47 protein-coding genes and 1 riboswitch (1 of these 48 running past the window's edge) are annotated in these 49483 nt (G+C 43.5%); of the genes, 21 read left to right on the plus strand and 26 right to left on the minus strand.

Annotated features, from left to right (window positions below; translation table 11 throughout):
- Positions 1-56, minus strand: partial view of a VOC family protein gene (locus HRT75_RS01245; RefSeq protein ID WP_291182188.1) — the start only. 322 nt of this gene lie to the left of the window's left edge; 56 of the gene's 378 nt are visible here — the first part of the coding sequence; its start codon is at positions 54-56; its stop codon lies beyond the left edge, outside the window.
- A gap of 444 nt (positions 57-500) precedes the next feature.
- Between HRT75_RS01245 and HRT75_RS01250 the strand changes: the two genes are divergently transcribed.
- The 4 genes from HRT75_RS01250 to HRT75_RS01265 all read left to right on the plus strand — a co-directional run bounded on the left by HRT75_RS01250 (position 501) and on the right by HRT75_RS01265 (position 4775).
- Positions 501-899 (plus strand): hypothetical protein, encoded by a 399-nt coding sequence (locus HRT75_RS01250; RefSeq protein WP_291182190.1) that lies wholly within the window; start codon positions 501-503, stop codon positions 897-899.
- 138 nt (positions 900-1037) lie between these two features.
- Positions 1038-3098: a sensor histidine kinase gene (locus HRT75_RS01255; RefSeq protein ID WP_291182191.1), complete on the plus strand. Its 2061-nt coding sequence runs from the start codon at positions 1038-1040 to the stop codon at positions 3096-3098.
- Positions 3099-3224: 126 nt separating this feature from the next.
- Positions 3225-3908 (plus strand): aquaporin Z, encoded by a 684-nt coding sequence (aqpZ, locus tag HRT75_RS01260; RefSeq protein ID WP_291182192.1) that lies wholly within the window; start codon positions 3225-3227, stop codon positions 3906-3908.
- Positions 3909-4103: 195 nt separating this feature from the next.
- Positions 4104-4775 carry a response regulator transcription factor gene (locus HRT75_RS01265; RefSeq protein WP_087523356.1) on the plus strand — a complete coding sequence of 224 codons (672 nt, stop codon included), beginning with the start codon at positions 4104-4106 and terminating at the stop codon, positions 4773-4775.
- 74 nt (positions 4776-4849) lie between these two features.
- On the opposite strand, the gene HRT75_RS01270 is transcribed toward HRT75_RS01265, so the two are convergent.
- Positions 4850-5203 carry a hypothetical protein gene (locus tag HRT75_RS01270; RefSeq protein WP_291182193.1) on the minus strand — a complete coding sequence of 118 codons (354 nt, stop codon included), beginning with the start codon at positions 5201-5203 and terminating at the stop codon, positions 4850-4852.
- A gap of 222 nt (positions 5204-5425) precedes the next feature.
- On the opposite strand from HRT75_RS01270, the gene HRT75_RS01275 reads away from it, so the two are divergent.
- On the plus strand, positions 5426-6199 hold the full coding sequence (locus HRT75_RS01275) for a LexA family transcriptional regulator (protein ID WP_291182194.1): 774 nt from the start codon (positions 5426-5428) through the stop codon (positions 6197-6199).
- The gene (locus tag HRT75_RS01280) at positions 6192-6860 is read left to right on the plus strand and encodes a DUF2461 domain-containing protein (protein WP_291182195.1); all 669 of its coding nucleotides are present in this window, start codon (positions 6192-6194) and stop codon (positions 6858-6860) included. Before HRT75_RS01275 ends, HRT75_RS01280 begins: the two co-directional genes overlap by 8 nt.
- Here HRT75_RS01280 and HRT75_RS01285 read toward each other — a convergent pair.
- The gene (locus tag HRT75_RS01285; RefSeq protein ID WP_291182196.1) at positions 6837-8093 is read right to left on the minus strand and encodes a glycosyltransferase N-terminal domain-containing protein; all 1257 of its coding nucleotides are present in this window, start codon (positions 8091-8093) and stop codon (positions 6837-6839) included. The two genes, HRT75_RS01280 and HRT75_RS01285, sit on opposite strands and share 24 nt — an antisense overlap.
- A 97-nt stretch (positions 8094-8190) precedes the next feature.
- On the opposite strand from HRT75_RS01285, the gene HRT75_RS01290 reads away from it, so the two are divergent.
- Entirely contained in the window at positions 8191-9348 is a 1158-nt protein-coding gene (locus tag HRT75_RS01290; protein WP_291182197.1) for a DegT/DnrJ/EryC1/StrS family aminotransferase, read from the plus strand.
- 3 nt (positions 9349-9351) lie between these two features.
- Positions 9352-10377, plus strand: coding sequence for a UDP-glucose 4-epimerase GalE (galE, locus tag HRT75_RS01295; protein ID WP_291182198.1), 1026 nt, complete (start codon positions 9352-9354; stop codon positions 10375-10377).
- Positions 10378-10387: 10 nt separating this feature from the next.
- Here galE and fabD read toward each other — a convergent pair whose 3' ends face one another.
- Genes fabD through HRT75_RS01310 form a run of 3 tightly spaced genes read right to left on the minus strand, consistent with a single transcriptional unit; the run spans position 10388 to position 13024 of the window.
- Entirely contained in the window at positions 10388-11275 is an 888-nt protein-coding gene (fabD, locus tag HRT75_RS01300) for an ACP S-malonyltransferase (protein WP_291182199.1), read from the minus strand.
- Positions 11276-11307: 32 nt separating this feature from the next.
- Positions 11308-12150, minus strand: coding sequence for a fructosamine kinase family protein (locus HRT75_RS01305; protein WP_291182200.1), 843 nt, complete (start codon positions 12148-12150; stop codon positions 11308-11310).
- Between the two features lies 1 nt (position 12151).
- The gene (locus HRT75_RS01310; RefSeq protein ID WP_291182201.1) at positions 12152-13024 is read right to left on the minus strand and encodes a dihydrofolate reductase; all 873 of its coding nucleotides are present in this window, start codon (positions 13022-13024) and stop codon (positions 12152-12154) included.
- Between the two features lie 50 nt (positions 13025-13074).
- Between HRT75_RS01310 and HRT75_RS01315 the strand changes: the two genes are divergently transcribed.
- Positions 13075-14157 (plus strand): aminotransferase class V-fold PLP-dependent enzyme, encoded by a 1083-nt coding sequence (locus HRT75_RS01315; protein WP_291182202.1) that lies wholly within the window; start codon positions 13075-13077, stop codon positions 14155-14157.
- Here the strand turns inward: HRT75_RS01315 and HRT75_RS01320 are convergent.
- The 8 genes from HRT75_RS01320 to HRT75_RS01355 form a co-directional block, all read right to left on the minus strand.
- The gene (locus HRT75_RS01320; RefSeq protein WP_291182203.1) at positions 14154-14435 is read right to left on the minus strand and encodes a DUF427 domain-containing protein; all 282 of its coding nucleotides are present in this window, start codon (positions 14433-14435) and stop codon (positions 14154-14156) included. The genes HRT75_RS01315 and HRT75_RS01320 overlap by 4 nt on opposite strands.
- A 2-nt stretch (positions 14436-14437) precedes the next feature.
- Complete coding sequence (locus tag HRT75_RS01325; protein WP_291182204.1) at positions 14438-14887, minus strand: hypothetical protein; 450 nt, start codon at positions 14885-14887, stop codon at positions 14438-14440.
- A complete protein-coding gene (locus HRT75_RS01330) occupies positions 14887-15330 on the minus strand; it encodes an energy transducer TonB (RefSeq protein WP_291182205.1) in 444 nt (147 codons plus the stop codon). The genes HRT75_RS01325 and HRT75_RS01330 overlap by 1 nt, the downstream gene beginning before the upstream one ends.
- Before the next feature lie 67 nt (positions 15331-15397).
- Positions 15398-16222, minus strand: coding sequence for a thymidylate synthase (locus tag HRT75_RS01335; protein ID WP_291182206.1), 825 nt, complete (start codon positions 16220-16222; stop codon positions 15398-15400).
- Positions 16223-16304: 82 nt separating this feature from the next.
- On the minus strand, positions 16305-18014 hold the full coding sequence (locus HRT75_RS01340) for a nucleoside transporter C-terminal domain-containing protein (RefSeq protein ID WP_291182207.1): 1710 nt from the start codon (positions 18012-18014) through the stop codon (positions 16305-16307).
- A 3-nt stretch (positions 18015-18017) separates the two neighbouring features.
- Positions 18018-18629, minus strand: coding sequence for a bifunctional nuclease family protein (locus tag HRT75_RS01345; protein WP_291182208.1), 612 nt, complete (start codon positions 18627-18629; stop codon positions 18018-18020).
- An 86-nt stretch (positions 18630-18715) separates the two neighbouring features.
- Complete coding sequence (locus HRT75_RS01350; protein ID WP_291182209.1) at positions 18716-19681, minus strand: electron transfer flavoprotein subunit alpha/FixB family protein; 966 nt, start codon at positions 19679-19681, stop codon at positions 18716-18718.
- 21 nt (positions 19682-19702) lie between these two features.
- Positions 19703-20449 (minus strand): electron transfer flavoprotein subunit beta/FixA family protein, encoded by a 747-nt coding sequence (locus HRT75_RS01355; RefSeq protein WP_291182210.1) that lies wholly within the window; start codon positions 20447-20449, stop codon positions 19703-19705.
- Positions 20450-20640: 191 nt separating this feature from the next.
- Between HRT75_RS01355 and HRT75_RS01360 the strand changes: the two genes are divergently transcribed.
- The 3 genes from HRT75_RS01360 (at position 20641) to HRT75_RS01370 (ending at position 26850) form a co-directional block, all read left to right on the plus strand.
- Positions 20641-21639: a pyruvate dehydrogenase complex E1 component subunit beta gene (locus tag HRT75_RS01360; protein WP_291182236.1), complete on the plus strand. Its 999-nt coding sequence runs from the start codon at positions 20641-20643 to the stop codon at positions 21637-21639.
- A gap of 65 nt (positions 21640-21704) precedes the next feature.
- The gene (locus tag HRT75_RS01365; protein WP_291182211.1) at positions 21705-24182 is read left to right on the plus strand and encodes a DUF5686 and carboxypeptidase-like regulatory domain-containing protein; all 2478 of its coding nucleotides are present in this window, start codon (positions 21705-21707) and stop codon (positions 24180-24182) included.
- Positions 24183-24357: 175 nt separating this feature from the next.
- Entirely contained in the window at positions 24358-26850 is a 2493-nt protein-coding gene (locus HRT75_RS01370) for a sodium-translocating pyrophosphatase (protein WP_291182212.1), read from the plus strand.
- A 51-nt stretch (positions 26851-26901) separates the two neighbouring features.
- On the opposite strand, the gene HRT75_RS01375 is transcribed toward HRT75_RS01370, so the two are convergent.
- The 6 genes from HRT75_RS01375 to HRT75_RS01400 form a co-directional block, all read right to left on the minus strand.
- Positions 26902-27750 (minus strand): phosphatase PAP2 family protein, encoded by an 849-nt coding sequence (locus HRT75_RS01375; RefSeq protein WP_291182213.1) that lies wholly within the window; start codon positions 27748-27750, stop codon positions 26902-26904.
- A gap of 63 nt (positions 27751-27813) precedes the next feature.
- Positions 27814-28350, minus strand: a complete 537-nt coding sequence (locus HRT75_RS01380; RefSeq protein ID WP_291182214.1) for a hypothetical protein — start codon at positions 28348-28350, stop codon at positions 27814-27816.
- Between the two features lie 18 nt (positions 28351-28368).
- Positions 28369-28983, minus strand: coding sequence for a deoxynucleoside kinase (locus HRT75_RS01385; RefSeq protein ID WP_272832907.1), 615 nt, complete (start codon positions 28981-28983; stop codon positions 28369-28371).
- 14 nt (positions 28984-28997) lie between these two features.
- Complete coding sequence (locus tag HRT75_RS01390) at positions 28998-29768, minus strand: hypothetical protein (RefSeq protein ID WP_291182215.1); 771 nt, start codon at positions 29766-29768, stop codon at positions 28998-29000.
- A gap of 18 nt (positions 29769-29786) precedes the next feature.
- Positions 29787-30473, minus strand: a complete 687-nt coding sequence (locus HRT75_RS01395) for a response regulator transcription factor (protein WP_291182216.1) — start codon at positions 30471-30473, stop codon at positions 29787-29789.
- Entirely contained in the window at positions 30466-31941 is a 1476-nt protein-coding gene (locus tag HRT75_RS01400) for a HAMP domain-containing sensor histidine kinase (RefSeq protein WP_291182217.1), read from the minus strand. Before HRT75_RS01400 ends, HRT75_RS01395 begins: the two co-directional genes overlap by 8 nt.
- Positions 31942-32067: 126 nt before the next feature.
- On the opposite strand from HRT75_RS01400, the gene HRT75_RS01405 reads away from it, so the two are divergent.
- The 3 genes from HRT75_RS01405 (at position 32068) to HRT75_RS01415 (ending at position 36698) form a co-directional block, all read left to right on the plus strand.
- Positions 32068-32913: a GLPGLI family protein gene (locus tag HRT75_RS01405; RefSeq protein ID WP_291182218.1), complete on the plus strand. Its 846-nt coding sequence runs from the start codon at positions 32068-32070 to the stop codon at positions 32911-32913.
- A gap of 101 nt (positions 32914-33014) precedes the next feature.
- Positions 33015-33908, plus strand: a complete 894-nt coding sequence (locus tag HRT75_RS01410; RefSeq protein ID WP_291182219.1) for a GLPGLI family protein — start codon at positions 33015-33017, stop codon at positions 33906-33908.
- Positions 33909-33938: 30 nt separating this feature from the next.
- Entirely contained in the window at positions 33939-36698 is a 2760-nt protein-coding gene (locus HRT75_RS01415) for a carboxypeptidase regulatory-like domain-containing protein (protein WP_291182220.1), read from the plus strand.
- A 57-nt stretch (positions 36699-36755) separates the two neighbouring features.
- On the opposite strand, the gene metK is transcribed toward HRT75_RS01415, so the two are convergent.
- The 6 genes from metK to HRT75_RS01445 all read right to left on the minus strand — a co-directional run bounded on the left by metK (position 36756) and on the right by HRT75_RS01445 (position 43157).
- Complete coding sequence (gene metK / locus HRT75_RS01420; protein WP_291182221.1) at positions 36756-38012, minus strand: methionine adenosyltransferase; 1257 nt, start codon at positions 38010-38012, stop codon at positions 36756-36758.
- Between the two features lie 127 nt (positions 38013-38139).
- On the minus strand, positions 38140-39369 hold the full coding sequence (gene amt / locus HRT75_RS01425) for an ammonium transporter (RefSeq protein WP_291182222.1): 1230 nt from the start codon (positions 39367-39369) through the stop codon (positions 38140-38142).
- Between the two features lie 8 nt (positions 39370-39377).
- Positions 39378-39713 (minus strand): P-II family nitrogen regulator, encoded by a 336-nt coding sequence (locus tag HRT75_RS01430; protein WP_291182223.1) that lies wholly within the window; start codon positions 39711-39713, stop codon positions 39378-39380.
- 148 nt (positions 39714-39861) lie between these two features.
- Positions 39862-40788, minus strand: a complete 927-nt coding sequence (locus HRT75_RS01435; protein ID WP_291182224.1) for a TIM barrel protein — start codon at positions 40786-40788, stop codon at positions 39862-39864.
- Positions 40789-40802: 14 nt separating this feature from the next.
- Positions 40803-41423, minus strand: a complete 621-nt coding sequence (locus HRT75_RS01440) for a gluconate 2-dehydrogenase subunit 3 family protein (RefSeq protein ID WP_291182225.1) — start codon at positions 41421-41423, stop codon at positions 40803-40805.
- Positions 41424-41435: 12 nt separating this feature from the next.
- Positions 41436-43157 carry a GMC family oxidoreductase gene (locus HRT75_RS01445; protein ID WP_291182226.1) on the minus strand — a complete coding sequence of 574 codons (1722 nt, stop codon included), beginning with the start codon at positions 43155-43157 and terminating at the stop codon, positions 41436-41438.
- A gap of 128 nt (positions 43158-43285) precedes the next feature.
- On the opposite strand from HRT75_RS01445, the gene HRT75_RS01450 reads away from it, so the two are divergent.
- From HRT75_RS01450 to HRT75_RS01475, 6 genes are all read left to right on the plus strand, one after another.
- Positions 43286-44299 (plus strand): sugar phosphate isomerase/epimerase family protein, encoded by a 1014-nt coding sequence (locus HRT75_RS01450; protein WP_291182227.1) that lies wholly within the window; start codon positions 43286-43288, stop codon positions 44297-44299.
- A gap of 21 nt (positions 44300-44320) precedes the next feature.
- Positions 44321-45550: a nucleoside permease gene (locus HRT75_RS01455; protein ID WP_291182228.1), complete on the plus strand. Its 1230-nt coding sequence runs from the start codon at positions 44321-44323 to the stop codon at positions 45548-45550.
- 3 nt (positions 45551-45553) lie between these two features.
- Entirely contained in the window at positions 45554-46693 is a 1140-nt protein-coding gene (locus HRT75_RS01460) for a Gfo/Idh/MocA family oxidoreductase (RefSeq protein ID WP_291182229.1), read from the plus strand.
- Positions 46694-46697: 4 nt separating this feature from the next.
- On the plus strand, positions 46698-47750 hold the full coding sequence (locus HRT75_RS01465) for a sugar phosphate isomerase/epimerase (RefSeq protein ID WP_291182230.1): 1053 nt from the start codon (positions 46698-46700) through the stop codon (positions 47748-47750).
- An 11-nt stretch (positions 47751-47761) separates the two neighbouring features.
- Positions 47762-48577: a DUF1080 domain-containing protein gene (locus HRT75_RS01470; protein WP_291182231.1), complete on the plus strand. Its 816-nt coding sequence runs from the start codon at positions 47762-47764 to the stop codon at positions 48575-48577.
- Between the two features lie 117 nt (positions 48578-48694).
- Positions 48695-48805, plus strand: a riboswitch (SAM riboswitch).
- A 124-nt stretch (positions 48806-48929) separates the two neighbouring features.
- Positions 48930-49483: PLP-dependent transferase (locus HRT75_RS01475; protein WP_291182232.1), on the plus strand; the 554-nt coding region annotated here is incomplete at its 3' end.

Raw genomic sequence — 49483 nt, forward strand, 5'->3', positions numbered from 1 at the left:
AAACGTGCGCTGGCCTCCATGTCGTTAGTGGGAACTGTTACTTGATTGAGGTTCATATTAGTGGTAGGCGGAATTTATAAATAGTGGTTATTACCGTTTGCGGCGATCAATAAATCCATCTAAGTTAACACCAAAATTTGACAATGTGACCTCCTCTAGGCGAGTAGCGATTTGTAAGAATTACAGAAAAACCGTAATAAATTTCGTACAATAGTTAAAAATTTATTTATATTTGTAGGAAACTACGCATAAGGAAGCGTGGTTTTATTTGACAGAAACTGTACGAAGTTTCTGAAAAATTACCGACCTCACACTTGACATTTTAAAACAAAGAACTGTCCTGGTCTTTATGTAAAAGACTGAGGATCAGAGTTTTTTTTGGCATCTAGTGAAGGGTGTCGCATAAAGATTTTTGGGGCTGCAATCTTTATTCATAGAAAGATTACGGCCGATTTATAATAATGATTAGTAACAACGTTTAACTAAAAACCTAACTTAAGATGAATCGCTTAAAACTATTGTTCCCCATTTGCGCCTTGGGCTTCCTATTTTTTGCTTGTGAAGCAGAACCCGTAGAAGAAGCTCTGGAAGCTAATTTTAGTGTGAGTGTTTCTGAGCTTGAAGCTACAGAAGACTTTACTGACAGCGATACGAATCAACGCGCCACAGACGATGACGATGATTACGTAGATGTAGATGGAAAGAGCGCACAAACAGACGACGATGACGACTACGTGGACGTAGACGGAAAGTCAGCTCAAACCGATGACGACGACGATTATGTTGACGTTGACGGTAAGAAAGCAAAAACAGACGACGACGATTACGTTGATGTAGACGGAAGATCATCTCAAACAGATGATGACGACGACTACGTAGACGTAGACAGCCGCGGATAATTTTACCGGCAATTGCGGTTTTACCCGCAGTGAGTCAGTGGCTTTGCTGCTGACTTTTGATTTCTGGACCTCAGAAACAGGAGATTTGTGTTTTTTGGTTTGAATCCAAAGGCATAATCGGTTATATTGGGTCTCGAAATGAGGCCGCGTAACTTGTATTTATCCGATATAAAGAAAACAGCCATACTCATCAGCCTGATGGGTATGGTTTGCTATTTTATAGTTTCTTGTAAACACGAGGGGCCTGCTGGTGCAGAAGTTCCCAACACAGTACAAGATTCGGTACTCTCCATTATTGACGAGGTGGCCGTGGGCGATCAGCCCAGAACTGTACTAAAATCTCAATTATTACGGGCCTATAGATTGCACGGATTGATCCAAAACGACTCTGTAAAAATGTTGGTGTTGGATTCGGTTGCGCGAAACAGCCTGCGTTATCGCAGTGATGAATTGGCCAGGATTTCTGCCGAACATCTACAAGATATCGCTGTTGCAGGTAGTGATACTCTGGGCATTGCAAAGGCACATTGGTATCTGGGCTTGTATTATTTGCGCAAGGATCAAATTGACAGTGCGGCAAACAAGTTCTACTATGCCGAGCGTTTCTACAGACTTTCTGGAGATTTTATAAATGCGGGTCGATCGGTACTCAACTTGGCGATTCTTCAAAAGAATCAGAAGGATTATATCGGCAGTGAACAAAGCACCGTAAGAGCCTTGGAATTTTTAGAGGGTGTGGAAGGAGAGCAGCGCCGGATCGCATCAGCCTACAACAACTTAGGCATCATTGCTAAGGATACCGAAAAGTATGACCTGGCTATTGAGTACCACAATCAGGCTTTGGAGTACCGCAAAGAGATTGGCAATCCTGCCTTAGAGGCGAGCTCGTTCAACAATCTCGGTATTGTTTATACCAATATGGGGCAATATGAAAAGGCCATAGAGACCTTCAATGAAGGACTGGACAATGACAGTTTGTATTACCAGCGCCCCATCACTTATGCCAAGCTTCTAGATAATAAAGCCTACGCGCAACTATTGGGTGGAAAAGAGCAGGGATATCCGGAGGCTTTTATGATTCCTTTCAGACTCCGAGATAGCATTTCTGATAAGTCTGGAAAAGTACAGAGCTATTTGAGACTTTCGGAGTACTATTTAATGATAGATTCCGTTTCGGTAAGCCATACTTATGCAAAGGATGCCCTGGCGCTGGCCAGAGAGATCGGGTATCAGCGCGGGGAGCAAGAATCTTTGCAACTGTTGGCTAAGAACTCGGCCCCAGAGATCGCGCTGAACTATAACAACCGCTTTATTGCGATCAATGACAGTTTACAGAAGGCTGAACGTTCTTTCCAGGATCGATTTGCGCGCCTGCGATTTCAAACCGACGTTTTGGAGGATGAGCGCAACCGCGTGATCCAAACCAATAAACAGCTGCAGTTGGTACTGTTGAGTTTAATTGCCTTTGCCTTGTTGGGGTATATTTTCATTCAACGTAGGGCCAACCGCAAGGAGTTGCGCTACCAAGCGGATCAGCAGAAAGCCAATGAAGAGATCTACAGTTTGATGCTCTCTCAGAAAGTAAAGCTGGAAGAAGGGAAGCAGATAGAAAAGCAGCGGATCTCAGAAGAGTTGCACGACGGGATTTTGAGTAAGCTGTTTGGAGCTCGATTGAGTTTGGACAGCTTGAATGCGAAAGTAGATGATAAATCTGTCGGTATTAGACAATCTTATATACAAGAGATCAAAAATATAGAGAGTGAGATCCGATCCATCTCTCACGAACTGAACGCCAGCGCCTTTAACAGTGAGGTGATGTATGTGGATGCGATCGAGAAACTTCTGCGTGATCAATGTACCATTCACAATATAGATTTTGAGCTCAATAGCGATCATATGATCGAATGGGAAAAGATGTCCAACGACAAAAAGGTACACCTTTACCGAATCATTCAAGAGGCGCTTCAGAACATTATGAAACACGCGAAGGCAGATGAGATCTCTGTTCAATTTGCCCAACTGGTCAATGGGGTTCGTCTAACTATTGAAGACGACGGAGTTGGGATGAATACTAGCAAAGTCAAGCGTGGTATCGGCCTCAAGAACATCAAATCTCGTGTGAAACAAATTGAAGGTAATCTTCGCATTCAAAGTGAGGAAGGCAAAGGCACGCAGATCACTGTAGATTTCCTTGTTTAAATCAAAACATTTCGTTTTATCGGGTTTTTCCACCTTTGGTCTGCTAGTGGGTTTAAAACAGGGCGGACTTTTTGTCTTTTCATTTAATAATCATATACTTAGACTTACTAACTAATACTTTTTATTATGAAAAAATTCGTAGCAGAAGCCATAGGAACCTTTTGGTTGGTCTTTGGCGGATGTGGGTCTGCACTCTTGGCAGCCGGCGTTGAAAATGTTGGAATTGGATTTTTAGGAGTGTCCTTGGCCTTTGGATTGACCGTTGTGACCATGGCTTATGCAATTGGTCATATTTCTGGGGCGCATTTGAATCCCGCAGTTACCATTGGACTCTGGGTAGGAGGTCGTTTTTCTGCCAAAGATGTTATGCCGTATATCATTGCCCAATGTTTGGGTGGATTGATCGCTGCTGCGGCGCTCTATGTGATTGTTACAGGTAACGGTTCCGAGATTGGAAGCTTTGCCGCTAATGGATATGGGGAATATTCTCCAGGCGGTTATTCCATGCAGGCAGGGATGCTTACCGAATTTATTTTGACTTTGGTCTTTTTAGTGGTTATCATGGGAGCTACACACAAGAATGCAGCTTCAAAGTTTGCAGGCTTGGCTATTGGTTTGGCTTTGACGCTCATTCACTTGATCAGCATTCCAGTGACCAATACTTCGGTAAATCCAGCCCGTAGTTTAAGTCAAGCAGCATTTGTTGGCGATTGGGCTTTAGGTCAACTTTGGGTTTTTGTTCTTTTTCCAATTGCAGGAGCAATAGTTGGAGGATTGTTATACCGTTGGCTCTCTGGTGGAAATGATTAAGTGTTCCGCAAAACGACTTAAAAAGGAGCTTTTAAGCTCCTTTTTTATTGCTAAAACGTGAAGGAATTACGGTAAATAAGTAAATCTATCATTGCTTAAAAATTGGTATATTGTAGAAGCAACAATAGCGATCGATTTTCGTTAAAAAAATCGAATACAGAATCCACAAGATGACTCCTAATAATTGATTCCATTATGAAGACTAAATTAAATGTTCTGATGGTCGATGATCACCCAATTATCATCGAAGGATACCGCAACACCCTGTACGACAACTTCAACGAACAGTACACTTTGATGATCGATGTGGTTTCTAATTGTGACGATGCGGCGAAGGCCATCAAAATGAATCGAAATGAGAAGCCTTATGACGTGGCACTCATCGATATAAAATTACCGCCCTCTAAAGATGGTAAATTGACCTCCGGAGTGGATGTGGCGATACTCTTAAGACAGCTACACCCAAAATCCAGAGTCATTATTCTTACCATGCACAATGAGGATGGACGCATTCACAACATCTTGCAGAACATCAATCCAGAAGGTTTCCTGATCAAAAGTGATCTCACCTCCAGTGAGCTGAGCCGAGCCTTTGAAGAAGTAGCTGATGGTCGCACGTATTACAGCGCCACGGTGAACAACCACTTTAGAAAAATGATCAGTAATGATTTTTCTTTAGATCAAAAGAATCTTCAGATTCTATACCACCTTTCAAGAGGAGTGCAAACCAAGAATCTGAGCAATTATATCAACCTTTCTTTAAGCGCCATTGAAAAGCGTAAGAATCACATCAAAGAACTGTTTGATATCAAATCGGCCAATGATGAGGTCTTGATTGAAGAGGCTCGCAGACGCGGATTCGTATAAAGAAAAATTCAGGCATAAAAAAAAGGACTTGCAAGCGCCAGTCCTTTTTTTTGTTGATGGTTACTTAAATAGTATTAGATTCCATCTGCGTCATCTACCGAATCTTTCACTGCGTCAGCAGCTCCTTTAACGGCATCTTTGGCGCTATCAACAGCACCGTCAGCAGCGTCTTTTGCATCCTCTACAGCACCTTCAACGGCATCCGCAGCGTCACCAGCAGCTTCTCCAGCAGCATCCATAGCGTCAGAGGCAGCATCTTCAACTGCATCAGCAGCATCAGAGGCAGCTTCTCCAGCAGCATCAGCAGCATCACCTGCAGCTTCAGCAGCATTTTCTACAGCGTCTTCTGCCTTCTTTTCAGTTTCTCTACATGAGGTGAAAGAAACAGCCATAAGCACAACAAATACGCCTAAAAATAACTTCTTCATGATATATCTAGATTAGTGATTAAAGAACCAAATGTACCATTTTTTTTAACATTTTAACAAATTTCTAACAATTTATGGAATACTCACCCAAGACGTGCATTTTATCGATTTTCTACAGTATTTGACTGCTTTTTTATCGATTTTTCAAAACGCCGACAAATTAAAGGTTAGGAGATATTCCCATGACTTGGAATATTTCCAAAATTATCGTTAAATTGAGGCATGCAACAGAATTTATCCACAGCGGCTATTCGCTTTAAAAAGGTGCGAGAATCATTAGGATTTACCCAACAAGAATTTGCTCAAAAGTTAGGAATCAGTAATTCCACAGCAGACATTGAAAGAGCTAAAACCAAGCTTTCGGGAGCTGTTGTAATGGAGCTGCTTAGGCAATTTCAAATCAATCCTTTATGGCTCTACGGAAAAAGTCTCTCGCAATATTTATCTCCGGAGGGTGTTTCTGTTATGCCTAAGGTCATTACTGTGAATGATGCCGATCAAGAGAATATACTATTAGTAAGTCAACGTGCGGCCGCGGGCTATCCGCAAAATGTGGGTGATCCAGAATGGGTGCAGACCTTGCCTGCATTCTCCATACCCTTGCCCCAATATCGCAACGCGACCTATCGCGGTTTCCAAGTAGAAGGAGACAGTATGTTGCCTAATATTAGACCTAACGAATGGGTTTTAGGGCGTTCGGTTGGTGATCTCGGTGAAGCTACAAATAACAAGATCTACATTGTTGTGCTTCAAGATTCTGTTTTGGTCAAAAAACTAGAAAAACTCCCAGATCCCGCCAAGGTACGTTTGGTTTCATTAAATGCAGCTTACCTTCCCATAGATGTTCCTGTGCAGACCATTCAAGAACTGTGGCTGGTTAACAGTAAGATCAGTTTTGGTTTAGAGTCTGATGGAAACAACAGTTTACTGCAACAATTGCAAGACTCCATGGACGAACTCAAAGGACAGATCAATAGATTACAAGCTGATGAATAATCAAGGGCAAGGCTTTGAGAGCCTTATTGAATTTTTGCGAAAACTACAGGCAAACAACTCCAAAGCCTGGATGGATCAAAACCGCAAAGAGTATCAAAGGGTGCGTGATTTTTACGTGGGTTGGTTAGATATGATGAATATCGAGTTGGCTAAGATAGATCCCAATTATTATGATACTCCGGGTAAAAAGGCCATCAATCGAATCAACAATAATTTGATGTTTCATCCCAACCGGCCCGTTTATAAGGATCATTTTGGAGCTGGTTTGGATCAACTCAGCAAACAAGGAGACTTTTATGTTGAGATTAATACTCAAGATGTTTTTATAGGGGGAGGCTACTGGCATCCAGATCCCAAATCATTGCGCAGTATACGACAAGCCATTGATTATGACGGAGAACGTCTGCAAGCCATCTTGAACAAACCTACGTTTAAGGAACAGTTTGGTGCGCTCATTGAAGCCGATTCGTTAATTCGGGCCCCAAAGGGGTTCCCAGAGGACCATCCGCAGATAGATCTATTGAAACGCAAAGCCTTTGCCGTGAGTTGTCAATTGCCTCACAAAATTCTTTTTGAAGATGTTTTTAATAAAGAGGTGATTCGTATTTATAAAGAGATGCTTCCCTTTAGGCGCTATCTAAACCAAGCGGTCACCGTATAGTTCGTCAAGGTGTTGCATGATGGTTCTAGTAGCACCCGTATTGCTGTTGATATAGTGCTCGCAGATCATGCCCGTTTGCGAACGGAATTTAGGGTCTTCCAACATTTTAGTGATGATCTCTGTAAAGCCTTCGGCGGAGTTTATTGCGTAAAGGCCTGCCAGATCTAGCAGTTTAATCGCTTCTGGAAACTCGTCAAAATTTTGTCCTATAATAATAGGGACTCCAAAAGTGGCAGGTTCTAAGATATTGTGTAAGCCGGTTGATCCCATGGCTCCACCAACATAGGCGATATCTGCATAACTATATACTTTTGTCAGGTATCCCACGGTATCCAAGATCAGGATTTGCGCTTTTTCCAGCTCCTCTTTGGAAGCCTGGGTATAGCGAACCGCCGACGTTCCCAGTTCTTGATGTAAACGCTCAATGCCTTTTGGATTCATGGAGTGCGGAGCAACAACCGTTTTAATATTACGGCCAGTTTGGGATTTGAGGAATCCTTTAAAAACGGCTTCATCCTCGGGCCAACTACTTCCTATGACCAAGGTAGTTTTGCCTTGACAAAAAGCCTCCATAAAATCCAAAGTGTTGTCTTGTTCGATCTGCCTGGAAACTCGGTCAAAGCGTGTATCGCCACTTTGGGTGATGTTTTCAAAACCGTGTTGTTGAAGTATTATTCGTGAGTTTCTATTCTGCACAAATAAATGATCCACTGTCTTTAGCGCCTTTAGCAACAGGCCTCCTTGTGGTTTAAAAAAAGACTGATTTTTTCTAAACAGGGCAGAGATCAGCAAGTTAGGAATCTTGCGTTGCTCCATCTCAAAAAAGTAGTTTGGCCAAACCTCGTATTTGACAAAAATGGCCAGATCTGGATTTACAATATCTAAAAATCGTCGGGCGTTGGCTTTTGTGTCCAGCGGTAAATAGGTAACCACTTCTGCTAGGGCAGTTTTATGCTTTACCTCATAGCCAGATGGCGAGAAGAAACTGACCACCCGAGTCACTTCTGGATAGGTCTTGCCAAGGGCTTCCAGCACGGGAACACCTTGTTCGTATTCGCCCAAAGAGGCACAGTGCATCCAAATCACTTTTCCAGAGGCGGGCATTTGCTTTTCTAAATTTTCAAATAAGCCTTTTCTTCCGTTGACAAATGACCTCATTTTGGGGCTGAAAAGTCCTAGCACCCCTAGAACGGGACTGCCTAAATGGGTCAATATGTTGTAGATAGATCGCATTGAATTACCTCAGGCTAAAATACGTTTCTTTGCTCAAATAGATTGCTAAGGCCCGTGTAATTTCGTAATATTGTTAAGCTAATTCACACCGTCAAAAATGAAGAAAATTCAAATGGTCGACCTACAAGGTCAGTATCAGGAAATCAAAACTCAGGTAGACCAATCTATCTTAGATGTTGTGGCCTCAGCGGCCTTTGTAAATGGACCTGAAGTCCACAGCTTCCAAAAAGAACTGGAGAATTATCTCGGTGCCAAACACGTGATTCCATGTGCCAACGGAACAGATGCTTTGCAGATCGCCATGATGGGTCTTGGTCTAAAACCGGGAGATGAGGTCATTACGGCCGATTTCACTTTTGCAGCAACGGTGGAAGTCATTGCACTTTTACAATTGACACCCGTTTTAGTCGATGTTGACCCTGTGAATTTCAATATTGATATAGCAGCAATAGAAGCGGCAATTACACCAAAGACCAAGGCTATTGTCCCTGTACATTTGTTTGGACTTTGCGCGAATATGGACGCTGTTATGGAATTAGCTCAAAAGCACAATCTTTATGTGATTGAAGACAATGCTCAAGGCATAGGTGCTAATTTCACGGCTAAGGACGGAACTAAAACCAAAACAGGAGTTATTGGCCATGTAGGCACCACTTCTTTCTTTCCTTCCAAGAACTTAGGATGCTATGGAGATGGTGGAGCTATTTTCACTAATGATGATGACTTGGCTCACACTATTCGAGGCATTGTAAACCACGGCATGTACAAGAGATACCATCACGATGTAGTAGGGGTTAACTCCCGATTGGATTCCATTCAGGCTACAGTTCTTCGTGCCAAATTACCTCACCTAGATAAATACAACAATACACGTCGCGATACCGCTAGAAAATATACTGCTGCCTTCCAGGGTAGTCCCCACTTGGTGACCCCAACAGGTAAGTGTGATGCTTCTAATTCGGTCTGTGATAGCTGCGATTGCCATGTTTTTCATCAATACACCCTCAGGGTGACCAATGGAAAACGCGATGCACTTGCAGCACACCTAAACGAGAAAGGTATTCCTTGTGGTGTGTATTACCCCATTCCCCTGCACCGTCAAAAAGCTTACCAAGATGATCGCTATCGGGAAGAAGATTTTGCCGTGACGAATCAACTTTGTCAAGAAGTAATTTCTTTGCCCATGCACACCGAATTGGATCAAGAGCAGATCGATTTTATCACAAAAACAGTATTAGACTTTGTAGACAATTAATCTATGGCAGCTAAAAAAGTACTGGTTACAGGAGGTTTAGGATATATTGGATCCCATACGGTGGTTTGCTTGCAAGCCGCAGGTTTTGAGGTTTTTGTTGTGGACGATTGTTCCAACAGTTCAGAAGCCGTTTTAGAAGGTATTGAAGCAATCAGTGGAAAGCAACCACATTTCACCAAATTAGATCTACGAGACAAAAATGCTACGGCGGCTTACTTTGCCCAACATTCAGACATGGATGGGCTCATTCATTTTGCTGCTTGCAAAGCGGTAGGAGAAAGCGTCGCCAACCCCTTAAAATACTACGAAAACAATATCTCGGGTTTGGTTTATGTACTTCAAGGTTGTGTAGAACATAATATCAAGAATTTTATTTTTAGCAGCTCTTGTACCGTCTATGGGCAACCTGATGAACTTCCTATTGATGAGTCTGCTCCGGTACAACCCGCGGCCTCTCCATATGGCAACACTAAACAAGTGGGTGAAGAAATTATTGTGGATAGTTGTGATGCATACGGATTAACGGCTATTTCTTTGCGTTATTTCAATCCGATCGGAGCTCATGATTCTGCTCAAATAGGCGAATTACCCTTGGGAGTACCGCAGAACTTAGTTCCATTCATTACACAAACAGCTGCAGGACTTAGAGAAGAGCTTCAGGTCTTTGGAGATGATTATCCAACTGCCGATGGTAGTTGCATTCGCGATTATATTCACGTGGTTGACTTGGCTGAGGCGCACGTGATTGCCCTAAGTAGATTGCTGGAGCAAAAGAACACGACCAATTTTGAGGTGTTCAATGTGGGTACGGGAGAAGGAAGTTCTGTGTTCGACATCATCAAAACCTTTGAATCTGTTAGTGGTAATCCCTTGCCACATCGAATCACAGACCGACGGCCAGGTGATGTAATCGCTGTTTATGCCGATACCAAAAAGGCCAATGAAGTCCTGGGTTGGAAAGCGCGATTCAGTAATGAAGACGCACTGTCTTCTGCTTGGAAATGGGAGCAGAAAATCCGTTCTAAATAATCAACTCAAATTAAGAAGCAATCCCGGCTTTCTGAGTTTCTTTGCTGCGATCGATCTTTTTGATCAATCCCTGTAGTACGTTACCTGGGCCAACTTCTATAAAAGTCTCGGCGCCATCAGCAATCATCTGTTGCATGCTTTGCGTCCAACGCACAGAAGCTGTAAGCTGTTTGATCAAATTCGATTTGATAGCCTCCGGATCAGTCACTGCGGCTGCGGTCACGTTTTGATAGATCGGACAGATCGGTGATTTGAAGTTGGTGTTCTCAATAGCTTTAGCCAGTTCCTCACGCGCGGGTTCCATAAGTGGTGAGTGGAATGCTCCACCAACAGGTAACATCAGAGCGCGGCGGGCTCCAGCTTCTTTCAAGCTTTCACAGGCAGCTTCAACTGCGGGTACTTCTCCTGAGATCACTAATTGACCTGGGCAATTGTAATTAGCAGCAACTACAATACCTGGAGTTTGCTCACATACATTTTCAACCACTGCATCTTCAAGTCCTAATACGGCAGCCATAGTTGAAGGTTGAATCTCACAAGCGGCTTGCATAGCTAAAGCGCGTTTAGAAACTAGATTCAATCCGTCAGAAAAATTCAAAGCACCGCTCGCTGTTAAGGCAGAAAGCTCTCCTAAAGAGTGTCCAGCTACCATGTCTGGAGCAAAATCATTCCCCATTACTTTGGCCAGTATAACTGAGTGCAAGAAGATCGCAGGTTGCGTTACTTTAGTTTGCTTTAAAGCCTCAGCATCTCCTGTAAACATGATATCGGTAATGGAGAAACCCAATTGCTCGTTAGCAGATTCAAAAAGTGCTTTAGCTTCAGCAGATGCTTCATAAAGATCTTGACCCATTCCTGTGAATTGAGCCCCTTGTCCTGGAAATAAAAATGCCTTCATAGTGGTTGAATTTGGCGGTAAAAATACGCTTTTTAGCTGTATTTGGTAAGGATGCGTTGAACGCTTGTTAAATAGCTGTTTCCAAATAAGTTAAGGTGTGCTAACAAGTAATATAATTGATAAATATCCAGCTGTGACCGCCAATCGGAAGGCAGTTCGCATCTGCTGGCATAGTGTTCAAAAACCAGATCCGGAAAACCTCCAAAGAGATCCATCATTGCCAGATCCATCTGTGCAACACTATAACTAACCGCTGGATCAATTAAAACTGGGCCCTTAGCTCCAGCTAAATAATTGCCGTTCCAAAGATCGCCGTGTATCAATGCTGGCTTTTGTGTTGGAATAAGTTGTTCTAAATTTTTGAAAAAGGCTGCAGTTTTAAGTGGAAAACCAGCATCATGCGCCCATCTGATCTGAGGCTCCAAACGGTCTGTAATATAGTGTTCCACCGCATTGTGTTGCCAGCTATTTTGTTGGGGTAGGGAACCGATGAAATTATCGTGATCCAAACCAAAATTACGGTGAGTATGACTGTGTAGTTGGATCAACTGTTCTGCAAAGGCCTCCCAAAAAGAGTGATGGGTAGGGGTGGATTCCACATAGCGCATTACTAAAGCAGTGCTTGATGGAGTTGTGAATTCGCCAGCTAATTCCGGGATCTGAAAAGTTCGCGTACTCGCTAATAGTTTTAAACCTTTGAGTTCTGCCTTTAAGGAGTTAATTTTAAGTGGACTCGTAGCAATTTTAGATACCCAAGGGCCACTGTCCGTTTGCAGCTTTATGGCCAAGTGAATGTCTCCGCTAGAAAGAGGTGTATAATTTGTTATGGTGCCCGTTTGCTTTTCAATTAAAGCTTTGAGCTCCGCGCCAAACATCTTACTTTCTCAAATAAGTTTCAAAGACGAATTCATAAGCATGCTTCTCATCTTTGGGGTGTTTTTCTGAGTTCACCAATTTCCAGATGCGCTCATCAATCTCTGGAAAAAAGGTGTCTGCTTCAAAAGCTCCGTGTACTCGGGTCAATTCTATTTTATCTGCATGCGGAATTGCTTGTTTGTAGATCTCTCCACCACCAATAATGAATGGATTAGCGTCATGTGCAGATACCTCAAGGGCTTGTTCCACAGAATTAACAATAATACAGTTGGAATTTTTGTATTCAGGGTTTCTGGTGATCACTACATGTATGCGATTAGGCAGTAGTTTCGGAAAGGACTCAAAGGTCTTTCTTCCCATAATTATGTGATGTCCTGTAGTGAGGGTTTTAAATCGTTTAAAATCCACCGGAAGATGCCAAACCAAATCGTTGTCCTTGCCCAATTCATTGTTGGCTCCGGCTGCGGCGATCATGGTCACGGTATTGCTGCGATTTCCTTTGTCCGGACTCGGTGCACCCGTGTCAATAGAAGCTGCTAATTCAGCGAGTTTAGCCTCCTGTTTTGCCTTTAGATTTTCCAATTGTTTAGATTCCCATTCTTTATCCATGAATTTACTGGTAATGAATACGGTTGCAGCATGGTAAAGCAGTAAACAGAACCAGGCCAATATCACCCAAACAAACCAATCCGTCATGAATTCTTCTCCATATCCCAATCCCTTGTTGAGGATCACCATCAGTAAAGAACCAATAAGAAAGACCACAAAATGGGCGAACAAGCGCTTCTTTTGACGAATCCTTTTGGAGGCATATTCAAACTGCGCTATTTGGTCTTGATCTAACTGCGGTTTTTTACTGGATTTTGAAAACATTCTCGCTACATTTATAAGATCAAAGTTACCAAAAATACGCCGGTTCTGTCATGATAGATTTTGAGAATCAATTTCCGCCTTTAAAAGAATTCACTTACCTAAATACTGCCTCGTCGGGACTTATTCCAAAGCGCGTCATTGAGTGGCGAAGTCAGCATGATCAAGACTTTTTGAGTCAGGGAAGCATTTTTAGAGATGATCATAAAATCCTCATTGAAGATATCAGAGGAAAGGTGAGTAACTACTTTGGAGCGTCTATGGATGACATTGCTTTGATTCCCAATTTTACTTTTGGATTTAATACGTTGTTAGACGGATTTGACCCTAAGATGCGTTTCTTAATGCTGCGTGGGGATTACCCTTCTTTGAATTGGCCCGTTGAACGCCGAGAATTTCCACACCGCTATGTTGCTATTGATGCGAATTTGGAGCAGAATATTCAAGAGGCTTTTGAGGCGGAAGCTCCAGATGTTTTTGCCTTCTCCTTGATTCAATACATCAGCGGTATTCGTTTGAGTTTTGATTTCCTTTCTGATTTAAAGCGCGCCTATCCCAACACCTTGTTTGTAGCCGATTGCACTCAGTTTTTAGGTACAGAAGCTTTCGATTTTCAAAATTCTCCTTTGGATGTTGTGATTGGGAGTTGTTATAAGTGGATGCTTTCGGGTTACGGCAATGGCTTGCTATTTGTCAAGGATGTGGCCAAGGAAAAACTATATCCCAAGGTCATAGGCTTTAACTCCACGGAGTACAAGAGTTTTGAGCGAGAAGACGCTCCTTTTAATCGACTTTTTGAACCTGGGCATCACGATACCTTGAACCACGGCAGTGTGGCTAAAGCCATTGAATTTGTTCAAGAATTGGGGACTGATAATTGCTTCAATGCCTTGCAAGCAATCAAGGCGAATGCGATGGAAGCCTTTTTAGAGCGCGGTTTAATTGACCAACATCTGGGCGATCGTGAAATGCATTCGTCGATCTTTAATTTGAAATTGAATGCTGATGATTACTATCGGTTAAGAGATGCAGGTGTGCTCACCTCTTTACGAGGAGATGGTGTTCGTGTAAGTTTTCATTTTTACAACTCCACCCAAGATTTGGACAGCTTGTTGCAACTCATTGCCAAAGCTTAGTCAATAACGCTTACCCCTTTCCAAAAAGCAACGTGATCTTTGATCTCAGAAGCCGCGTCTTTTGGATTCGGATAATACCAGGCGGCATCTGGATTCTCTGCTCCATTTACACTTAAGCTGTAATAGCTGGCTTCTCCCTTCCAAGGGCACGTAGTATGTGTTTGACTGTCTTTGAAAAACTCACTTTTGATTGCGCTAGGTGGGAAGTAGTGATTTCCCTCAACTACAACTGTATTATCGCTTTCTGCGATGATTTGATCATTCCAAATGGCTTTCATAACTAGCTGTTCTTTTTCTTATCATCAGGGTCTGCTGCGAGGGCAAAGATTACAGGAAGTGCATAGGTTACGTTAACAGCCTCTCCATCGGTATATCCAGGCTCCATTTTTGGTAGCGCATTAATTACGCGTTCCAGCTCTTGGTTCACCTGTAAATAGTCTCCGCGAATCAGTACATTTTCAATTGTGCCTTCTGAGCTGATCTCAAATTGAGCAGCCAGGCGGTGTTGTCCTGCTGGTAAACCCAAATTACCAATAAGCTCCATGTCAAAATTCTTATTGATGAACTTTGAAATGCTCTCACTAAGACATTTTCTCTGTTTGTCATTGTCTCCTTTGCAATCGGGATAAATAGGAACTAGTTCAACTCCCGCAAAAGGAACGGTTTTGGCCTCTTGCGCCAAAGTCAAGCCACTACAGGCTATGACCAATAAGATCAACATATGACGCATTACTTCCCGGTTTTAAAAGTGAAAGGCACTTTATAGGTTATTGCCTTTGGTTTGCCGGCCAACATACCGGGCTTCATTTGTGGAATTTGAAGGATGTTTCTACGAGCTTCTGCTTGTAGTGCCTCGCTTCCACCGCTGGTAGAAATGATCTCTACTTTTCCTTCGGTGTTGATTTGAAAGTCGACAATCACACGACCTTGATCATTGTTTTTGTAGGCTTCTGGTGGGTATTTAAAGTTTTTGGCGATATGCTTGGAGAGCATGGTTGTGAAGCATTTGTTCATCGCGGCAGGATCTCCGGAAGTATCTTCGCAGCCCGGCCAAACCGGTGGAAGCTCTCTCATGGTCACTTTATTCTTATCTACAGTTCCCCATTCTTCTTGGGCAAATGAAACACTAAAGGTGAGGACCAAAGCAAAGGTCAGTAGCAGTTTTTTAGTCATAGGTAAGTTGTTTTTGCCGATCTGCCTGGCAGCCGGTATCTGTTTAACGCTCAGTTGGGGTCAAAAATTATACCGCAACCGCGCCTTTGATGTGCGGGTGTGGGTTATAATCAACTAAGGTAAAGTCTTCAAACTGAAAGTCAAAAATATTTTTGACCTCAGGATTGATCACCATTTTGGGGAGAGGTCTAATGTCTCTGGAAAGTTGCAGCTCCAATTGTTCAAAGTGATTGCTGTAAATATGGGCATCACCAAAAGTGTGGATAAAGTCTCCAGCTTCGTATCCGCATACTTGGGCCACCATCATAGTTAATAGGGCGTAAGACGCTATATTAAAAGGTACTCCCAGAAAGATATCTGCAGAGCGTTGATATAACTGACAAGACAGCTTGCCATCTGCAACATAAAATTGAAAGAATGCGTGACAAGGTGGTAAGGCCGCTTTTCCATTAGCCACATTTTCTGAGAAGCTCACAGAGGTGTCCGGCATCACGCTCGGATTCCATGCGCTGACCAACATTCTGCGACTGTCTGGATTGGTCTTTAAGCCTTCTATCACGGCCGTGATCTGATCGATGCCGTCAGAGTTCCAGTTTCTCCATTGGTGTCCGTAAACGGGTCCTAGGTCTCCGTTCTCATCGGCCCATTCGTTCCAAATACGCACGCCATTCTCTTTGAGGTAGTCAATATTGGTATCGCCTTTTAAAAACCAAAGCAGCTCGTAAATGATGGATTTCAAATGAAGCTTTTTGGTAGTCACCATTGGGAATCCTTCACTGAGATCAAATCGCATTTGGTAACCAAAAACACTTTTTGTTCCGGTTCCCGTTCTGTCTGTTTTGGTTACACCTTCTTGCATTACGTGGCGCACCAGGTCGTGATATTGCTTCATAAAATTCGGGCTAAAACTGGCTCTAAAATAGCAAAAAAGGGAGCAAATTGCACCGCGCTTTTTGGTGGATTTCCAATAGTTATTAACCGATCAGCATTCCGGCGATAGTAGCCGTAAGTAAGGCGGCAACAGTACCTCCTATAAGCGCTTTGATTCCAAAGGCTGCTAGGGTTTTGCGTTGGGAAGGAGCCAATACTCCGATTCCCCCTATTTGGATTCCAATAGAGGCGAAGTTGGCAAATCCACAAAGGGCGTAAGTGGCAATTACAATGGAGCGGTAGTTAGACAAAGCTCCTGAATTCTTAAGCTCACTTAAAGAAGCGTAAGCAAAGAACTCGTTCAGAATGGTCTTTTCGCCTAAAAGTTGTCCAACGGCAACCATATCCTCCGCAGGAACGCCAATGATCCAAGCGACAGGCGCAAAGACATTACCTAAAAGGAACTGCATCGACAGACCGTCGTAACGACCGTCCGTGGCAGCAACTATAGTATCGTTAAGACCAGTTGGTGCTCCAATCATATCCATAGTGATCCAATTGAAAACAGCCATAACGGCAGTAAAGACCAAAAGCATGGCACCCACATTTACCGCGAGTTTAAGCCCTTCCGTAGTCCCTCGGCTAATAGCATCCAAAAGGTTACTGCCAATTTTATCTTTAGAGATGTCTAACCTGCGGTTAACTTCTTCCGTCTCAGGATACAGCATTTTTGCAATGATGATCGCCGCAGGGGCAGACATAATGGAAGCCGTCAATAAGTGCTTGGCAAAAATGGCTTTTTCGGCATCACTTTCTCCACCTAAAAATGCGATATAAGCGGCAAGTACGCCACCAGCTATAGTGGTCATACCCCCAACCATCAAACAGAGCATTTCAGACTTCGTCATTTTGTCCAAGTAAGGTTTCACCACTAAAGGTGCCTCGGTCTGTCCAATAAAGATATTCGCTGCTGCGGCAAGACTTTCTGCACCAGATAGGCGCATGGTTTTGCTCATTACCCAAGCAAATCCTTTTACCAAGCGTTGCAGAACGCCTAAATAATAAAGTAGAGAGGTAAATGCCGAAAAGAACACAATGGTAGGTAATACCTTGAAGGAGAAGATATATCCAAAGGTTTCTGTATCGCTTACCAAGCCTCCAAATAGAAATTCAGCTCCGGCTTCACTAAAGTTTAGGAACTGAACCACTTTGGCAGAAAGCCAGTCAAAGGCATCGGCAACGGCGTCTACTTTTAAGACCAATACGGCAAAGATCAACTGCAGACTGAGTCCGCTGAAAACCAAACGCCAATTGATCTTGCGCCGATTGCTGGAAATCAAATAACAAACGCTCAATAAAAAGAACATTCCCAAAGCACCACGCCAAAGGCTGTTTAAGCTTAGGCCTACGCCTTGGTCCGTGTCTAGGGCTAAAGATTCGGTCTTTTCTTGGATTATTTCCTGAGTGAAACTGTAGCGCACTCCATTTTCTGTGAAGTTGAAAACGGAGTCGTTCAGGGTTTCAATGCGATACCTTCTAATGGTGTCGAATGGCTGTTCGTAAAAGAACACGAGTAGATCGTTTTGTCGAGTATAGTCCCCACTAGCCACTAAAGTGTCTTTAGCCAAGAGACTGTAGTGAAATCTATTGCCCGATAAAACAAGGCTGTCTAATTCTTTGTCTATTGAAAATAAAGACTCACCAGTAGTTTTTTCAATGGCATCAAATTGCCAGGTTCCTTCTTCTGACTGTTGAGCAACAGTTTGAGTTATAGCCGCTAGGCCAATCAGCAACAGGAAAAGTTTTTTCAACATTAGTTAGGAACGTTTGGAGATCTCGTCGCGAATGCGGGCCGCTTTTTCGTAGTCTTCATTGCCTACGGCTTGGTCCAACATTTCATTGAGCTCTTTTAGAGTGTAGCCCGTGTAGTCTTCGCTTTGAGCGCTTGAGGGCTCATCGGCGATCAGCTGTTCAACTAAAGAAGGTCCTTCTTCAGTTTCTTCTTCTTGGGAAGTTCCCTTGAGGAAGATTCCAGCTTTATCAAGGATGTTCTTGTAAGTAAAAATAGGCGCTTTGAATCGCAGCGCCAGGGCAATGGCATCACTGGTTCTCGCATCGATGATCTCTTCAATCTTATCGCGCTCACAAATAATGCTCGAATAAAATACACCATCCACCAATTTATGAATGATCACCTGCTTGACTTGAATGTCAAAACGGTCGGCGAAATTCTTAAAGAGGTCGTGGGTGAGTGGTCTAGGTGGTTTGATTTCCTTTTCCAAAGCAATCGCAATGGACTGAGCTTCAAAGGCTCCGATCACAATCGGAAGCTTACGCTGTCCGTCCACTTCACTCAGGATGAGTGCATAAGCACCATTCTGTGTTTGACTGTATGAAATTCCTTTGATATTTAAACGGACCAGACTCATGAAATAGAAGAATAAAGAAAGGCTGTTAAAAACAGGACTTTTCCCATGTTTAACAGCCCTTTATTCGGGTGCCAATTTAGCAAAAATTACGCGTTATTGGCTTTAAATTGCTTTAATTTTTCGGTCAATCGTGGAACCACATCAAAGGCGTCTCCAACGATCCCGTAATCCGCCGCTTTAAAGAAAGGAGCTTCTGGATCTGTGTTGATCACTACCTTTACTTTAGAGGAGTTGATTCCAGCCAAATGCTGAATAGCTCCAGAGATTCCGATAGCGATATACAGATTAGACGCTACTGGTTTTCCAGTTTGACCAACGTGTTCGCTATGCGGTCTCCAACCCATATCACTTACGGGCTTAGAACAAGCTGTTGCAGCCCCAAGGGTGTCTGCTAGGTCTTCAATAAGATTCCAGTTTTCAGGTCCTTTCAAACCACGTCCACCAGAAACTACTACTTCTGCATCGGCGATCGTTACCTTATCTGTTGCTTTGTCAACAGAAGTCACTTCTACGCCATTATCTCCTGCAAGCTCCACACCAAAGGCTGAAGCAGCTGCAGCTGCACTGTTCTCGTGCAATCCGTAGGCATTTTTAGCCAAACCGATCACGGTAACATCGGTCTTTAGCTCGTTAATAGCAAAGGCCTTGTTGGTGTATACTGTAGATTTGACTTTCATTGGGCTGGTGCTTTCTGGAAGGGCAACAACGTTAGGAGCATAAGCAGCTCCGAGTTCCACGGCCAAAAGCGGCGCCAAATATTTACTGTTTGCGCTGGAAGAAACCACAACGGTCTTCGCACCAGCGGCTTTTGCTGCTTGCGCTAGGGCCGCAGCGTAGTTCTTTGCATTGAAGGTCTCCAAAGTAGCATCGTTGATCTCCATCACTTGGTCTGCTCCGTAGTTGCCTAGATCGGCAGCGTTTCCACCATTAATACTAACGGCAGTTACTTCTCCGCCCATGGCGTTTGCAACACCTTTGGCGTAAGAAGTCAATTCAAGGGCGACTTTCTTAAAGGCTCCTCCTTCTGATTCGGTATAAACTAATACTGACATAATTCTTCTTTTTACCGGTGATTAAATCACCTTGGCTTCATTGTGTAACAATTCGATTAACTGATCCAAGTTTTCAGGATCTACCATGGTCACGGCTCCTTTAGGTGCTGGCTTTTCAAAAGCAGCGGTCGCAGCATGAGCTTCTGCAGCATCCGCAGCAACTACATGTAAAGGTTTCTTTCTAGCCATCATGATCCCACGCATGTTTGGAATGCGAAGGTCACTTTCTTCCACTAATCCTTTTTGACCACCAATAACCAAAGGAAGGCTGGTCTTTACAGATTCCTTTCCTCCGTCAATCTCACGAACTGCAGTAGCGTCGCTACCGTCTACTTCAAGATTGATACAGGTGTTAACAAAGTTTGCGCCCAACATGGCTGCCATCATTCCCGGTACCATTCCGCCGTTGTAATCAATACTTTCACGACCTGCAATAATAAGGTCATAACCCCCGTCTTGTGCAACTTTGGTTAATTGCTTGGCCACAAAGTATCCATCAGTAGCTGGGGCATCCACACGGATGGCTTCATCAGCTCCAATGGCTAGGGCCTTGCGTAAGGTTGGTTCTGCACTGGCGTCTCCAACGTTGGCAACGTGCACAGTAGCACCTTGCTTCTCTTTGAACCACATGGCGCGGGTCAGACCAAATTCGTCATTAGGGTTGATCACAAATTGAACACCGTTGGTGTCAAATTGCGTATCGTTATCGGTAAAGTTAATTTTGGATGTAGTGTCTGGAACGTGACTAATACACACTAAAATCTTCATAGTTCAGACTTTTTTTAAGCTGTTTTTACTGTCGTCAAAGTTACCACTATAATTTCGAATATTTACTATGCACGCATAATAAATTTTCAAAAAAAATGCACTTATTTCCATTTTCTTGTGGTGGTGGAGACGAATAAATAGTATTTTTGTTTTTCTCAAAAAATGAAGGAGATGTTCGATCTGAGATCGACTTGAAATCCAAAGCGATAAATATGAAAACCATACAATTTAGAGAAGCAATAGCAGAAGCGATGAGCGAAGAAATGCGTCGCGATGAATCCATCTATTTAATGGGAGAGGAAGTGGCCGAATACAACGGTGCTTACAAAGCCTCAAAAGGTATGTTGGATGAGTTTGGACCTAAGCGTATTATTGACACCCCAATTTCAGAACTAGGTTTTGCTGGGATCGGAGTAGGGAGTGCCATGAACGGCAACCGTCCGATCATTGAATTCATGACCTTCAACTTCTCTTTAGTAGGTATTGACCAGATCATCAACAACGCCGCTAAGATGCGTCAAATGAGTGGTGGTCAGATCAACATTCCTATGGTTTTCCGCGGGCCAACTGCTTCTGCAGGACAGCTTGCTGCGACACACTCTCAGGCTTTTGAAAGCTGGTACGCCAACTGTCCAGGTCTTAAAGTGGTTGTTCCTTCTAATCCAGCTGATGCCAAAGGATTGCTTAAAGCAGCTATCCGTGATGACGATCCGGTGATCTTTATGGAGTCTGAGCAGATGTACGGAGATAAAGGGGAGGTGCCAGAAGGCGAATACCTTATTCCGTTAGGGATTGCCGATGTAAAGCGCAGTGGTGACGACGTGACTATCGTGTCTTTTGGAAAGATCATCAAAGAGGCTTATAAAGCCGCAGATGCTTTGGAGAAAGAAGGAATCTCCTGTGAGATCATTGACTTGCGTACCGTACGCCCAATGGATCACAACGCTATTTTGGAGTCTGTAAAGAAAACCAATCGCTTGGTGATCTTGGAAGAAGCTTGGCCGTTTGGTAACATCGCTACAGAGATCACTTATCAAGTACAGAGCCAGGCCTTCGACTATTTAGACGCTCCTATTGTAAAGATCAATACGGCCGATACACCGGCTCCGTATTCTCCTGCATTATTAGAAGAATGGCTTCCCAATAGTGAAGATGTTGTTAAAGCCGTTAAAAAAGTGCTTTACAAATAAAATCTAGGCGCAATTTTTGCGTTCTAACTGCTTCAGAACAGAAGCGGCCCTGGCCCCCATTGTCTATGAGAGAACAACTACTTGTCTTCCTCTTACTCTTTACGTCTTTGAGCTTTGCTCAAACTAAGATCAGTGGAGAAGTGTTTGATGAGTTTGGAGATCCTGTTCCTTTTGCCAATGTAATTTTCAAAGATTCTTCAGAAGGAACCATTACCAATGAGAATGGTCGGTTCTATTTGGAATCGGATACTACCTATGATACTGCCGTAGTTTCCTTTTTAGGGTATACTACCAAGGAAGTCCCACTCACCAGCCGTACTACCTATAATATGAAGATCGAGTTGGCTGAAGAAGCCTCGAGCTTAGGAGAGGTGGTTGTATTCACAGGGAAGCAATCCAAAAAGAACAATCCCGCTATTGATATCCTTAGAAAGATCTGGGAGAATCGTCGGGAGAACGGGGTCAAGAAATTCAATCAGTATCAGTACGAGAAGTATGAAAAGCTTGAGTTTGACCTAAACACGATCGACTCCGCCTTAATCAAGAGTAAGATCTTTAGAGGGATGGAATTCATCTTTGATCAAACCGATACTTCTAAGATCACGGGAAATACCTACCTGCCCATCTTTATCAATGAGGCCTTTTCTAGAGTCTTTGGAGATAACCTCCAAAACTTACAAAAAGAGATCCTGGAAGGGAACAAGAATTCTGGTTTTAGTAATAATCAGACCATTATTGAATTTGTCAAGGACCTCTATTCAGAGTACGACGTTTACGACAATTATATTAAGTTCTTTGATAAGGCCTTTACCAGTCCGCTCTCCAGAACCGGGATTAATGTGTACAATTATGTGCTGTTGGACTCTGCGTATATTGGAGATAAGTGGTGCTACAATATAGTATACTACCCACGGCGCAAGAATGAATTGACCTTTAAAGGAGACTTTTGGGTGAACGATACTACTTGGGCCATTAAGGAGATCAATATGCAGGCCACTAAGAGTGCCAATTTGAACTGGGTGCGGGAGGTTTATATTGAACAGGAGTTTGATGTGCTCAACGATTCCATCTTTTTGATCACCCGAGATTATTTTCTGAGTGATTTTAGTCTGCGTAAAAAAGAAGGGGCTCGCGGTATCTATGGGAAGCGTACCACACTCTACGATAATTACCAATTTGACATTCCAAAAGAGCGGGACTTTTATAAAGATCAAGTAGATCCTTATGATTACGAGGTCTACAATAGGCCAGATGATTTTTGGGATGAGAACCGCATGGAGGATCTCAATAAGGATGAAAAGCAGATCTATACCCTATTGGACACCTTGAAAACGGTTCCTAGATTCAAGACCTTATACAATATAGGTAGTGTTCTTGCCAGCGGCTATTACGAATTTCCAAACTTCGATTTTGGGCCGGTGTTTTCCATCTTCGGATTTAACGAGGCAGAAGGGCTGCGGATCCGTTTGGGTGGACGAACTTATTTTGGCCGCAACGATATGTGGCGTATTGAGGGCTTTGGTGCTTATGGTTTTCGAGACGAACGCTTCAAATTTGGACTCTCCGGGAAGTGGCTGCTCGATAGGCGCTCCCGATTCATCATTTTTGGAGGTCACCGGAAGGACACCGAACAAACTGGCGCGTCACTGACCAACACCAACGACGTGCTCGGTAGGAACTTGGCCTCATCGGCATTAATTACTGTGGGAGCCAACGACAGGCTAACGCGGATCAATCTGAGTACCGTTGGATTTGAGTTTGAACCCTATAAGAATTTCATTTTCAGAACGACGGGTTCGTTTAGAACATTAACCTCGGCCACGGATACTTTCAGTTTGGACTATTTTGATGAGAACGGCGGCATACAATCCGAGGTGAGACAAGCAGAGCTTTCCACGGGATTGTTTTATACCCCTGGACGCAAGACTTCCGGTTACGGCGTGGAACGCACGGTAATCAACGATGGCGGATTTGCTTCGATATTTGTGGGAGCCACCTTTGGAATCAAGGATGTCTTTAACAGCGACTTTGAGTATCAAAAGCTCCAGGCGCTGTATACGCAGCCGTGGAATATTGGTGGTTTTGGTCGCGCTTATACCACCATTGAGGTTGGGAAGATCTTCGGAGAAGTGCCGCTGACTTTGTTGAGTCCAATTCCAGGAAACCAGACGCTGTTCAGTATTTACAACACCTTTAATCAGTTGGACTTTTACGAATTTGTGAGCGACACTTATGCCTCCTTCCACTTGCAACACGACTTTGGAGGGCGCTTCTTTTCACGAATTCCAGGCTTGAGAAAGCTCAACTTGAGAGAGGTCATCGGGTTTAGAGCGGTTTACGGAGAGATATCCGATGCCAACATCGCCCTGAATGCCTCAAACATACCTTACCAAGCGCCAGAGGACATTTATTGGGAATGGAGTGTCGGAATCGGGAACATCTTCAAAATCTTCCGTTTAGACTTCAATTTTAGAGGAAACTACCTCGATAACCCCGATGCACGCCGCTTTGGTGTCACGGGAACTTTTGGGTTTAGTTTTTAGACGAGGGGGGTCACACTTCTTATCAGCCTTGAGTTCAAGGGTTTTAATTCACTAGTATTCAATTTTTTAGGTAACGCCTTATTTAGGTGGTTATATTTGCGTTTCTAAATTTTATATCCCGACTGATTTCATTACTTTTGCGGTCGCAAATTGAAAGTCAACTAAAAATAGAAATATGTTAGAATCAAACATTATTTGGGTACCTATTGCACTAGCTGTGCTAGGTCTTCTATTCATGCTTGTAAAGATGAGCTGGGTGAAGAAGCAAGCTGCCGGAAACGAGCGCATGCAATCCATCTCTAAAAGTATTAAAGAAGGTGCATTGGCCTTTTTGAATGCTGAGTACCGTTTGTTATTGATCTTTGTTGTGGTAGCATCCGCAGCATTGTTTGGAGTGTCTCAAATGGTTGAGACCACAAGCATCATGATCGTTCCTGCATTCATCCTTGGTGCGTTCTTCTCAGCTTTGGCTGGAAACATCGGAATGCGCGTTGCAACAGAAGCAAACGCACGTACTGCAGAGGCAGCTAAGACAAGTCTTCCACAGGCATTGCAAGTTTCCTTTGGTGGTGGTACAGTAATGGGATTAGGTGTAGCCGGTCTTGCTGTATTGGGTCTAAGCTTACTATTCATGTTCTTCATTGGACAGTTTATGGGTGCTAATGGCTCTTTCTACGACAACATGACCATTGTACTTGAAGCCCTTGCAGGATTCTCTCTTGGTGCGGAAAGTATTGCACTTTTTGCTCGTGTTGGTGGTGGTATCTATACCAAAGCTGCTGACGTTGGAGCTGACCTTGTAGGTAAAGTAGAAGCGGGTATCCCAGAAGATGATCCTCGTAACCCTGCAACTATCGCAGATAACGTTGGTGATAACGTAGGAGACGTTGCTGGAATGGGAGCTGACCTGTTTGGTTCATATGTAGCAACTGTATTGGCTGCCATGGTATTGGGTAACTATGTTATTCGTGACATGAGCGCTACAGCGGCTTACACAGACGCATTTAACAATATGGGGCCTATCTTACTTCCGCTAGTAATTGCTGGTGTTGGAGTATTGGCTTCTATCTTAGGAACATTCTTGGTTCGTATCAAAAATAACGACGCTAAAGAAGCGCAGGTACAGAAAGCCTTGGATATGGGTAACTGGTTCGCGATCATCATTACTTTGATCGCTAGTTACTTCCTTATCGGTTGGATGTTACCAGAGACCTTGACCATGAACTTCTTCGGGGAAGGTGCTAAGGAGATCGCTTCTATGAACGTATTCTGGTCTGCATGTATCGGATTGGCCGTTGGAGCCTTGATTTCTTTCGTTACTGCATACTATACTTCTCTAGGGAAGAAACCTGTACTTGATATTGTACAAAACTCAGGAACTGGTGCTGCAACAAACATCATCGCTGGTCTTGCTGTAGGTATGAAATCTACACTGTGGTCAGTACTTCTTTTTGCTGCTGCGATCTACGGTTCTTATGAGCTTGCTGGATTCTACGGAGTTGCACTTGCTGCTTCTGCAATGATGGCAACTACTGCTATGCAGTTGGCAATCGATGCATTCGGTCCTATCGCAGATAACGCCGGTGGTGTTGCTGAGATGAGTGAACTAGAAGAGCACGTACGTCAACGTACAGACATCCTTGACTCAGTAGGTAACACAACTGCCGCTGTTGGAAAAGGATTTGCAATTGCTTCTGCAGCATTGACTGCTTTGGCATTGTTTGCTGCTTATGTAACCTTTACAGGTATCCAGGGGATTAACATCTTTAAGGCGGATGTATTGGCCGCTCTATTTGTAGGGGGAATGACTCCTGTAGTATTCTCTGCCTTGGCTATGAAGTCTGTAGGTAAGGCTGCTATGGAAATGGTAAAAGAAGTACGTCGCCAGTTTAAAGAGATTCCTGGAATTATGGAAGGAACTGGAACTCCAGAGTATGCGAAGTGTGTAGACATTTCTACTAAAGCTGCTTTGAGAGAGATGATCGTTCCTGGATTGATCACTATTTTGACTCCTATCGCAATCGGTTTGATCTTCGGTGCTGAGCCACTAGGAGGTTATATGGCTGGTGTATGTGTTAGTGGTGTGATGTGGGCGATTTTCCAAAACAACGCTGGAGGTGCTTGGGACAATGCTAAGAAATCATTTGAAGCTGGTGTTGAGATCGACGGTGAGATGACTTACAAAGGTTCTGACGCACACAAAGCGGCTGTAACTGGAGATACTGTTGGTGATCCATTTAAAGATACTTCAGGACCGTCTATGAACATCTTGATCAAATTGACTTGTTTGGTTGGATTGGTAATTGCTCCGATCTTAGGAGGTCACGGAGAAGAAGCTTATGCTGATAACGTGATTGAAGCTGGTAACGTAAAGTTCGTTTCTGAGGATGGTACTACCACCATCATCAAAATGAACGGAGACGCTACTGCTTTGGCAGAAGGAACTGAAGATATCACGGTTGAGGTGACTATGGACGAGGATGCTGAAGCAACTGCTACAGCTACGGTAAAGATCACTAAAGACGGTGAAACTACTACAGAGACCTTTACTGGAACTCCAGAAGAAGTTGAAGCTAAGGTGGAAGCTTACAAAGAGGCAGAAGGTGCTTCAGTAGACATTGAGATCGTAAAAGAAGTGAAAAAGGTAGTAGACGGATCGTCTAAATAATAAAACCTTTAGATATAAAAAAAGCCGCTCAATTGAGCGGCTTTTTTGTTTTTAAAATGTTCCTACTAAACCGACGGTATTATAACCGGCAGTAAAGCGCCAACTGATCCTGTGGCGGTTTTGATAACTGTCCTCATAGCGACGGCTTCCAAAAAGGTAGTTGTCTACACTATCTACAACAGCTATGCTTATTGCTGCTCCTAAAACAATATCGGTTACCCAATGCGCATCGTCCCATAAACGCGAAACGGGCGCAATGCTACCTAGAGCGTAAATTCCAGATTTCACCCAGATATTGTCAAACTGCTTGGCAATGGAATGCGCCATAGAAATGGAGAGGATGGTATGTCCAGAAGGGAAGGAGTGGTAACGTGCGGTTCCTTTAAAAGGTTCAAACTCAAAAGGACCGGTAAAGTCGTCAGGTCGTGCACGACCAACAGCGGTTTTAAAAAAGGTTTGAAAAAGGCCGGAGGTGGCTGCGGAGGCAATTATCAACACTCCAGTTTTACGAACCTTTTCATTTTTGGTCAAAAGTCCAAATCCGTAGATACCGCCAGAGACCATAAAGAAATTCTGAGGGCTTCCAAAGTACCAACCGAATTCCTTGAGTACGCCAGGGGCGTTGGGTTCTTGTTCTACAAAATAGTTACGCGCTGATTGATCCAAAGCCGTAAACATGGAAGTTGCGGTGATTACGCTCACTGCCGTGAGAAAGTCGTCTCCCTGCCAACGAACAGGCGCAGTAATGCTGTGTTTAAAGCCTCCAAAGGCACTTTTGGCATCATACTTTAGGGTTTGCCAAATGTTGGCGTCTTGAGCAAGTGTATCTGCATTAGGGGACTGTCCGAATAACTTAAGACTCGAACCCATTAAAAACAGTACGATCAAAAATTTTTGCATGTAATTAGGATGAAAATCAACAGATTTCGTTACGAACAAAAATAGACTATTTGATTTAGATGTTTATCTTGAGAAAGTCGCTACAAAAATAGCATCAACTTCACCGCTGCCTACTGGTGTATCAAGAATCTCAGTTTGCTCAATACGCAAACGAAGCATGTCTTCGCTAAGCAGTTCAATAGTGATCACAGCATCTTGGTCATCTGCAGTACTGGTAATGGTAAGCGTGTTGTCTTCCAAGCTCCAGGTGCCATCTCCCAAAAGATCGAGGTTTTCTAAGGTCTCCTCTTCGCTAACGCCTAAAAAAGTCGTTGTTACAGTCATGGAGAATTGTCCTTCTGAGCTTACTTCATTCGGGTCTTCAGAAAAGGTAACAGTTGCGTCTATATCAAAACCTTCGCCTTCTTGAGTGGCGGTCACAGGTAAGCCTTCAATTACAGTGGTAATTGTAGAGTCAAAGTCAATGGTCTCAGCAGTCCAGGTTCCTATTAAGGAAAATTCGGCTTCTTCTTCCGTGGTTGTAGTGGAATCATCGTCAGAGCTGCAAGCAATGTACATAGGAACAAGCAGCAGCAGGGCTAGCAATTTTAAATTTTTCATAGCTGATTGGGGTATGTGTTAAAAGAGTCCGTGAAGCTCGGCATCAATGCGACTGATCACACTTCCGAGATCTTCCGGATTGTCTACAAAATTAAGCGTATCCACATCAAAGATCAACAGATTGCTCTTATCGTAATCGTGAATCCAAGCTTCGTAGCGCTCGTTGAGTCGACTTAAATAATCAATGCTGATGGAGTTCTCATATTCACGTCCTCTTTTGTGGATCTGACTCACTAAATTGGGAATGGAACTGCGCAAATAGATCAACAGATCAGGCGCCTCAGTAACACTTTCCATCAGATCAAACAGCGAACGGTAATTTTCATAATCGCGATTGGTCATCAAGCCCATCGCGTGTAGGTTAGGAGCAAAGATGTACGCATCTTCATAGATCGTGCGGTCTTGGATATAATCCTTTCCACTTTCTCTAATATCCACAATTTGACGAAACCGACTGTTCAAGAAATAGATCTGCAAATTGAAAGACCAACGTTCCATTTGGTTATAAAAATCATCCAAATAAGGATTGTCTTCCACATCCTCAAAATGGGGTTGCCATTTGTAGTGCTTTGCCAATAATTTGGTGAGCGTAGTCTTTCCTGAGCCAATGTTTCCGGCTATCGCAACATGCATACAATTAGGATTGTTTAGAGTTTGGTTAGTCTGAAGGAATACACGAATTCTCCATCGTAAATATACAGGAAATCTGAAGTTAGTTGCAAGTCTTTAACGGCAATTTTTGTGCCCGATTCAGCAGCCTCAAATTGCTGCTCTGGAGCCTCCGTAAAATAGATCACATCTTGCTCATCTAGAGCAATTAAGCCTCGCTGCGGAGAGGTCCAGATCTGTGTAAAACCAGGGTTGTCAAAAATCCGAAGAATACTTCCATAAACATTATAAGTGATCACCTCAGAATCGGTCAAAAGATGACAAAAATTGAAGTCGCTTGCTGTAGCCACAAGGTTGCCTTCTACGGGCTGCGAAATGATACTGCGTTTCCCCGATCTGTAATTGTAGAGTTCTAACTGCTGTGCGTCTTTGTTAAAGACCCAAACACTGTTGTTATTTGCTACTCTAACGGCCTCAATGTTCAGATAATCTTCCACTTCATTGAAATTGACACGTTCAATTTCATTTAAGGTGTTATCTAGAAACACAGCAATATTGAAATCGGCGTAGTAAACCAAGATCCGCAAAGGATTAATGATGTCTACTGCAGCTATGCTGCCCAAAGTAAAATCTGCGTAGTTCCAGCGGTCTCTTTCACTGGTTTTGATCAAGGCATTGTTGACCACAGAATAGGTGTTGTTGTAGGCGTCCACTCCAATAAACTTATCGGCGTCCAAACGGCTTTTGTTATCGAGCTTCAACTGCCCAAAAGCCAAAACCGGCATCAGTAAAAACAACAGCATCTTCATGCAGTCAAGATACAAAAACTAATCACATATCAGCTTGTATCCGTAACCGCGAACATTGACTATTTGAAGGCTGGAATCTGCTTTGAGTTTTTTGCGCAAATTGGAGATAAATACATCCATGGATCGAGCGTTAAAAAAGTCGTCACTGCCCCAAAGCTTTTTCAAAATAAAGGAGCGATCCAACAATTGATTTTTGTTAGCGCAGAGGTGAAAGAGCAGTTCGCTTTCCCGATGGGTCAATTTTACAGGCTCTTTGGATTTGTACTGCAATTCTTGACGGTTGGCGTTAAAGTTAAAAGCACCCAATTGGAAGGTGGTGTTTTTGTCCGGATCGTCGTTTTGCTTAAGTGCATTTTTGATCCGAACAATCAGCTCTTCCATGCTGAAGGGTTTTTTTAGGTAATCGTTTCCGCCTAAGTTGAACCCGTTGACTACATCTTCTGTTTGGGATTTGGCTGTTAAAAAGATGATCGGTGTTTGGGTGTCTTCTGCGCGAATTTCCTTGGCTAGAGTGAAACCGTCTTTAAGCGGCATCATAACGTCCAGGACCAAAAGTTCTGGTTTTTCTTGTTGGTAGGCTTTTAAAGCTTCCTGCCCGTTAACACAAAGTGTAACCTTAAAGTCACGAGTTTCCAAGCTTTCTTTGATGATTTGACCCAAGGCCGGTTCATCTTCTGCCAATACTATGTGGATGGGCTTATTCATGTGGAAGGGTTAAGGTAAAGGTAGTGCCATTTTTTAAGTTCACGCCTATAGTTCCTCCGTGCTTTTCAATGATGTTCTTGGCGTAGTACAGACCAATTCCAAAGCCTTTTACGTCGTGGGTGTCGCCTTTTGGGACCCGATAGAACTTTTCAAAAATACGCTGACTTTGCGCCTTGTTTAATGAATTTCCGTTGTCGTGCACCGCGATCTTTACTCCGGCGGCATCGGTGGTAATATTTAGGCTGATGATGTCTCCGCCGTACTTCAGCGCGTTGTCAATCAAAGTGTTGATCAAGTTCTCTAAATGAAAGGCGTCGGCGTGAATTTTTAGATCTTCTGGCGCGGCATTGAGGCTGATGGATTTCTGTGAGCTCACATAGGCCTCTGGCAAAACAGCTAAACGCTTACAAAGGGCGACGAGGTCAATTTCTTCTTTATTCAAAATGAGTGCGTTGCTGTCTAGCGTGGCGGTCTCTAATAGTTTTTCTACCATGCCCGAGAGTTTTTTAACCTGCTCTTGAGACATGGCTGCGTATTTTTTACTCTTCTCTGGATCGTTATCCGCATTGAACCTTTGGATGCCTTCCAGAGCCACACCAATGGTGGCTAAAGGCGTTTTAAACTCATGGGTGATGTTGGAGATCAGATCGTTCTTGATCTCTGCCAATTGTTTTTGTTCTCTGATGATTCTGAGCAAATAAAGCAAACATCCAATGATACAACCCACAAAGATCAAAGAGAGTCCCAAACTAATGCCGTTGCGGTGCAAGATGAGTGGGGTGGTATTTCTAAAGAAGACTTTTAAGGAGCTGTCTTGCATTAAAAAGCTAGATTTGGCTTGCAAAGACTTTACCGATGGATTGGAGTTCAAAGTGCCCAGGGTTTGTGTTTCACCCCAAGGCGTGTCGTACTTTAAACTGTAATCGATCCACAGTTCACGCTCGTGTAATTCCTCGTGAAAGATCGAATCTAAAACAGGTAAAGACATTTCTTCTTCTGCAAAGGAGATCACGATTTTATTGGTCAATTGCTCAAAAGGCTTTCTCCCAAGACGTTGAAAGAAGCTGCGTACGGTATCTCTAAGGCCCTCAGGTGTTCTGTTTTTCACAACCGAATCAACGATGCTAATTGCCGTCATGGTGGAATGATTTGTGGAATCATTGAACTCATAACGATGAATGGTCCCCTTTGGCATACTGTCAAGAAAGGCCCATTGTTCCCCCAGATTTATCGTGTTGGCATCGTAGGTGAGTGTGAGGGTGTCACTGGCAAAAAGCATGCTTTGCTCTTGGGCTAAGCGGGTGTAATAATCATCTACGGCCTTGTTAAGGCTCACCTGAACATTCGCCATCAGCTCACGTTGCTCCGCCTTAAAACTGCGATAGAACCAATAGGCCTGCAACGATAATGTGAATACAATCGCGGTGATGATGAAATACAATATGCCTTGATATTTTCCTGGCTTCATATTTCAAAAGTAGGTCTATTGATTAGCATTTTCCAAATCGCTTAACAGTGCTTAACAATGCTTAACTTGCTTTAATATTGTCTTTGCGCATCTTTGTAGTGTCATCAAAACAAAAAAAGAACAATCATGAAAACACTCGTTTATTTATCGGTAGCCTTTTCGCTGATCGTCGGATCCTTACATGCACAGGATTTTCAAGGCATTGCTACCTACAAAACACAAACCAAATTAGAGATTCAATTAGACAGTACTCAGGTGCCTTCAGAAATGCAAGAGCAGCTTATTGCTATGATGAAGAAGCAGTTTGAGAAAGAGTACACGCTAGACTTTAATAAAGATGCTTCCTTATATAAGGTTGTGGAATCACTTGATGCTCCTGCAGTAGGCGGAGGCGGAATGCAAATTGTTGTGGCTGGAGCCGGAGAAGCTGACGTGCTTTACAAGAACATTGCTGAGAATCGCCTGGCCAATAAAAGCGGCATTTTTGGAAAGACCTTTTTGATCAAAGATTCCTTACCAGAGTTGGAGTGGACTTTGACTAAAGAAACCAAAAACATTGGGCAGTACACTTGTTTTAAGGCAACGCGCACAGAAAATCGAACAGTACATACTTCATTTAGCTCCGATACAGAAGAAGGTAAAGACTCGAGCAGCGAGGCTGTTGAAGAGGAAATTACCATTACCGCATGGTATACGCCGCAAATCCCGCTAGGGCACGGTCCGGGAAGACATTATGGATTGCCGGGACTTATCTTAGAAATTTCGGACGGAGATCAGAGCATACTTTGCAGTAAGATCGTCATGAATCCTAAAGATGGAGTAAAGGTCAATGAGCCAACCAAAGGGAAGGAAGTGACCCAAGACGAATATAACGCCATCATGCAGGAGAAGATGAAAGAAATGCAAGACCGTTATCAGCCGAGCAACGGTCGCCGTGACGGCAACAGTTTTGAGATCAGAATTGGCGGTTAGTGAACTTTAACAAAGCTTTAATAAACCTCTAGCACTTCTGCGAGTCTAAAGACTTTAAATTAGCTTTGTTATAAACCACTAAACTGTTAATTGTCAAGGACATGAAGAAATTACTACCCTTAATGTTGATGCTTCTGAGTATCGGCATGAGCGCTCAAGAATTTAGCGGAAAGGCCTATTACCAATCAAAAACCACTGTGGATATGGATTGGGGCGGTCGTGAAATGACGGAGGAGATGAAAAAAATGATCGCTGAGCGTATGCGCAGATACCTCGAGAAAACCTACATTCTAACCTTCAATGGACAGGAATCTATCTACAAGGAAGAAGAGGTTTTAGAGACAGACGCGAACGGGGGTAGCCGTTGGATGGGAATGATGATGGGTAGTTTTACTCCCGGAGATCAGTACAAGAATCTAGAGACCGGGCAACTGGTCCAAGAGCAAGAATTCTACGGCAAGCAATTTCTGATTGAAGACGAGATCGCCAATTTGGAATGGGAAGAGACCAAAGAGTCCAAAATGATCGGTCAATATTTGGCCATCAAAGTGACCGCGGTGAAAAAGATCGATGAGAACGATTGGAGCATGGCTCGCCGCAGAGGTGATAGAAATCGAGATGCTAAGGCTGACGATGAAACCGCCAAAGACTCTACAGCCACCGCCAGTGCGGATGATGACCCAATGAGTCAAATTGAAATTCCAAAAGAAGTGATCGTTACCGCTTGGTACACGCCTATGATTCCAGTGAAACACGGACCGGGAGAATACGGCGGATTACCAGGACTCATCCTTGAACTCAACGTATACCGAACAACTATTCTATGTTCTAAAATTGTGATGAATCCGGAGGATACCATCGAGATCAAAGCACCTTCTAAAGGAAAGAAGGTCACTCGTGAGGAGTACCAAACGATAGTCGCAGAAAAAATGGAAGAAATGCGCGAAATGTGGGGCCGTGGACGCGGCGGACGACGCGGCGGATTCCGAGGATAATCAATCAATCAAAATACAGTGCAGCCAACCATGAAGAAATTACTCTTTATAAGCATCCTATTGTCTTTATTTAGCTTTGACGCAGACGCGCAGAGCATCAAATTAAGAGGGGTGATCAAAGACTCTATCGGAGAACCTTTAGAGTTAGCGAACATCATCGCAACCATAAAAGAAACCGGGGAGATCGAATCTTATGCGATCACCAATTATGAAGGTCGATATCAATTAGATCTCCCGACGAACAATACCTACACCCTAAAAGCGAGCTTTTTAGGTTTGGAAACCAAAGAGTTTGATGTGACGGTTCCAGAAGGATCCGACGACATGACGCGAGACGTAACCTTGAACCCTGCGCCCAATCAATTGGACGGGGTGGAGATCGTCTACGAGATGCCGGTGACCGTGAAAGGGGATACCATAGTTTACAATGCCGATTCCTTTACAACAGGTAATGAACGTAAGTTAGAAGACGTCATGAAGCAGCTTCCAGGAGTGGAGATCAACGATGACGGAGAGATAGAAGTAGAAGGGAAGGCTGTTTCCAAAGTAATGGTAGAAGGCAAGGACTTCTTTGACGGAGACTCTAAACTCGCCACAAAAAATATCCCAGCAGATGCGGTAGATAAGGTGGAGGTCTTGAGAAACTATAACGAGGTGGATCAAATGCGAGGCCTGGGGAATGATCAGGACAACATCGCCATAAACATCAAACTCAAAGAGGGCAAAAAGAACTTTTGGTTTGGTGAGGTTTCTGGGGGAATTGGATTTGATAGCGACGAGAAAGACCGTTATTTGATCTACCCTAAACTGTTCTATTACAGCCCGGACTACAGCATCAACATCATTACAGATTTCAATGATATTGGACAGGTGCCGTTTACCTTTAGGGACTATTTTAACTTCACCGGAGGTTTTAGAAACTTTAACCGTGGTGGTGGAACCAATTTCAATATAAATACTGGAGACCTCGGTTTTGCCGTTGGGCAGAACAACCGCGCCAATTCCATTGAGACCTCATTCTTAGCGGCTAACTTTAGTTGGAATGCTAGCAAGGCATTAGATATAAGTGGTTTTTCGATTCTATCAGATAACCGCACCAGCTATATCACAAATACAATTAGAAATTATGTGGCTACTGGTATTACGGAGACTACCAACAATGTGAACGATCAGCGCACGCAGTTGGGTATGCTTAAGTTGAGTGCTATTTACAAGCCGAACTCCAACTTCCAATTGGATTATGATGTACTTGGAAAGACTTCAGATCAAAGCGAAGTGAGCTCCATTATTTCGACGGTAAATAACAATCCTAATGAGATCAATGAAGACGAGAACACGACTCCATTTTCAATAAATCAAAACATCAACGCCTACTATACCTTAGATGAGAACAACATCTTTGCGGGGCAGGTGCAGCATTTGTATCAAGATGAGGATCCGTTTTACAGTGTGATCCAAGATTCAATTCCGTTCCGCGGGGTGTTTACGCAAGTGAATCCGTCGGCGCCATTTGACAGCTCTCAAGATACTTTTGATCCACTGCAACGCATGGATCGTTATGATGTGAATCAGCAGCGACGCATCAAAACCAATAAGTTAGATGCCAAGGTGGATTACTACTACGTGATCAACAACAAAAGCAACGTGAACATCAATGTGGGAGCGACCTTGAGTCGTCAAGATTTCAATTCTGGGATCTTCCAAGAATTTATGTTTACTGGTGCTCCTGTGGCCTTTGAGGACGATGAGTTCAACAACGACGTGACCTTTAATTTTAGTGATTACTTCTTAGGAGTTAACTATAAATTCAAGGCGGGGATCTTCACCTTCACTCCTGGAGCAACTTTGCACAACTACCGCGTAAAAAGCGAACAGTTGGGCAGTGTTTCTGAGAATAACGAATGGTTGGTGTTGCCGAACTTCAACGCAATAGTAGAGCTTAAAAAGAGCGAGAATATCCGCTTCAACTACTCCATCCAAGCGCAGTATACGGACGTAAATAACTTTGCGGAAGGATTTATCTTTAACAACTACAACCGCTTGTTTAGAGGTAATCGCAATTTGGAGAATGCCTTTGTGCACAACTACAATTTGACTTACTTCAGCTTCAATATGTTCAACTACACCAACGTGAGTGCGAACATCAACTACACCCGTAGAATAGAAGCGATCAAGAACAATACAGCTTTGGCTGGAATTACGCAGATCTCTAATCCGATCAACTTGAACAGTAACTTTGCAGATGAGACCTTGTCTGCCTTTGCAAGGTTTACCAAGAACATCAAGCGTCTACGTTTTTCTTTAGGTGGAAACGTAAGTTGGGGTAAATTCAACAACATCATTAATCAAGATATTCGTGAGAGTATCAACTTTACCCAGAGCTATAATACCAGTTTGAGAACCAGCTTCCGCGAGTGGCCAAACGTTGAATTGGGATATCGTCTTACGCTGAATAACTATGACAACGCAGGGGTGGAGTCTACTTTTACAACCCATCAGCCTTTTGTGAATTTTGACGCGGTATTCTTGCAGAATTTCACTCTCAATGCGGAGTGGAGTTACTTCAACTATACGGACGCGGCAGGAACCATTGAGAACACCTATTCGTTCTTAGATGCCAATCTGTATTACCGAGAAAAAGACAGCAAGTGGGAATACCAATTGCAAGCGACCAACCTTTTGGATGTTGACTTTTTAAACAACGACAGCTTTAACGAAAACTTCAACAACACTTCGCAGTTCTTTGTACTGCCTCGAATAGTGATGTTGATAGTGCGCTACGAATTGTAGTGTTGATTGATGCAATGAAAAAGAAAAGGGAACTTTAACGAGTTCCCTTTTTTTGTGTTATAAGCTGAAGGCTGATTTTACCTGGTCAACATAATCGAGTTTTTCCCAGGTGAAGAGCTCCACCGCTTTTTCAACCCGTCCAGAATAAGGACTTTCAAATACCTTATTTACGGTTTGAGGTTTTCTTCCCATATGTCCGTAGGCAGCTGTCTCTGAATACATAGGGCTGCGCAATTTGAGTCGGCTTTCAATAGCTGCTGGACGCATATCAAAGATATCAGCTACTCGGCGTGCGATCTCTCCATCGGTCAAATCAACTAAGGTGGTTCCGTAAGTGTCTACAAAAATAGAGGTAGGTTCTACTACACCAATGGCATAAGAAACTTGTACTAATACTTCTTTAGCTACTCCAGCGGCAACCAGATTTTTTGCAATATGTCTTGCGGCATAGGCTGCAGAACGATCCACTTTAGAAGGATCTTTTCCGCTGAAGGCACCTCCGCCGTGAGCTCCTTTACCACCATAAGTGTCTACAATGATCTTACGTCCGGTGAGTCCGGTGTCTCCGTGTGGTCCGCCAATTACAAATTTCCCAGTTGGGTTAATGTGGTAAACTATATCGTCATTGAAAAGGGCCTGCGCGTAAGCTGGTAATTTGCTTTTCACTCTTGGGATCAAAATTTCAACCAAGTCTTTTTTGATCTTGGCTAGCATGCGGTCGTCATCGCTGTCAAAATCATCGTGTTGGGTAGAGATCACAATGGCGTCAATGCGCTGAGGTACATTGTCGTCGCTGTATTCTATGGTTACTTGACTTTTGCTGTCAGGTCTTAAATAAGTGATCTGGTTGTTTTCTCTTCGGATGGCAGCCAGTTCCTGTAGAATGGAATGCGAGATCTCTAAAGCCAATGGCATATAGTTTTCCGTCTCACTGGTGGCGTAACCAAACATCATTCCCTGGTCTCCGGCACCTTGCTCTTCTTTGCTGGCGCGATCAACTCCTTGGTTGATGTCCTGAGATTGTTCGTGAATCAAGGAGATCACTCCGCAGGAATCGCCACTAAACTGATAGGCTCCTTTGGTGTAACCAATCTTATTGATCACATCTCGGGCAATCTGTTGTACGTCCAAATAGGTATTGCTTTTGACCTCCCCGGCAAGAACCACTTGTCCTGTGGTTACTAAGGTTTCACAAGCAACTTTGGCCTCTGGGTCAAAGGCTAAGAAATGATCCAGCAGTGCGTCGCTGATTTGATCGGAAATTTTATCTGGGTGTCCTTCTGAAACACTTTCAGAGGTAAATAAATAGGCCATAAACAGGAATCTTGTCGTGTCTGTAATGCGCACTTGGTCATCAATACCTCAATAACATTACAAGGTATGCCCAGCTGCGCCTAATAGGCCTCAAAAATACGAAAAAATACTTCTTAAAAACGCCGACTTAATGCTCGTTCAAACGAAAATCTGGATAGGCGGTCATGCCGTGTTCATGCGTGTCCAATCCTTCAATCTCTTCTCTGGCAGTAACACGCAGACCCATAGTGCGTTTAATGGTGTACAGGATGATGAAAGAGGTCAAGCAGCAGAATCCCGCAATGATCGCTATGGCCTTGAATTGAATCCACAACTGACCCAATCCGGCTTTGTCTCCAAACATACCAACGGCCAGAGTTCCGAAGACACCGCACACCAAATGCACGGAGATGGCTCCAACAGGATCGTCAAGTTTGAGTCTGTCTATCATACTAATAGCCAATACGCACAAGCCGCCGGAGATAGCTCCAATGATCATAGCCTCATTTGGCGACATGACATCGGCGCCCGCAGTTATTCCAACCAAACCAGCTAGGACGCCGTTAAGGATCATTGTCACGTCATAAGATCTAAACTTAATATAGGAAGTAAAAAATGCACCTACAGCTCCGGTAGCAGCGGCTAAGGATGTGGTCACTAGAACTAAAGATACTGTGGCAGGATCCGCACTCAGCACGGATCCGCCATTAAATCCAAACCATCCAAACCAAAGTAAAAATACGCCCAGCGTCGCTAAGGGTACATTGTGTCCAAAAATGGGTTTTATGCCATCTGCTGTATATTTTCCAATTCTAGGGCCTAACAAGATCACAGCGATGAGTGCAGCCCATCCACCCACAGAATGCACTAAGGTAGAACCTGCAAAGTCATGGAAGTTCATGGCTGCAAGGAATCCGCCACCCCAATGCCACATACCTACGATGGGGTAGATCAAGCCAACATAGAACAAGGAGAAGATCAAAAAGCTGTTGATCTTAATGCGTTCTGCAACGGCTCCGGATACTATGGTTGCGGCTGTTGCGGCAAACATGGCTTGAAATAAGAATTCCGTGTAAAAGGTATAGCCCATATTATAGGTTTCGGTCAGGCCACCATTGGGGAGCGGCAGCCCGAACCCTTTAAAACCAAAGTATGCGCCAGCAAAGGCTTCTCCGGGATACATGAGGCTGAACCCAAAGAAGGCATAAGTAGAAAGGCCAATGGCCAATATCATGACATTCTTAAACAAAATGTTGATGGTATTTTTAGAACGAGTCAATCCCGATTCCAGGGAAGCAAAGCCCAAATGCATGATGAATACCAAGCCTATTGAGATCATCATCCATACATTGTTGATGGTAAATACTGCGTGCTCCATGGTAATTTTTATAAGGTTTGTCCACCGCTTTCTCCGGTGCGAATTCTATAAACTTCTTCAATTGGGCTAACAAAGATCTTTCCGTCTCCAACACTGCCCGTTTTTGCCGATTCGATGATCGCTTGTACGGTGCGCTCTTCAAAATCGTCATTGACTACAATAGAAAGCCATCGGCGTTGGATATCGCTGGTTTTGTAGGGTACACCTCTATAAACAGAGCCGTGCTTTTCATTTCCCTGTCCAGAAACATCCCAATAGGAGAAAAAGTTGACTTCCACTTCATGCAGGGCTTGTTTAACTGCTTCGAACTTTGATTTCCTGATGATCGCCTCGATTTTCTTCATAATCTGTGAGTTGATGTATCAAAAATATAATTTAAAATAGTATACCCCCTAAAAAATAGGGGGTAGTAATTAATTTTTATCAACATAGTAAAAAATACCCCTAAAAAATTAGGGGTATTTAATTTATATGATATTTTTTACGATTTCCTTAATCGAAGTTTGAAGCGGATAGGTAAGCATCAATCACCGCTTGCTCTCCAGCCTTATCGGGCATAGAATTTCCGTGTTCCATTCCCAGAACGCCTTGGAATCCGCGGTCGTGAATGTACTTAAATACATTTCTGTAATTGATCTCTCCGGTACCAGGTTCGTTGCGCCCTGGATTGTCCCCGATCTGGAAATAGGCGATCTCATCCCAACAGGCTTCTATATTAGGAATCAGATTGCCTTCTTGAATTTGTTGGTGATAAATATCGAAGAGAATTTTGCAGGAAGGACTATTCACTGCTTTGCAGATCTGATAGGCCTGAGGCGATTCGGTTAAAAACAATCCAGGGTGGTTTCTAAAGTTCAAAGGTTCTAAAACCATGACCAAACCGTGAGGCTCTAAAATTTCACAGGCTTTGCGCAAAGCGTTGACCACATTAGCGGTTTGATAATCTTTAGAAAGTCTCAGGTCTGCGTGGCCGGGTACTACGGTCATCCATTTGGCTCCGATGCGTTTTGCAACAGCGACCGAATCTTTTATGTCTGCCAAGAACTCGTTCAGGTAATCTTCATTACCGCTGGCCAAGTTGGGTTCCTTCCAATATATTTTATGCGCTACAAAAACACCCATGGTCATTTGGAGTTTTTTGAGCAAAGCGGCCATAGCCTCTTGGGTTGCCAGTGAACGTCCCTTGAGTTCATTGTCTTCAAAGGCCGTAAATCCTTGGTCTGCCATAAACTGGATCTGATCCAGAATGTCTGTTCCCGCATGTGCTTTGAACATGCCGTCGTGCGGTGCAAAGTGCAAAGGAAATTTGTTCTTTGCGGGCGTAAAAGCGTTGGCAGCTTGTGCCTTTAGGCTTCCCCCTAAAAACGAAGCGCCCACCGAGGCGAGCGCTACATTATTTATGAATTGTCTTCTTTTCATCTTTGGATTCGCTACTAAAGTGAATAACGTTTTCCTCCGGTGAGTGTTTGCAGATCATCACAAACATAGGTTCCCGGTACAGGTTCATAAACCAGATAATCCTCTCCAATCTGTTGGGTTCCCAAATAGGCGTTAATACACATCCATTTGAGTCCATTCAGGAACTTAGAAACCGACACAGGTGTATCGTCTTCAAAGTCCTCAAAACCTTGGTTGGTTCCTGGTGGATCTGGTTTTTCGTCTCTTGGGTGCAACATATTGGCATCCAAGAAAGCCATATAGTTCTCGTCAGTCATTACAGAAAGGTCCTCACCGTGTTCGGCTTTCATCTTTCCAATAACTTCTCCAAAGACCGTTTTGATCTTTCCTTGATATTTCACTGTGGAAACGTCGTTCCAATAGGTGTCTATAAATTGAACCACGTTCAGTTCTGAAGCAGCTGGTGTAGCCTCTGTCTTTGGCAAGAATACATCTGCCAATCGACCTACAACCATCGCCTGGGTTTCGTCCATAAATGCTGGAACCCATTTTGGATCTGAACTGGTGCAACTTTCCAGTAAGCTGAAAAGTGCGGGTGAAGCCACTACAAAACCTGTAGTAAGTCCAATATTCTTAAGTGCTTGTCTTCTATCCATGGTTTATAGTGTTTATGCTTCTTTCATTTTTTTGAACTGTTCTGCCGCGTGATTAGCTGCGCGAGCGGTGAAGGCCATATATCCTAAGGATGGATTGTGGCATCCGGCTGAAGTCATGAAGGATCCATCAGTTACATAAACGTTTTTACAGGCGTGTACCTGATTCCATTTATTCAAGACTGAAGTCTTAGGATCGCGTCCCATACGAGCCGTTCCCATCTCGTGGATTCCAAGACCCATACCGCCAATGTCATCATAGGTAGTAATGTCTGTAAATCCACCAGCTTCGAGCATTTTAACCGCTTGTTCTTTCATGTCCTTACGCATGGCGAGTTCGTTCTCACCAAAGTCCGCATCAAAAGTCACGGTAGGTAAGCCCCATTCATCCAGCTTGTCGTAATCCAGGTACATGCGGTTGCTGTGATCTGGTAAGGTCTCACCAAAGGCAAGCAAATTCATGCTCCATTCCCCTGGCTTTAAGATAGCTTCTTTAAGCTCCGGACCGTATTTCAGTTCGGCAACCATATCGCCGTAAGCACCGCGATTAGCTCCTCCTTGATATCCGTAACCACGCTTAAAGGTATCTACGTCTGTATTTCCTCCAAGGTTTCTGAATCGAGGAATATAGATTCCGTTCGCACGGCGGCCTTTAAAGTATTTGTCGTCAAATCCAACTGCTTTTCCACGAGCTCCTACTCTAAAGTGGTGGTCCATCAGGTTGTGGCCCAGCTCACCAGAGTCGTTTCCAAGTCCGTTCGGAAAGCGATCCGATTTTGATTGTAGTAAAATTGAAGTCGATGCAACGGCAGAAGCACACAAGAAAATGATCTGTGCTTTGAATTCCATCTTCTCTTTGGTCTCCGTATCAATAACACGAACTCCAGTTGCTTGCTGAGTGGCATCGTCATAGATCACCTCATAAGCAATCGAGTTTGGTCTCAGAGTCATATTACCGGTAGCCTCTGCAGCAGGAAGTGTACTACTGTTGGAGCTAAAGTAGGCGCCGTAAGGACAACCGCGCATACAGCGGTTTCTATATAAACATTGAGAACGTCCTTTGCCAGGCTTGGTTCCTTCTGTGATGTGTGCGGCACGACCAATGGTCAATACACGTCCGTCATCAAAGCTTTCGTTGATCTTCCCTTGCAGGTGCTCTTCCACACAGTTGAGCTCCATCGGCTTCAGGAATTTCCCATCAGGCAAAATATCCAAGCCTAGGTTGGTTCCACTTACACCAATATACTCCTCTACATAATCATACCATTCTTTTACATCAGCATAACGCACTGGCCAATCTACTGCGATACCTTCTTTCTTGTTGGCTTCAAAATCAATGTCACCCATGCGGTAACTTTGACGTCCCCACATAAGGGAACGACCACCAACATGGTATCCACGGATCCAATCAAAGCGGCGGTCCTCATTGTAAGGGTGCTTTTTATCATCCACAAAAAAGTGTTGATGCGCTTCATTGGTCACATAACCGGTACGGTGTTGTTTGTGTTTTTTTAGTCGAGTCTCACGGCTTGGAGTTCCACCATTGGGAAGATCCCAAGGGTCTAAATTTGCCGTGGTGTAATCTTGAGGGTGTTCAACCATGCGACCGCGCTCTAAGACCAAGGTCTTGAGTCCGTTCTCGCATAGTTCTTTGGCGGCCCATCCGCCAGAAATTCCGGTACCTACTACGATCGCATCGTATTCAGCATCAGGATTTGGGAGAAAACAACTTGTCATTATACTGTTTAGTTTTGGTAAGATTAACCTTAAGGTGTTATTTTTACAGAGCATCTAAATTAATTATCTTATCTGTAATAAATCAAATTTATTATTGTTAATTTGATGCCTCTTCTAAAATTTTTCTAATGAAAATGCAACTAACTCGTCAAAAGTTTACACTTTTAATATTGTTATTAACTGCCTTTACGCTAGGCAGTTGTAAGTCTGAAAAAGCTGAAAAAGAGCCTGAAAATCAGGCCGAAACCGCAGCAGAAACCACCGCTGAAAAGGCCAGTGATCCTTTCTTCAAACTGTCGCTTGCTCAGTGGTCTATCCACCGCATGATCTTGGAGGACGGAATGGATCCTTTTGACTTTGCAGTTTATGCCAGAGACAATGGTTTTGCTGGATTGGAATACGTAAGTCAGTTGTACAATTCTGCGATGGAAGAATACGACACCAAGGATGAAGCCATCAAGGCGATCACCCAAAGACTTAAAGCAGAGAGTGAAGAAGCTGGAATGGAGAATCTCATCATCATGATTGACGGTGAAGGTGATCTTTCTGTCAATGACGAGGCAGCTCGTGATCAGGCGGTAGAGAACCACAAACGTTGGGTTGATGCCGCTGCAGAATTGGGTTGTCATTCTATCAGAATCAATCTGTTCGGTTCTTTGAATGATGAGGAATGGAAAGCCAACAGTATTGACGGTTTGTCAAAATTAGGAGCTTATGCCAAGACCAAAGGCGTGAATGTTTTAGTGGAAAACCACGGATGGCAATCGTCTAATGCACCACTTCTAATGGAGGTGATCAATGCAGTGGGAATGGATAACTGCGGAACCCTTCCAGACTTCGGAAATTTTTGCGTTAAGCGTAAAGACGGAGCAAAATGGGGCGAGTGTGAAATGGAATACCCTGACATTTATGAAGGAGTTCAACTCATGATGCCTGCTGCTAAAGCGGTAAGTGCTAAGTCTTACGATTTTGATGAAGACGGCAACGAGACCAAAATTGACTACGCTAAAATGCTTCGTATTGTTAAGGAAGCAGGATATACTGGTTACATCGGTGTAGAATATGAAGGAAATAATCTTTCAGAACAAGAAGGAATTGAAGCCACACGTGACCTGCTCATTTCTTTGGGTAGCAGCATGTAATAACAACCAAACTAACAAACAATGAAAAAATCCACCTATTTCCAACTCTCCTTTATGATGTTCCTCGAATTCTTTATTTGGGGCGGTTGGTTTGTGACCTTAGGAACCTTTATGGGTAATAACCTTTCTGCAAGTGGCGGGGAAATTGCACAAGCGTTCTCTACCCAATCTTGGGGAGCGATCATTGCACCTTTTATTATTGGACTCATTGCGGATCGCTTTTTTAATGCAGAGCGAATTTTGGGAATCCTCCACGTAGTAGGAGCTGGTCTGATGTATATGATGTACACCGCAGATGACGTAGCGTCTTTCTATCCTTATACCTTGGGATACATGATTGCCTATATGCCAACTTTAGCCTTGGTGAATTCTGTGGCGTTCAATCAAATGAACGACCCATCTAAAGAATTTCCGCGTGTACGTGTTTTTGGAACCATCGGTTGGATTGTTGCTGGTTTGGTGATCAGTTTTGTTTTTGCTTGGGATTCCAAGGAAAATATTGCTGCAGGAATGTTGCAAAATACCTTCCTAATGGTAGGAATTGCCTCTGCGATTTTAGGGGTTTTCAGTTTTGCCTTGCCTAAAACACCTCCATCAGTAGGTAAAGATCAAAAGGTAAGCTTATCTGACATTCTAGGTCTGGAAGCTTTAAAGCTACTTAAGGATAGAAACTTCCTAGTGTTTTTCTTGTCGAGTGTATTGATCTGTATCCCCTTGGCTTTTTACTACCAAAACCTAAGTCCATTTTTAACTGAGGGTGGTGTGGAAAATTCCACAGCAATGACCACTGTTGGACAGATCTCAGAAGCGGTATTTATTCTGTTATTACCCTTCTTCTTTAAAAAATACGGTTTCAAGAAAACCATTCTAGTTGGGATGCTGGCTTGGGCAGTACGATATCTATTGTTCGCCTTTGGTGATATGGATGGACTGTTCTTTATGGTTATTACAGGTGTGGTCTTGCACGGAATATGTTACGATTTCTTCTTTGTATCTGGTCAGATTTATACCGATAGCAAAGCAGGTGACAAGGCCAAGAGTGCGGCTCAAGGATTGATCACTTTAGCTACTTACGGAGTGGGTATGTTGGTCGGATTCTATATTGCCGGAAAGGTTGTAGATGCCAACTTGCTCGGTGAAGGCAGTCACGATTGGAAACAGATCTGGTTGTTCCCAGCTGGATTCGCAGCGGTAGTTATGGTACTGTTTGCTGTACTCTTTAAAAATGAAAAAGTAGAATACCAAGATTAATCTATGGCTCAAAAAATTAAATGGGGCGTACTTGGCGGTGGTGGTGATTCCTTAATTGGAGTTTTGCACCGCGTAGCAGCCAGTATGTTCGATGCCTACGCGCTGACCGGAGCGGTTTTTAATCCGGAATTGCAAAAGAGTATTGCTTTTGCAGAAGAATTAGGAATTCCCACGGATCGTATTTATGCCGATCTCGATGCATTCGTTGCTGGAGAACTGGCCCTGCCAGAGTCCGAGCGTATTCAAGTGGTATCTGTATTAACGCCTAACTTTCTGCATTTCCCTATGGCCAAGCAGCTTTTAGAAAGCGGTTTCCACGTGATCTGCGAAAAGCCAATGACCATGAGTTATGCGGAGGCTTTAGAGCTTCAAGCAGTGCAACGTGCCAGTGGAAAACAATTTGCTTTAACGCATACCTACACGGGATATCCTATGGTGCGTCAAATGAAGCAGATGATCGCCCAAGGTGTTATTGGTAAGATTCAAAAGGTAGATGTGCAGTACTATCAAGGTTGGATCAACCCGATAATTCACGATCCGCAGCTGAGAAAAACAACTTGGCGCTTGGACCCAGAGAAGTCTGGAATCTCTTGCTGTATGGGAGATATTGGTGTGCACGCTTACCAAATGCTGGAGTTTGTTACTGGACTTAAAGTACAATCCATCCTGGCAGGTCTGAGCCACCTGTATGAAGCCTATCAAATGGATATAGACGGCACGGTCTTATTGCGTTTGGACAAATACGTCAAAGGGGTGTTGCGTGCCAGTCAGATCGCCACCGCAGAAGAAAACAATTTTACAGTTGCCGTTTACGGCGACAAAGGTTCTCTCAAATGGGAACAAGAGAATCCAAACTACGTGTATTGGTTAGAAGATGGTCAGCCTATGCGAACCCTAAAGCCAGGACATGCGTATAATGATGCCCTTTCTTTAGACGGAACCAAACTCCCTCCGGGTCACCCAGAAGGAATCTTTGATGCCATGGGTAATATTTACAAAGGCATGGCTAAGGCTGTTCGTGGACAAGAGCATCATCCGGGAGAGTTTCCAGGAATGGAAGACGGAGTGCGAGGTATGTACTTTATTGAGCAAGCCGTGGCTTCCCACAGTCAAGGAAATGTTTGGATCGATTTAAACGCATAAACCAATGAAAACTATAAAAGGACCTGCTGTTTTTCTAGCACAGTTCATGGATGATAAGCCGCCGTTCAATTCTTTAGATGGACTCTGCGGATGGGCCCGAGATCTGGGCTATAAAGGGATTCAGATCCCAACTTGGGAAACGCGATTGATCGACTTAAAGCTTGCGGGTGAAAGCAAAACCTATTGCGATGAACTCAAAGGAAAGATCGCCGATTACGGTTTGGAGATTACCGAACTCTCCACGCATTTACAAGGGCAACTGGTCGCTGTGCATCCTGCTTATGATTTGATGTTTGACAACTTCGCTCCAGACGATTGTAAAAACAACCCTGCCAAACGTACCGAATGGGCGCGTCAGCAGTTGTTATCTGCGGCAAGAGCAAGTAAGCATTTAGGTCTAAAGGCACACGCTACTTTTAGTGGTGCTTTAATGTGGCATATGTGGCATCCATGGCCTCAATTACCAACAGGTTTGGTAGAAATGGGCTTTAAGGAATTGGCCGATCGTTGGCTGCCCTTATTGGATGAATTTAAAGATAATGGGGTTGCGGTTTGTTACGAGATTCACCCAGGAGAAGACTTGCATGATGGTGTCACTTTTGAACGCTTTTTGGCCGCCACAGGGAACCATGAAGCGGTGAATATTTTGTATGACCCATCGCATTTTGTTTTACAACAGCTGGACTATATCACTTATATAGACCACTACCACGAATTCATCAAAGCCTTCCATGTAAAGGATTCAGAATTCAATCCTACTGGGAAGAAAGGAGCCTACGGCGGATACGGTGATTGGAAGGACCGTGCAGGTCGATACCGCTCTCTAGGAGACGGTCAGATCGACTATAAAACTGTCTTTAGCAAACTCACAGAATACGGCTGTGACGTTTGGGCTGTAATGGAGTGGGAATGTGTGATCAAAAGCCCAGAACAAGGGGCTCGTGAAGGCGCAAAATTCATTAGTGATCACATCATAGAAGCTACCACAAAACGCTTTGACGACTTTGCAGGAGCTGAGATCGATAAAGAAAAACTCAAAAAGATTTTAGGACTATAAAAACCATCCTTATGAAACGTATATACCGATTAAGTGTATTGCTTGTTTGCTGCGGATTCGCTGTAGCTTGTAACCAAAATGCAGAGGCTCAAACCGATACGGAAGCAGTACAAGAAGAGACTGTAACTGAAGTCGAGCAAGAACCGACAGACCCTAAAGAAACTGAGCAATGGGAGCCTGTTCCTGCTGAGATTGAACCTGTTGGCAATAACGGAGTGCCGTCTGATGCTATAGTGCTTTTTGATGGTTCAAGTTTGGACAATTGGGAGTCTGCCAAAGATGGCTCTGCGGCCCAGTGGGTTCTCAATGGTGATGGGAGCATGACCGTTAAGGATAAGACCGGTGATATTCAAACCAAGCAGTCCTTTGGCAGCGTACAGTTGCATTTAGAATGGCGTTCTAACCCAGACAATAAGGCCGAGGGTCAAGCTCGTTCCAATTCGGGAGTATTCTTGCAAAATCGTTATGAGGTTCAGGTGCTGGACAACAATGATAATCCAACTTACGTAAACGGACAAGCAGGTTCCATTTACAAGCAATCTCCGCCGCTTGTTAAAGCAGCTGTTCCTACCGGAGAATGGAATACCTATGATATCATTTTTAGAGCACCAGAATTTGATGCTGACGGTAAAAAAACCAAATCAGCAACCATTACCGTGCTTCATAATGGAGTTTTAATTCAGGATCATTTTGAGATCCAAGGAACGACAGAATATATCGGTTGGCCAAAAAATGATGCTCATGGCAAAGCCCCAATAAAACTGCAGGATCATCAAGATATGAGTGGAGTGAGCTACCGAAATATTTGGGTGCGCGAACTGGATTAAATCCGCATAAAACACAAAACTTAAAAGCCTAAAATTTTCAAAAATTTTGGGCTTTTTTTGGATTTGTCAATTTTGTGTCGCAATATTTGTGCTCATAAAGTTCAAACACTTATTGAAATGTTATCAAGAAAGGTTGAGGGATTAGACCCTGTGAAGCCTTAGCAACCCTTTGTGTCTTTATACAAAGAAGGTGCTAAATTCTACCGATTAATTTTGGATAGATAACTCAAGACCCAGTTCCCGTTCCCGGGAATCGGGTATTAATTTCTTTATAACATTTTTCTGTAAGTACGCTTTTTCAAGGCGCATTTGACTTTTGGATTAATTCAGTTTAACTCAAAAAGAAAGAAAAATGAGTACATCAAAATTTGCGACCGCCGCTTTACATGCCGGTCATGACACAACGAATCACGGGGGAACCAGAGCCGTGCCAATTTACCAATCTACCAGTTACGTTTTTGACAACAGTGACCATGCAGCGAACTTGTTCAATTTGAGCGAGACCGGCTACATCTACACTCGAATCAACAACCCAACCTGTGATATTCTAGAACAGCGCTTGGCTGCTCTAGAAGGTGGGATCGCTGCGGTAACTACTGCCTCAGGTACTGCAGCCATCGCCACCACACTACAAACGTTGTTGCGTGCAGGAGATCATATTGTAGCGTCTAACAGTCTTTACGGCGGGACTTTCAATTTGCTAAATGTTACCCTGCCTCGATTGGGTATCACAACGACTTTTGTTGACCCTTCTGAACCAGACAGTTTTACCGAAGCTGTTCAAGAGAACACCCGCGCGATCTTTATTGAATCCTTAGGAAACCCCAAGCTGGATGTTTTGGATATTGAAAATATCGCCGAACAGGCTAAAGCTGCTAAAGTGCCATTGATTGTGGATAATACAGT

Source organism: Gilvibacter sp., from assembly GCF_013214815.1.
GTDB lineage: Bacteria > Bacteroidota > Bacteroidia > Flavobacteriales > Flavobacteriaceae > Gilvibacter.

What these genes read in the sequence shown, in the direction of transcription:
- HRT75_RS01250 (WP_291182190.1), top strand. Translation starts at nt 501, where the DNA reads ATGAATCGCTTAAAACTATTGTTCCCCATTTGCGCCTTGGGCTTCCTA.
- HRT75_RS01255 (WP_291182191.1), top strand. Translation starts at nt 1,038, where the DNA reads ATGAGGCCGCGTAACTTGTATTTATCCGATATAAAGAAAACAGCCATA.
- aqpZ (WP_291182192.1), top strand. Translation starts at nt 3,225, where the DNA reads ATGAAAAAATTCGTAGCAGAAGCCATAGGAACCTTTTGGTTGGTCTTT.
- HRT75_RS01265 (WP_087523356.1), top strand. Translation starts at nt 4,104, where the DNA reads ATGAAGACTAAATTAAATGTTCTGATGGTCGATGATCACCCAATTATC.
- HRT75_RS01270 (WP_291182193.1), bottom strand. Translation starts at nt 5,203, where the DNA reads ATGAAGAAGTTATTTTTAGGCGTATTTGTTGTGCTTATGGCTGTTTCT.
- HRT75_RS01275 (WP_291182194.1), top strand. Translation starts at nt 5,426, where the DNA reads ATGCAACAGAATTTATCCACAGCGGCTATTCGCTTTAAAAAGGTGCGA.
- HRT75_RS01280 (WP_291182195.1), top strand. Translation starts at nt 6,192, where the DNA reads ATGAATAATCAAGGGCAAGGCTTTGAGAGCCTTATTGAATTTTTGCGA.
- HRT75_RS01285 (WP_291182196.1), bottom strand. Translation starts at nt 8,093, where the DNA reads ATGCGATCTATCTACAACATATTGACCCATTTAGGCAGTCCCGTTCTA.
- HRT75_RS01290 (WP_291182197.1), top strand. Translation starts at nt 8,191, where the DNA reads ATGAAGAAAATTCAAATGGTCGACCTACAAGGTCAGTATCAGGAAATC.
- galE (WP_291182198.1), top strand. Translation starts at nt 9,352, where the DNA reads ATGGCAGCTAAAAAAGTACTGGTTACAGGAGGTTTAGGATATATTGGA.
- fabD (WP_291182199.1), bottom strand. Translation starts at nt 11,275, where the DNA reads ATGAAGGCATTTTTATTTCCAGGACAAGGGGCTCAATTCACAGGAATG.
- HRT75_RS01305 (WP_291182200.1), bottom strand. Translation starts at nt 12,150, where the DNA reads ATGTTTGGCGCGGAGCTCAAAGCTTTAATTGAAAAGCAAACGGGCACC.
- HRT75_RS01310 (WP_291182201.1), bottom strand. Translation starts at nt 13,024, where the DNA reads ATGTTTTCAAAATCCAGTAAAAAACCGCAGTTAGATCAAGACCAAATA.
- HRT75_RS01315 (WP_291182202.1), top strand. Translation starts at nt 13,075, where the DNA reads ATGATAGATTTTGAGAATCAATTTCCGCCTTTAAAAGAATTCACTTAC.
- HRT75_RS01320 (WP_291182203.1), bottom strand. Translation starts at nt 14,435, where the DNA reads ATGAAAGCCATTTGGAATGATCAAATCATCGCAGAAAGCGATAATACA.
- HRT75_RS01325 (WP_291182204.1), bottom strand. Translation starts at nt 14,887, where the DNA reads ATGCGTCATATGTTGATCTTATTGGTCATAGCCTGTAGTGGCTTGACT.
- HRT75_RS01330 (WP_291182205.1), bottom strand. Translation starts at nt 15,330, where the DNA reads ATGACTAAAAAACTGCTACTGACCTTTGCTTTGGTCCTCACCTTTAGT.
- HRT75_RS01335 (WP_291182206.1), bottom strand. Translation starts at nt 16,222, where the DNA reads ATGAAGCAATATCACGACCTGGTGCGCCACGTAATGCAAGAAGGTGTA.
- HRT75_RS01340 (WP_291182207.1), bottom strand. Translation starts at nt 18,014, where the DNA reads ATGTTGAAAAAACTTTTCCTGTTGCTGATTGGCCTAGCGGCTATAACT.
- HRT75_RS01345 (WP_291182208.1), bottom strand. Translation starts at nt 18,629, where the DNA reads ATGAGTCTGGTCCGTTTAAATATCAAAGGAATTTCATACAGTCAAACA.
- HRT75_RS01350 (WP_291182209.1), bottom strand. Translation starts at nt 19,681, where the DNA reads ATGTCAGTATTAGTTTATACCGAATCAGAAGGAGGAGCCTTTAAGAAA.
- HRT75_RS01355 (WP_291182210.1), bottom strand. Translation starts at nt 20,449, where the DNA reads ATGAAGATTTTAGTGTGTATTAGTCACGTTCCAGACACTACATCCAAA.
- HRT75_RS01365 (WP_291182211.1), top strand. Translation starts at nt 21,705, where the DNA reads ATGAGAGAACAACTACTTGTCTTCCTCTTACTCTTTACGTCTTTGAGC.
- HRT75_RS01370 (WP_291182212.1), top strand. Translation starts at nt 24,358, where the DNA reads ATGTTAGAATCAAACATTATTTGGGTACCTATTGCACTAGCTGTGCTA.
- HRT75_RS01375 (WP_291182213.1), bottom strand. Translation starts at nt 27,750, where the DNA reads ATGCAAAAATTTTTGATCGTACTGTTTTTAATGGGTTCGAGTCTTAAG.
- HRT75_RS01380 (WP_291182214.1), bottom strand. Translation starts at nt 28,350, where the DNA reads ATGAAAAATTTAAAATTGCTAGCCCTGCTGCTGCTTGTTCCTATGTAC.
- HRT75_RS01385 (WP_272832907.1), bottom strand. Translation starts at nt 28,983, where the DNA reads ATGCATGTTGCGATAGCCGGAAACATTGGCTCAGGAAAGACTACGCTC.
- HRT75_RS01390 (WP_291182215.1), bottom strand. Translation starts at nt 29,768, where the DNA reads ATGAAGATGCTGTTGTTTTTACTGATGCCGGTTTTGGCTTTTGGGCAG.
- HRT75_RS01395 (WP_291182216.1), bottom strand. Translation starts at nt 30,473, where the DNA reads ATGAATAAGCCCATCCACATAGTATTGGCAGAAGATGAACCGGCCTTG.
- HRT75_RS01400 (WP_291182217.1), bottom strand. Translation starts at nt 31,941, where the DNA reads ATGAAGCCAGGAAAATATCAAGGCATATTGTATTTCATCATCACCGCG.
- HRT75_RS01405 (WP_291182218.1), top strand. Translation starts at nt 32,068, where the DNA reads ATGAAAACACTCGTTTATTTATCGGTAGCCTTTTCGCTGATCGTCGGA.
- HRT75_RS01410 (WP_291182219.1), top strand. Translation starts at nt 33,015, where the DNA reads ATGAAGAAATTACTACCCTTAATGTTGATGCTTCTGAGTATCGGCATG.
- HRT75_RS01415 (WP_291182220.1), top strand. Translation starts at nt 33,939, where the DNA reads ATGAAGAAATTACTCTTTATAAGCATCCTATTGTCTTTATTTAGCTTT.
- metK (WP_291182221.1), bottom strand. Translation starts at nt 38,012, where the DNA reads ATGGCCTATTTATTTACCTCTGAAAGTGTTTCAGAAGGACACCCAGAT.
- amt (WP_291182222.1), bottom strand. Translation starts at nt 39,369, where the DNA reads ATGGAGCACGCAGTATTTACCATCAACAATGTATGGATGATGATCTCA.
- HRT75_RS01430 (WP_291182223.1), bottom strand. Translation starts at nt 39,713, where the DNA reads ATGAAGAAAATCGAGGCGATCATCAGGAAATCAAAGTTCGAAGCAGTT.
- HRT75_RS01435 (WP_291182224.1), bottom strand. Translation starts at nt 40,788, where the DNA reads ATGAAAAGAAGACAATTCATAAATAATGTAGCGCTCGCCTCGGTGGGC.
- HRT75_RS01440 (WP_291182225.1), bottom strand. Translation starts at nt 41,423, where the DNA reads ATGGATAGAAGACAAGCACTTAAGAATATTGGACTTACTACAGGTTTT.
- HRT75_RS01445 (WP_291182226.1), bottom strand. Translation starts at nt 43,157, where the DNA reads ATGACAAGTTGTTTTCTCCCAAATCCTGATGCTGAATACGATGCGATC.
- HRT75_RS01450 (WP_291182227.1), top strand. Translation starts at nt 43,286, where the DNA reads ATGAAAATGCAACTAACTCGTCAAAAGTTTACACTTTTAATATTGTTA.
- HRT75_RS01455 (WP_291182228.1), top strand. Translation starts at nt 44,321, where the DNA reads ATGAAAAAATCCACCTATTTCCAACTCTCCTTTATGATGTTCCTCGAA.
- HRT75_RS01460 (WP_291182229.1), top strand. Translation starts at nt 45,554, where the DNA reads ATGGCTCAAAAAATTAAATGGGGCGTACTTGGCGGTGGTGGTGATTCC.
- HRT75_RS01465 (WP_291182230.1), top strand. Translation starts at nt 46,698, where the DNA reads ATGAAAACTATAAAAGGACCTGCTGTTTTTCTAGCACAGTTCATGGAT.
- HRT75_RS01470 (WP_291182231.1), top strand. Translation starts at nt 47,762, where the DNA reads ATGAAACGTATATACCGATTAAGTGTATTGCTTGTTTGCTGCGGATTC.